The following is a 56,122-nucleotide window of genomic DNA, read 5'->3' on the forward strand; positions in this document are numbered from 1 at the left end:
CCCCGGTCAGAAGATCAACCCGCGATCCCTCCGCGATCGCCCCGCGCGCTTCGAGGTCGTCCATCCAGGCGGCATTGGCGGAGATGAACAGATCCGCCGGCGCGCCCGCCGCGATCTGTCGCGCCAGAAGCGAAGAGCCGGCCAGCGAAACGGCCGCCTCGTGTCCGGACGCCGCTTCCCAGAGCGGCACGATCTCGTCCATCGCCGTCTTCAGCGATGCCGCCGCGAACACCGTCACGCGCTCGGCCGCGGCCGGCGACGCCAGCAGAAGGAGGGTGGCCACGCAGGTGACGAGGCGGGAAAAGCCCAAGTTCCACATCGCTTTCAGCAGGAAGATCCGAAGTCGCAATGTCGCAAGCCCTTGCCTTCGTCCGCAAGGCCCCGAGCCCCATTTTATACGACGCGGGCGACGCCTGCCGCCGCAGCCGGGCCCTGTGACAAAACTGGCCCCATCGGCAGCCTCCTGCCGACGTCTCACCGAGAGGCTTTGCCCGCGCGGCAGACCGGGGCAGTGTCCGGGGCAACAGGGACAGCTGAAAGCGACTCACACGATGAGGACTACCTCGCGCGCCGCGATTGCCGGCGTTCTGGCGATTGCCGCGCTCGTATCCGGATGCTCGACACCGGAGCGTGTGACACGGGGGCAGAGCGCGGACATCCATGCGCTCCACCCCAACGAGACGCCCGAGCTGCGCTCGCTGATCTCGAAATATTCCGAGGTCTACGGCGTGCCGGAGCCTCTCATTCACCGGGTGGTGAAGCGGGAGAGCACCTACAATCCCGGCGCCCGCAACGGGCCCTACTACGGCCTGATGCAGATCCTGCCGCAGACCGCGCGGACCATGGGCTATCGCGGCGCGCCGTCCGGCCTTCTCGATGCGGAGACGAACCTTCGCTATGCGGTGAAGTACCTGCGCGGCGCGTGGATGGTGTCCGGCGGCGATCAGGATGAGGCGGTGGGGTGGTACTCCCGCGGCTATTACTATGAAGCCAAGCGCATGGGCCTGCTCGAGGCGACCGGTCTGCGCTAGGGCGCCCCGAACGGCCATTCCCCGGCCCGCTCCCACGGACCGCCGCGATAGTGCCAGAGGATGAGCGCCGTTCCCGATCCGCGAAACGGCACGAAGCGGGACAGGAGCGCCTCCCGCGCGGCGCGTTCCTCCTCGTGCGGCACCTTGTTCTGAACGGTGACGTGGGGCCGAAAGGCTCGCCTGTCCTGCCGCGTCAGCCACGGCGCCCAGAGCCGCGCCATTTCCGCGCGCAGGCGCAGGAGGGCAGGGGAGCGAACGGCATAGGCCGAGCCCTGTCCGCCGCCGATCTCCCGGATGTGGGCGAAGGCGAGATGCGGCGGCCTCGTCCGCGCGGCAAGCACCTCAAGGCGGGATTGCACGAGTTCCTGCCGCGCGCCCGGCAGGTGGTGAAACAACGTCAGGTGCGCCGGCAGGCGGTAGCCGCGATCGGGGAAGAGGGCCTGCCGCTCGGCATCGAGCCGGGCGAAACTGCGCGCATCAAGGCTCAGCGTGACGATCAATGGAGCCGGTTTGGCGAGCGAAAATCGGGCCCTAGACTGGGGTATCATGACACCTATATTGCAAGACATTGATTTTACTCGCCTTAATTCCACTGCCGTGCCTTGACCGTACCGCGCCATCGGGTAGAAGACACGCTCAAACACGACGGCGGGTCCGCCCGTCCATTTCTTTCGGGAAAGAGCGAATATGAAAACCTTCACGATCACCCCGGCGGAGATCGACAAGAAGTGGATCCTCATCGATGCCGAGGGCGTCGTGCTGGGCCGCCTCGCCTCGATCGTCGCCATGCGCCTGCGTGGCAAGCACAAGGCCACGTTCACCCCGTCCATGGACATGGGTGACAACGTCATCATCATCAATGCCGACAAGGTCCAGCTGACCGGCCGCAAGCGCGACAAGCCGAACTACTGGCACACCGGCTATCCGGGCGGGATCAAGAGCCGCACCACCGGCCAGATCCTCGAGGGCGCACATCCCGAGCGCGTCGTCATGCAGGCGGTCAAGCGGATGCTTCCGGGCAACCGTCTGTCGGCCACGCTGATGACCAACCTGCGCGTCTATGCCGGCACCGAGCATCCGCACGAGGCCCAGCAGCCCGAAGTGCTCGACGTGAAGGCACTGAATTCCAAGAACACCCGCACCCGGAGCTGATCCAGATGGCCGACCAGATCAATTCTCTCGAAGACCTGAAGGACGCTGTCGGCTCCGACATCGGCGGCGTTCAGGGCACTTCCGCCGAAGAGGCGACCCCGCGCGAGCCCGTTCGCGACAGCCTCGGCCGCTCCTACGCGACCGGCCGACGCAAGGACGCCACCGCGCGCGTCTGGATCAAGCCGGGCTCCGGCAAGGTCACCGTGAACGGCAAGCCGATTGGCGAGTACTTCGCCCGTCCGGTGCTGCAGATGATCCTGCGCCAGCCCTTCACGGTCGCCGGCGTCGAAGACCAGTTCGACGTGATGGCCACCGTTTCGGGTGGCGGTCTCTCCGGCCAGGCCGGTGCGGTCAAGCACGGCATCTCCCGTGCCTTGCAGACCTACGAGCCGTCGCTGCGCGGCGCGCTGAAGGCCGCGGGCTTCCTCACCCGCGACAGCCGCGTCGTCGAGCGCAAGAAGTTCGGCCGCCGCAAGGCCCGCCGCTCCTTCCAGTTCTCCAAGCGCTGATCGCGAAGAGACGACCACGATGTCCGAAAGGCCCGCAGGAGACTGCGGGCCTTTTGCGTATGAGATGCTGATCCGCTCCCCTTGCGAACCCGGAGTACGGACCACGCCGTCTCCTGTTCCCCGCCACCCCGAACGCAACGAGCGCGCCTTCGGACGCTGAGAAGGGGGCGGAGGGTTGGCCCGAGCGGGACCCCTGCACGCTCCCGTTGTTCGATCACGGCTCTGCCGCAGCCCGGGTTTAGGACGCCCGGAACGTGTGCGCTCCCCGTCCTCCGGAGGGGCCCGGTTGCACGGCTGCGCAAACGTCGGGCAGGAAACGGGCAAACTGCCTCCTCTTTGGACAATGGCGCCGAACGAGGCAGATGAGCGCGCTATCAGCGGCGCCAATCCGGTCATGGCTTTCTAGCGTTGTCGTGCCCCGCCTCTCGAACGATGCGGGTCGGGGCGCGGCGGACAGGGCCCGTGGGGGAGACGGCCGGCGCATCACAAGAAACCGGCAAGCTTCGATCGTCTTCCGCCCAGGCGGGGTCTCGAGGCCTGCCCGGAGAACAGGGTTGGTAGGAATGACACGTATGACTTCGAAGGCGTCCGTACTCGCGATCGCCTCACTGCTCGCTGCCGGCGGTGCATCCGCGCAGGACGCCGATTGCCCGATCAAGGTCGGCGTCCTGCATTCGCTGTCGGGGACCATGGCGATTTCGGAGACGACGCTGAAGGACACCATGGAGATGCTGGTCGAACAGCAGAACGAGGCGGGCGGGCTTCTGGGGTGCGATCTCGAGGCGGTGGTGGTCGATCCCGCCTCCGACTGGCCGCTGTTCGCCGAGAAGGCGCGGGAGCTTCTGACGGTCCAGGACGTCGACGTGATCTTCGGCTCCTGGACGTCGGTCTCCCGCAAGTCGGTCCTTCCGGTGCTCGAAGAGCTGAACGGCCTGATGTTCTATCCCGTCCAGTACGAGGGCGAGGAGAGTTCCAAGAACGTGTTCTACACCGGCGCCGCGCCGAACCAGCAGGCCATTCCGGCGGTGGATTACTTCCTCGAGGAACTCGGCGTCGAGAAATTCGCGCTCCTCGGCACCGATTACGTCTATCCGCGCACGACGAACAACATCCTCGAAGCCTATCTTGCCGCCGAGGGCGTCGCCGAGGAGGACATCTTCGTCAACTACACGCCCTTCGGCCATTCCGATTGGTCCAAGATCGTCTCGGACGTCGTCGCACTCGGCGCGGACGGCAAGAAGGTGGGCGTGATCTCCACCATCAACGGCGACGCGAACGTGGGCTTCTACAAGGAACTGGCGGCGGCCGGCGTCTCCGCCGATGACATCCCCGTCGTCGCCTTCTCGGTGGGCGAGGAGGAGCTCTCGGGTCTCGACACCTCCAACCTCGTCGGTCACCTCGCGGCGTGGAACTACTTCCAGTCCGCCGAGACCGATGCGAACGAGGAATGGGTTGCCGCGTGGAAGGAGCGCATGGGCGACGACCGCGTGACCAACGATCCGATGGAAGCCCATTACATCGGCTTCAACATGTGGGTGCAGGCCGTCGAGGAAGCGGGCACGACGGATGTGGATGCCGTTGCCGAGGCGATGATCGGCCAGACCTTCCCGAACCTCACCGGCTCCACCGCCGAGATGCTGCCGAACCACCACCTGACGAAGCCGGTGCTGATCGGCGAGATCCAGGATGACGGCCAGTTCGACATCGTCTCCGAGACGGACCCGGTGCCGGGCGATGCATGGACGGACTTCCTGCCCGAATCCGCGGTCCTGACCTCCGACTGGGCCGAGCTCGGCTGCGGCATGTACAATACCGAGACCGACACCTGCGTGCAGATCAAGTCCAACTACTGATCGCCCGAGACAGGATCCCGTGCCGGGCGGGGCAGATGTGCTTCGCCCGACCGGCCTTCAGCGAATTTTCCCCCGGAGACTGCCATTCCATGCGTTGGGTCCAGATCCTTGCCGTCCTTGTCGTCGCCCTCGCGCCGCCGGCGCTCACTGCGCAGGAGGGCAGGGCGCTCGCCCCCGCGGAGGCGCCAGCGGATCTCGGTGAGATCCAGGCGCTGCTCCAGGAGCATCGCGAGCTGATCGAGGAAAGCTCGCGGCGGACCATCGCGCCCGCCATCGACGCGCTCGCCTCCTCCGGGTTGCCGGCCGCGCGAGAGGTGCTGCGGAACTGGCAGGAGAAGCAGCTCTGGCAGCGAGAGAGCGACGGCCTCTTCTTCTTCGTCCGTGAGGCGGAGGAGGACGACATGGTGCACCTGATCGACATCGCTACCGGCGAGATCGTTGAGACGGTGGACGATGGCGGCCTCGACCAGCTCAAGCCGAACAGCGGCATCCGGGGATTGATCGGCGGCGCCCTGGTGCAGTTCCAGCTTCGGGACGACGATCCGGCCATGCGCGCGGAGGGCCTGCTCGCCATCGAGCGGGGCCCGGAAGAGGGACATCTGGCGATCCTGCGCACAATGATCCCGGAGGAGAGCGATGCCACGCTCGCCGCTCGCGCGGAGCGGCTGGAGCGTCTTCTGACGATCTCCTTCGGACAGAGCGATGACGCCCGGATCGAGGCCATCGCGTCTTTCCGCGGCGATACGGGGGTGGATGTGCGCGCGGTCCTCAACCCGCTCCTCGCAACGCGCCGGGAGGTGATCGCGGGCGAAGTGGCCGAGCGGCCGGAGGGCAACCTAGCGCGCGAGCTTCGGCCCGGATCGGAGGCGCTGTCGCGGATGGACGCCTATGCCATGCTCGTCTCGGCGGATCTCGCGCCGGCGCCGATGGACGCATCCGCCCGGAAATCGGCGCTCGCCGCGAATATCGTGGACGGGCGGGTCGGCGGCATCCCGGTGGCGGAGCTGAACACGGTGGAGGCGCGGGAGCGGGCCTATATCGCCCTTGCCGCGGCCGGAACGGTGGCACCGGCGGCGACCGAGGCCGAGATCGACGCCGCGCTCGACAGCCATTCCTTCCTCGAATGGTACCGGGCCCCGTCCGCCGACATCACCCGGGCGGCCGAAACCACGCTCGGGTCCATCGAGCTTGCGCTCGCCGCCAGCCAGGGTGCGGACCTGCTGCTCGACGCGCTCTCGCTCGCGTCGATCTACTTCCTCGCCGCCATCGGTCTTGCCATCACCTTCGGCGTCATGGGGGTCATCAACATGGCGCATGGCGAGTTCATCATGATGGGCGCCTATACAGGGTATGTCGTGCAGCAATTCGTGCCGAACTACACGATCTCCCTCGTCGTCGCGCTGCCGCTTGCCTTCGCCGTGACCTTCGCCGCCGGCGTCGCGCTCGAGCGGCTCGTGATCCGGTGGCTCTACCATCGCCCCCTCGAGACGCTGCTGGCGACGTTCGGCATCTCGATCGCCCTTCAACAACTGGCAAAGAACATCTTCGGCACACAGGCCCGGCCGCTCACCGCGCCGTCATGGCTGGATGGTGCGCTGTCGTTCAACGACATCATCTCGATCAGCTACATCCGGGTGGCGATCTTCGTGCTCGCGCTGGTGTTCCTGGCCTTCATCCTCCTCGTGCTGAACCGGACCCGCCTTGGCCTCGAGGTGCGGGCGGTGACGCAGAACCCGCGCATGGCGGCGGCGATGGGGATCAACACGTCCCGCATCAACATGCTGACCTTCGGCCTCGGCTCCGGGATCGCCGGTATCGCAGGCGTCGCCATCGGGCTCTTCGCGCAGGTCACGAGCGAGCTGGGGCAGGGCTACATCGTCCAGAGCTTCATGACGGTCGTCGTCGGCGGCGTCGGCAACATCTGGGGGACGCTCGCCGGGGCTGTACTGATCGGCTTCTTCCAGAAGGGAATCGAGTGGCTGAACCCGTCGAACACCCTCGCGGCCCAGACCTACATGATCCTCTTCATCATCCTGTTCATCCAGGTCCGGCCGAGGGGCATCGTCGCCCTCAAGGGCCGGGCGGCGGAGGCCTGAGACATGGGCGATACCTTCCTCACCCGCCGCCGCTCGACGCCGGTCTTCCTGATCTGTCTCGCCGCTCTCGTTCTCATCGTCACGCTGATGAGCGAACCTGCGGGCACCGGCGCGATCTCTACCTCGTTTCTCAAGACGTTGGGCAAGACGCTCTGTCTCTGCCTCGTGGCCGTGGCGATGGATCTCGCCTGGGGCTACACGGGCATCCTCTCCCTCGGGCACATGGCGTTCTTCGGGCTCGGCGGCTACATGATCGGGATGTGGCTCATGTACGAGCGCACGCGGCTGATCGTGGCCGAGAGCCTCGCCGGCGCGCCGATCCCGCCCACCGACGGGGAAGTCGTCTCCGCGATCGCCAGCCAGATCTTCGGCGTGGTCGGATCGTCGGACTTCCCTCTCGTCTGGATGTTCGCGCACAGCCTGCCGCTGCAGCTTGCGCTGGTGGTTGCGGTGCCGGGCCTTCTTGCGCTCGTCTTCGGCTGGCTCGCCTTCCGCAGCCGGGTGACGGGGGTGTACCTCTCGATCCTGACGCAGGCGATGACGCTGGCCCTCTCGCTCTACCTCTTTCAGAACGACAGCGGCCTGCGCGGCAATAACGGCCTGTCGGGCCTGCAGAACATCCCCGGCCTCTCCGGCCTGCCGCAATCGGTGATCTCGCTGTGGTTCTTCTGGGGCTCCGCGCTGGCGCTGGCTTTGGGCTACATCTTCGCGGCGTGGATCGTCTCGGGCAAGTTCGGCTCGGTGATCCGCGGGATCCGGGACGACGAGGCGCGCGTGCGGTTCCTCGGCTACCCGGTGGAGGGCTTCAAGCTCTTCGTCTTCACCGTGACCGGCATCATCGCCGGCATCGCGGGCGCCCTCTACTATCCGCAGGCCGGCATCATCAATCCCGCGGAGCTGGCGCCAATCGCCTCCATCTACCTTGCCGTATGGGTCGCCATCGGGGGACGGGGGAGGCTCTACGGAGCGGTGATCGGGGCGGCGTTCGTCTCCCTCGTCTCGACATGGTTCACCGGCGGACAGGCCCCCGATATCGACCTCGGCGTCTACAGGGTCCAATGGGTCGACTGGTGGCTGATCCTCCTCGGTGTCTCCTTCGTCCTCGTCACCATCCTCGCACCGCAGGGCATCGGCGGGCTCTTCGATCTCCGGGCGCGCCCTCGCGGCAAAAATCACGGCAAGACGAGTACCGGGCCGGACGGCGGATCGCTGCGCGCGCCGGAGGCGGCCGAATGACACAGCTTCTCGAGGTCGACGGCGTCTCCGTCTCGTTCGACGGGTTCAAGGCGATCAACAACCTGTCCTTCTCCATCGGACCGGCGGAGCTGCGGGCGGTCATCGGGCCGAACGGTGCCGGCAAGACCACCTTCATGGACATCGTGACCGGCAAGACGAAGCCCGATTCGGGATCCGTCCTCTGGGGCGCGCGCAACCGCTCCCTCCTGAAGATGAGCGAATCGCAGATCGCGCGGGCGGGTGTCGGGCGGAAGTTCCAGCGTCCGACCGTGTTCGAGGACCAGAGCGTCTTCGACAATCTCCTGATGGCGCTCAAGAAGACCCGCGGGCCGCTCGGCGTGCTGTTCTACCGCCCGTCCTCCGAGGATGCGGGCAAGGTTCGCGAGCTCGCCGGCCAGATCGGCCTCGCGGGGCAGATCGACAGGCTTTCGGGCGAGCTCTCCCACGGCCAGAAGCAGTGGCTGGAAATCGGAATGCTGCTCGCGCAGGAGCCGCGCCTGATGCTGGTGGACGAACCTGCCGCCGGCATGACCCCCGCCGAGCGGGAGCACACGACGGACCTTCTGAAGCGGGCCGCCGCCTCCTGCGCCGTGGTCGTCGTCGAGCATGACATGGACTTCGTGCGCCGTCTGGGCTGCCGCGTCACCGTTCTCCACGAGGGCTCCGTCCTCGCCGAGGGCTCCATCGACCACGTCACGTCCGATCCGCAGGTGATCGACGTCTATTTGGGGCGCTGAACCATGCTGGACTGCCGAAATGTCACGCTTCACTACGGCTCCTCGCAGATCCTCCACGGCATCGACCTGATCGCCGAGGCCGGGCAGGTCACCTGCCTCATGGGCTGCAACGGCGTCGGCAAGACCAGTCTTCTGAAGGCCATCTCGGGCGCGCATCTCGCGTCCGGCGGCTCCATCGAGCTGGGCGGCGCGGACATCTCCCGGATGCCCTCGCACGCTCGCGCCAAGGCCGGGCTCGGTTATGTCCCGCAGGGACGGGAGATATTCCCGCTGCTGACCGTGCGGCAAAACCTCGAAACCGGGTTCGCCTGCCTGCCCAGAGCCGAGAGGGCGGTGCCCGAGGAGATCTTCGAGTTGTTCCCGGTCCTGCGGAAGATGGAGGGACGCCGCGGCGGGGATCTCTCCGGCGGCCAGCAACAACAGCTCGCCATCGCGCGCGCGCTGGTGACACGGCCGAAGGTGCTGCTCCTCGACGAGCCGACGGAGGGCATCCAGCCGAACATCATACAGGAGATCGGCCGCGTCATCGGCATCCTGCGCGAGCGGGGCACCATGGCCATCGTGCTGGTGGAGCAGTTCTTCGACTTTGCCTGGGATCTCGCGGACCGCATCTACGCCCTCGAACGCGGGGCGGTCTCCCTCTCCGGCCGCCAGGGTGAGGTGGACCGCGCCGAGCTCCTCCGACACGTCTCGGTCTAGGGCGCATCGGGTCGGGAAGGGTCCGGCAGGCCCGAATTTCTCGCTCGGGGCTCCCATTCGCGTCCTCCGGCAGGTCACCGGCCGTCCGCCCCGCGACATCCTGAACCCCGGCCGGGGGCTGGGCAGTTCGGGCGCGGCGGGGTAGGCGGGGGCGATGGATGTGGGCTGCACCAACCTTTCCTGCCAGCGGGGCGGGATCACCGTTCTGGACGGTGTGAGCTTCCGCGTGCCCGCGGGCGGCGTCCTGGCCCTGCGCGGTCCGAACGGGATCGGCAAGACGACGCTTCTGCGCACGCTCGCCGGGCTTCAGCCCGCCGCCTCCGGAGAGGTGACGCCCAGCCCGCGCGACATGGCCTATGCCTCCCATGCCGACGGGGTGAAGGCGGCGCTTTCGGTCACCGAAACCCTCGAATTCTGGGCCCGGATCCACGGCAGTACGGACATCGCGCCGGCGCTTGCGGCCTTCGATCTGGAGCGGTTGGCCGAACGGCGGGCGGGAACGCTGTCCGCCGGGCAGCGCCGCCGTCTCGGCCTCGCGCGGCTCATGCTGACCGGCCGGGAGATCTGGCTCCTGGACGAGCCGACCGTCTCCCTCGACGCGGCATCGGTCGCGCTCTTTGCCGGCGCCGTGCAGCATCACCTGAGCGAAGGCGGCACGGCCATTATCGCCACCCATGTGGATCTCGGCCTGGACGCCGCAATGCTCGACCTCGCGCCCTTCCGGGCAAGGCCCTCGGCCGGCACCAGCGAGTTCGACGAGGCCTTCCTGTGAGGGCGCTCCTCCTCCGTGATCTGTCCCTCTCGGTGCGGGCCGGGGGCGGGTTCGGTCTTGCGCTGGCCTTCTTTCTCATCGTCGTCGCACTGGTTCCTTTCGCCGTCGGACCGGCGACCTCCACGCTCTCGCTCATCGCGCCGGGCATCCTCTGGCTCGGGGCGCTTCTGGCCTGCCTGCTCTCGCTCGACAGGATCCTCGCGCTCGACTGGGAAGACGGCTCCCTCGACCTTCTCGCCACGGCGCCTATCCCGATGGAGGGCGTGGCCGCCGTCAAGGCGCTGGCGCACTGGGTGACCACGGGCCTTCCGCTGACGCTCGCGGCGCCCGCACTCGGCGTCCTTCTCAACCTCGCGCCGGAGGGCTTCCTCTGGCTCACGCTGTCGCTCGCCGTCGGCACGCCGGCGCTCTCGGCCATCGGCACGTTCGGGGCGGCGCTGACGGTCGGCGTGCGCCGGGGCGGGCTGCTTCTGTCCCTCATCGTCCTGCCGCTCTACGTGCCGGTTCTGATCCTGGGATCCGAGGTCGCGCGGCGGGGCGCCGCCGGGATGGAGACGGGGACGGCGCTCGCCCTTCTCGGCGCGCTGACGCTGGGATCGCTCGCCGCTATGCCCTTCGCGGCGGCTGCGGCAATCCGTATCAACCTGCGCTGAGCACCTCGCCTCGATGTCACTGGAAGCCGCCCGCGGGCAGGGATAGGGTCGCCTCCGATGTCGCTCTGGGAATACGCAAATCCGCGCCGCTTCATGGCCGCCTCCGGCGCCGTCCTGCCCTGGATCTCGGGGTTGGCGGCGGTGCTGGTCGCCCTTGGCCTCGCCTGGGGCTTCTTCGGCACGCCGGACGATTACCGGCAGGGCTCCACCGTCAAGATCTTCTACCTCCACGTGCCCGCGGCGATGATCGCCATCAATGCGTGGCTGATGATGCTCGTCGCCTCGCTGATCTGGCTCATCCGGCGGCATCACGTCTCTGCCCTCGCGGCGAAGGCGGCAGCGCCGGTGGGACTGACGATGACCGTCGTGACGCTCGTCACCGGTGCGATCTGGGGCCAGCCGATGTGGGGCACCTGGTGGGAATGGGATCCGCGGCTGACCTCGTTCCTGATCCTGGGTCTGTTCTACCTCGGTTACCTCGCCCTCTGGGAAGCCATCGACGATCCCGACGCCGCGGCGGACCTCACCTCCGTCCTCTGCCTCGTGGGGTCGGTGTTCGCGATCCTGTCGCGCTATGCGCTCGTCTTCTGGAACCAGGGGCTGCATCAGGGCGCGTCGCTGTCGCTCGACAAGGAGCAGAACGTGGCGGACGTCTTCTGGTGGCCGGCCATGGTCACGCTCGCGGGATTCGTCTGCCTCTTCGTTGCGCTGGTGCTTCTCAGAACGCGAACCGAGATCCGTGCGCGGCGGCTGAAGGCGGTGGTGGCCCGGGCGAGGATGTCGTGATGCCGGAGCTCGGTAAATACGCGGCCGAAGTCCTGTCGGCCTACGGCATCTCGCTGACCCTCCTGTCGGGGCTGGTCCTGTGGTCGGTGATAGCGGGGCGGCGTATGCGCGCCCGGCTCGCGAAGGCCGAGGACGAGCTGGCGAAGGGGCGGGAGGCCTCATGAAGACCGTGCTTCTTTTCGGCGTGCCGCTGGTCTTCGCCGCCTTCGCAGGCCTTCTTCTGGCGGGCCTCGCCGAGCGGGAGGAGAGCGGCGATGCGCTGCCCTCCGCCCTCGTCGGGCAGGACGCGCCCGAGATGAACCTGACGCCGCTCGGCGATCTGCCAGCGCTGGACCGCGCCGCGCTCGAAGGGCCGGGGCCCAAGCTCGTGAACTTCTGGGCGAGCTGGTGCGTGCCGTGCCGGGCCGAGCATCCGCTTCTCGAAGGTCTCTCCGAGGAGGCACCGCTCTACGGCATCGCCTACAAGGACAAGCAGGCGGACAGCCTCGCATTCCTCGCGGAACTCGGTAATCCGTTCGACGCGGCCTCCACGGACGACACCGGGCGCACCGGCATCGAATGGGGCCTCTACGGCGTGCCCGAGACCTTCGTTCTGGACGGGGACGGCACCATCGTCCTGCGCCATGCCGGCCCGCTCACGCCAGAGATCGTCGAGCGGGACATCCTGCCGGCGCTGGAAGCGGCGGGGGGCTAGGCGCGAGCGCCGGTTCGGGGGGCATGGCGGGGCCGGATCACGCGCACGCGGTTCGGCCTGCGATGATGTTCACGCAAGCGGCGCGGGAGCACTCGCCACATGGGCGGGCGCGTCCCTTTTGTCGAGGGAGCGGCTCGAAGCTTACGCGGTCTCGGATTGCGCGCCGCGGGCGAGCGCGGCGATGCCGGTCCGGGCGACTTCGATGAGGCCGAGGGGACGCATCAGGTCCGCGAAGGCGCCGATTTTCTCGGGCGTTCCGGTCAGTTCGAACACGAAGCTCTCCAGCGTCGAATCCACCACCGAGGCGCGGAAGATGTCCGCAAGGCGCAGAGCCTCGACGCGCTTGTCGCCCTGGCCCGCCACCTTGAACAGCGCCAGTTCGCGCTGGACGGAGGGCCCTTCGACGGTGAGGTCGGCAACGGAATAGACCGGGACGAGGCGGCCGAGCTGCGCCTTGATCTGCTCGATCACCTGCGGCGTTCCGGTGGTGACGATGGTGATCCGGCTGCGGCGACCTTCATGGTCGATCTCGGCGACCGTCAGACTCTCGATATTGTAGCCGCGGCCCGAGAAGAGCCCGATGACGCGGGCGAGCACACCGGCCTCGTTGTCCACCACCACCGCGAGGGTATGCGCCTCCAGGACCTCCGCGTTGGGATCGCGCAGATCGTAGGCGGAATGCTTGGAGGAACCCTTCTTGATCTTCAGCGGCGGCATGGCATCGGGCCTTTGGCAGGAATTTCAACTGGACCCGGGCGGTAGCCCGGTCTTCGCCGTTCGGCAAGGCCGAAGGGCAGGAGGGGGCCGCCGCGCACCCTGGGATGCGCGGCGGCCCGTTCTTGTCAGCGCGGCTCGGACGCGAGGCCGCGGTAGATCGCGTAGCACATCAGCAGAAGCACCACGGTGAAGGGCAGGCCGGTGGAGATCACCATCGACTGCAGCGAGGCGAGGCCCCCTGCGGAGAGCAGGAGCACGATGGCCACCACCCCCTCGAAGATGCACCAGAAGACCCGCTGCGGCACCGGCGCGTCGACCTTGCCGCCCGCCGTGATCGTGTCGATCACCAGCGAGCCGGAGTCGGACGAGGTGACGAAGAAGACGATCACGAGCACGATCCCGATGAAGGACGTGATCGACGTCAGCGGCAGGGCGTCCAGCATGCGGAAGAGCTGCAGCGGCAGATCGGCCTCCTGAACGGACGTGTAGCCGTCCTGGATCACCTGGTTGATCGCCGTTCCGCCGAACACCGCCATCCAGAACACGCAGACGAGGCTCGGGATCAAGAGGACGCAGATCAGGAACTCGCGCACGGTCCGGCCGCGGCTGACGCGGGCGATGAACATGCCGACGAAGGGTGACCAGGAGATCCACCACGCCCAGTAGAAGGACGTCCAGCCTTGGGTGAAGTTGACGTCTTCACGGCCGACCGGGTTCGACAGTTCGGGCAGGTAGCGGCCATAGGCCACGAGGCTGTCCACGAAACCGGTCAGGATCGCCAGCGTCGGCCCCGCGATCAGCACGAAGAGCAGCAGAAGGATCGCGAGCCCCATGTTGATCTCGGACAGGATCTGAACGCCTCCTTCGAGGCCGCGCAGAACCGAGATCAGCGCGATGGATGTGATGACGCAGATGAGGATCACCTGTGTCGTCGCGCCCATCGGGACTCCGAAGAGATCGCTGAGGCCGGCATTCGCCTGTGCCGCGCCGAGACCGAGCGACGTCGCAAGGCCGAACAGCGTCGCGAAGACCGCGAGGATGTCGATCAGGTGGCCCCACCAGCCCCAGACGCGTTCGCCGAGGATCGGATAGAACGCGGACCGGACGGAGAGCGGCAGACCCTTGTTGTAGGAGAAGAGCGCCAGGGCCAAAGCCACGACCGCGTAGATCGCCCAGGGGTGGAGGCCCCAGTGAAAGATCGTGGCGGCCATGCCGATGCGGACCGCTTCGCGCTCGTCTCCGGCGGAGGCGCCGAGGGGGGACCAGTCGGTCCGGCCGGGGGTGACGTCGAAGTCGCCGCGCGCATCGGCCGGGATCTGCTCGTCGAGGAGTTGCAGGACCGCGTCGGACGAAGGAGCGGTGACCCCGGTGGCCAGCTCGAAACTCTCGCGATCGGCGAAGCCCGGAGGAACCGCACCGTCGCCCGGATCGTCGCCCGAATAGGTCACGCCATAGCTCGTGCCGCCGGAGGCGGTGCCGAAATGGGTGAGGGGCTCCGAAACGCCGTAGAACATGAGGCCGATGCCCATGCCGGCGGCGAAGAGCATCGCGAACCAGCCGGGATAGCTGAAGTCGGGCGTGGCATCCTTGCCGCCGAGACGCACCTTGCCGACCGGCAGGATGATCAGCGCGATGCAGAACACGACGAAGACGTTGGCGGCGCCGATGAAGAACCAGTCGAAGCCTTGCGTGACGCTTGCGAAAAGCCACGAGAAGGCCTGGCCGGACTGATCCGGCAGAAGCAGCGTCAGCAGCGTGAACAGGACCACCGCCGCGCCGGAAATCACGAAAACGGGGTTGTGGACGTCGAAGCCGAACGGTCCGACGGAGCCTTCCACGTTCTGCTCGCCGATCTCGTAATCGGTCTCGATCGGGTTCACGGGCCCATCAGGGGCCGGGATACCCGGTTGTGTCTCGTCGTCTGTCACGTACTGACCCTCCTTCGTCGTGGGATTGGATCCTTGCGGTATGGGCCGAGCCGCGCAGGCCCCGCAGGATCTTCGGATTTAGCGTTCGTGCGCCCATCTTGGGCGGACAGGGGGCAGACCTGTCCTCAAATGCGGCACCCGGCGCTCATAATGCGACAAAGATGGGTGCGGGCGACAGGCGCTCCATGCCGCAACCGACGAAGTGTTGCAAAGCGGTAGGCATCGTCCGGGCGGACATTGTGGCCCGCCCGGACGGCTTGCGAGGGCGTATCAGACGAGAACGGCGCCCTTGGAGCCGATGGCGTCCTTGGCCGTCATCTCGCCGAGCAGCATCTTGTTGTGCGGCTCGCCGGACGGGATCATCGGCAGGCAATTCTCGTGCTTCTCGACGAGGCAGTCCATCAGCACCGGGCCGTCATGCTCGATCATCTCGCGGATCGCGTCATCGAGATCGTCCGGATCCTGCACCTGGATCCCCTTGAAGCCGAACGCTTCCGCCAGCTTGACGAAATCGGGCAGAGCCTCGGACCAGGAGTGCGAGTACCGCTCGCCGTGCAGCAGCTGCTGCCATTGGCGGACCATGCCGAGGCGCTCGTTGTTGAGGATGAACTGCTTCACGGGCAGGCGATACTGCGCCGCGGTGCCCATTTCCTGCATGTTCATCAGCCAGGACGCCTCGCCGGCGACGTTGATGACCAGCGCATCGGGATGCGCGACCTGAACGCCGATGGAGGCCGGGAAGCCGTAGCCCATGGTCCCGAGCCCGCCCGAGGTCATCCAGCGGTTCGGCGCCTCGAAACCGAGATACTGCGCTGCCCACATCTGATGCTGGCCGACCTCGGTGCAGATGTACCGGTCATGGTCCTTGGTCAGCGCCTCGAGACGGGCGAGGGCGTGCTGCGGCTTGATGGTCTTTTCCGACGGCTTGAACGCCAGGCAGTCGACCTCGCGCCATGCCTCGATCCGGTTCCACCATTTGGCCAGGGCCTCGCCGTTCACCCGCCGCCCGCGGCTCTTCCAGACGCGCAGGACGTCCTCGAGCACGTGGCCGACATCGCCGATGATCGGAATGTCCGTCCGGATGACCTTGTTGATCGAGGACGGATCGATATCGATATGGACCCGCTTGCTCTTGGGGCTGAAGTCGGAGACGCGGCCGGTGATCCGGTCGTCGAACCGGGCGCCGACATTGATCATCAGATCGCAGCCATGCATCGCGAGGTTGGCCTCGTAGAGACCATGCATCCCCAGCATGCCCAGCCACTTGTCGCCGGAGGCGGGATAGGCGCCGAGGCCCATCAGCGTGGACGTGATCGGAAAGCCCGTCGCCTCGACGAGCTCGCGCAGAAGCTGGCTGGCCGCCGGGCCGGAATTGATGACGCCGCCGCCGGTGTAGAAGACCGGTTTCTCCGCCGTCTCGATGGCCTCGACGAGGGCGGTGATCGCCTCCATGTCGCCCTTGACCTGCGGAGCGTAGTGGCTGCGCCGCGCCTCGCGGGGGCCGTGATAGGTGCCGGTGGCGAACTGCACGTCCTTCGGCAGATCGACGACGACCGGCCCGGGGCGGCCCGAGGTCGCGACGTGGAAGGCCTCGTGGATCGTCTGGGACAGCGACTCGGTGTCCTTCACCAGCCAGTTGTGCTTCGTGCAGGGGCGCGTGATGCCGACGGTATCGGCCTCCTGGAAGGCATCGGAGCCGATGGCGAAGGTCGGAACCTGTCCGGTCAGGACGACCATCGGGATCGAATCCATCAGCGCGTCGGTGATGCCGGTGACGGCGTTCGTCGCGCCGGGGCCGGACGTCACCAGAACGACGCCGGGCTTGCCGGTGGATCGGGCATACCCCTCGGCGGCATGGGTCGCCCCCTGCTCGTGCCGGACGAGGATATGACGGATGCCTTCCTGCTGGAAGATCTCGTCGTAGATCGGAAGCACGGCGCCGCCGGGATATCCGAATACGGTATCGACGCCCTGATCGAGAAGGGCCTGAACAACCATCTTCGCGCCGGTCATCTTCCGTGTCATCTTCGCCTCCGCCATGGGGCCGTCTCCAGTGTTTCGGGGCCCGTGTGACAGCGCCCCATCCTCAGTCATTCGCGCAACAAAAAGCCCCCGATCTTTCGAACGGGGGCGCATGGTTCGGACCTATGGTCTGCCGCTAGCGGCCCATGCACCCAAATCCTACGATTACGAGAAGAGCGGTCATCTACCGATCCTTTGCTGCGGTCCGGCGATATTATGCCCCCAGCGCGGGCGGGTCAACGCAGGCTTTGTACTTTATTTCGTCAAATTGGCCGGGTGCGACAGAATGTTTCGTGATACTTCCGCTGTCGTCAAACCCCTTGAAGATAAACAAGGAACCGGCAAGGTCGGGGGGCGCTTATGCTGACATGAGCAGAATCCTCTCGACACCGTGACCGCCCCAACTGGATCCGAGCCCCGATGAGCACCTCAAAACAGGCGGACAGCCCCGCCGACATCAGCAAGACCGGCTGGATCGCCATCGCCAAGCGGGTCTGGGCGGAACAGACCAATGACCACGTCGGACTGATTGCCGCCGGGGTCGCATTCTACGCCCTCCTGGCGCTCTTCCCGGCCGTGACAGCGACGATGGCCATCGCCGGGCTGATCGCCGAGCCGGATGTGGTCGCCGGACAGATCGAGACCTTCACCGCGATGATGCCGGCCGATGCCGCCTCCCTTCTCATCAATCAGGTTCAGGACGTGACCGGCTCAGAGAGCGGCGGCTTGGGTCTTGCCGCCATCTTCGGCATCCTCGTCGCGATCTATTCCGCCTCAAAGGGCGTCAATTCCTTGATGGAAGGGCTGAACGTCGCCTTCGACCAGAAGGAGGAGCGCGGCTTCTTCATGCTGACGGCGATGAAATTCGGGCTGACCTTCGCGCTGATCGTCGGACTGGTGCTGATCGCGATCCTGCTCGCAATCGTTCCCGCCGCCATTGCCCTCCTGCCGGTCGGCGAGACGCTGGAAACCTGGCTGAACTACGGGCGGTGGCCGATCCTCCTCGTTGTCGTCTGCATCGGCCTTGCCTTTCTCTACCGCTTCGGCCCGTCGCGGGCGCCTCGCGGCTGGCGCTGGATCACGCCGGGCGCGGCCATCGCGACGGCCCTGTGGGTGATCGGCTCGCTGGCGTTCAGCTTCTACGTCGCCAATTTCGGCAGCTACAATGAAACCTTCGGAGCGCTCGGCGGCGTCATCATCCTTCTGATGTGGCTCTGGCTCTCCGCCTACATCGTCCTGATCGGCGCGGAGATCGACGCGGAAATGGAGCGGCAGGCGAAGGGCAAGGTGAAGGGCGAGCGCAAGCGGGCGCTCTGATCGCCGCGCCCCGCGGGCGGGGCCCGTCAGACGCCCGAACCGGTCCCCTGCAGAACGCCATGTTCCATGGCATAGCGGGTGAGGCCGGCGGTGGAGCTGATGCCGAGTTTCTGGCGGATGTTGCGGCGGTGGGTCTCTACCGTGCGGACCGAGATGTCGAGTTCCTCGGCCACGTCGCGGTTGGACTTGCCGCGAGCGAGTTGCAGCAGGATCGTCTGTTCCCGTCCGGTCAGCGCGTCGGGCCGCGCCGTTCTGGCGCCGTGCGCGGCGGAGGCTCCGGTGCAGAGATAGGTTCCGCCCGCGATGACCGCGTCGATCGCCTCCCGGACCTCCTCGGTCGGCACGTCCTTCAACACGTACCCCCTGGCGCCGTGGCTGAGGGCGGTCGAGACGTATTCGGGCGAATCGTGCATCGACAGGATCAGGATCCGTGTCGCGGGTGCGCGCTCGAGGATCAGCTCCGTCGCGGCCAGCCCGCCGATGCCGGGCATGTTGAGATCCATCAGGACGATATCCGGCGCAAGCTGCGAAATTTGTTCCACCGCGTCCCTGCCGCCGGAGAGGCAGGCCACGACCTCGATGTCCCCCTCGCTTTCGAGGAGCGCGCGCATGCCTTCGGCGACGAGAGGGTGGTCGTCCACGATCATCACTCGGATCGTCATGCCGGGGTCGCCTCCTGTCTTGGGGAAGGGGCCGGAGCGCGCGGGTCGGCGCTGTCTTCCGGGGGGAGAAGGTGGGTGAGCGGGACGTGCGCCTCGATGATGGTGCCCTTGCGGGAACTCTCGATCTCGAGCCGCCCGTCGAGCCGCTCCAGCCGCTCCTGCATGTTCCGGAGGCCGAGGCCGGCGGATCCCGATCCCCCCACGGGCGCCATCCCCTGACCGTTGTCGGAAATGCGAAGGGTGGCGCCTTCGGAATGGCCGAAGAGGCGGACCTCCAGGGCCGTGGCACGGGCATGACGCTCCACGTTGGTGAGCGCCTCCTGCGCGACGCGGTAGAGCGCGATCTTCGCCTCCTGATCGAGACGGTTGCGGAAAACGACGGTATCGAAGCGCGTGTCGATGCCCGTACGGGCGCCGAATTCCTCGCAGAGTGCCTGGATGGCCGGGCCGAGGCCGAGATCGTCGAGAACGCCAGGGCGCAAGTCCCGGCTGATTCGCCGAACCTCGTGGATCGCCCCCGCAAGCGCCGTCGCGGCGGTATCAAGGCTCTCCGTCGCCCGCGCATCGCCCGAGCGCACCCTGCGCTTGGCCAGTTCCAGCGCGTAGCGCGCGCCGACGAGGATCTGGGAGATGGAATCGTGCAATTCCCGGGCCACCCTCCCGCGTTCCTCCTCCTGGGTGTCGAAGATGCGCTGCGTCAGCGCTTTCAGCCGGATCGAGGAGGTCCTGCGTTCGCGGATGTTGGTGATGAGACCGGACAGGAAGACCGCGGCGAGGGCGGTGAGGGTAATCGCGGCGGTCCAGAGGAACGTCTCCTCCACCCGCGTCTGCACATCGGCGCGGGCGGCATCGACGCCGTGCAGGACATCGTCGATGAAGATGCCGGTGCCGAGCGCCCACTGCCAGTCCTGCAGGCCGACGACGTAGGAGACCATCCGCGCGTCCTCGCCGGTCGAGGGCCTTTCCCAGATGTAGTCGTGGTACCCGCCGCCCTGCCGCGCGATCTCGATCAGACGGTCCACGACGGGGGTGCCCTCCGCATCGGTGGTGCCTGTGAGGGTCTGTCCGATGAGGTCTGTCTGCCGCGGGCTGACGAGGTTGGTGCCGTCGTAATCGTAGACGAAGAAGAACCCGTCCTGCCCGTAGATCATCGCCGCCAGGATCTGGGTCACCCGAAGCTTGGCCTCCTCGTCGTCGGGCAGGGCGCGGCCGTACTCGCTGGCGATGGCCGTGCGGGCGATGGACAGGTAGTTCTTCAGCTCCCGCTTCTTGGCCTCGATGAGCTGCCGTTCGAGCCCGGCGATCTCCCGCTCCGCCAGTCGCCCGGCCTGGAGCGCGACGATCCCCGCGATGACCGCCGCCGCGATCAAAAGCGGGATCGCCGCCACCAGCATGACGCGGCGGGACACGGCCGGACCGAAGGAAGAGGGCAGGTCTAGGCGCATGAGGTCTGAGTGATATCGGGGCAGGTCCCCGAAGATACCGGGGCAGGGACGTTCGATCAAGCGCGAGGAGGCGGCCGGACGCGCGAGGCCGCGTCTTTACTCGACGCTCCGATCGAACTCGCGCAAGAAAATGTCGCGCCTACGTAGTTCTGGGTATTCCGCGGCGGTTACCACTCTGAGTAGTGTAGGCGGCACTCGGAACCACACCGCGCAGGGGAGCGCGGGAATCCTCGGGAGGATACATATGGATCGTCGTTCATTCCTGCGCACGTCCGCGCTCGGCGGCGGCGCGGCAGCCGCCGCGTCACTTGCAGCGCCCGCCATCGCGCAAGGCGCCCGCACGCTCACCATGGTCGCGACCTGGCCGCGCGGTCTCGCCGGCGTCTGGGATTCGGTCGAACGCTTCTCGAACACCGTGTCGGAGCTGACCGACGGCCAGCTGACCATCGACGCCAAGGCGGCCGGCGAACTCGTCGGCGCGCTCGAAGTGTTCGACGCGGTGACCTCCGGCCAGGCAGATCTCTACCACGGCTGCGAATACTACTTCATCGGACAGCATCCGGCGCTCGCCTATTTCACCACGGTGCCCTTCGGCATGACCACGCCGGAGCTGATGACCTGGTATTACGGTCAGGACGGCATGGCGCTGCACCACGAGCTTGGCGAAATCTTCGGCCTCCGCGGCTTCCTTGCAGGCAATACCGGAGCGCAGGGCGGCGGCTGGTTCCGCAACCCGGTGACCTCGGCAGCCGATTTCCAGGGCCTGAAGTTCCGCATGCCGGGCCTCGGCGGCGAGGTCATGGCCAAGCTCGGCGCCTCGGTCCAGGTGCTTCCGGGCGGCGAGATCTACCAGGCCCTCTCCACCGGCGCGCTCGATGCGACGGAGTGGATCGGCCCGTGGTCCGACGAGAAGCTCGGCCTGCAGGAGATCGCGAAGAACTACTACCCCGCCGGTTTCCACGAGCCGGGCGCGGCGCTCGTCGTCAACGCCAATCTCGAGGTCTTCAACTCGCTGTCCGCGTCTCACCAGAAGGCGATCGAGATTGCCGCCGCCGAGACGCACCAGCACAATTACGGCCTGTTCCTCGCCAATAACGGTCCCGCGCTCGAGCGTCTCGTCCAGTCCGGCGTGCAGATCCAGGAGTTCTCGGACGACATCTGGGACGCCTTCGGCTCGGCGAGCCAGGAAGTCCTCGGCCAGTATGCGGGAGATCCGATCTACGACAAGATCTACAAGTCGGCGATGGATTCCATGCGGTCCTCCGCCCAGTGGCTCGAAGTGTCGGACAACCGCTATTCGACGCAGCGCAACCGGGTGCTCGCCGCGCTCTGAGGCGCGCTTCGCCCGAGCCTCGAAGCTGCGCGGGGGGATCCGGTCTCCCCGCGCACACCCGTCTTTACAGCACGTCTCTTCCCCCGAACAAAGGCCGGTCCGATGATCGACGCCATCCTCTGGACCCTGGGCAACCTCGCCCTCGGCATACGGAACATCGCCTATGCCGTGACCCATCCGGGCGCGTGGCTCGACTGGTCCGACCCCGAGGCGCTCATCCGCTTCATCTATTACGGCGCCTCCGTGGAGCTGCTCTTCGCCGTTCTGGTCCTTCTGCTGTTCCTGCTCGTCGCGGGCATGGTCTGGCGGCCCTTCATGTGGGGCACCGTCCGGGTCCTCGAAGGCATGGCCAACGTGATCGGACGGGCGGTGGCGTGGGTGGGTCTTCTGATGGTCCTGCAGCAGATCGCCGTGGTCTTCCTGCAATCGGTCTTCCGCCTGGGCGAAATCACGGTGTCCCCCTTCGGGATGGGGTTCACCCAGTCCGTCGGCTGGTTCTCCGAGGAGCTGAAGCTCTACAACGCGATGGTCGTGGCGCTCTGCGTCTCCTACACGTTCGTTCAGGGAACGCATGTGAGGGTGGACCTGCTCTACGGCCCGGCGAGTTTTCGCACCAAGCGCGTCATCGACATGGCCGGCGCGCTCTTCTTTATGATGCCGGCGGCGGTGCTGATCTGGCTCTATTCCTGGTTCTTCCTCTGGCGCCACCTGATCACGCCGAAGGTCTCCGCCACGGACGCGCTCGATCTGATGCTCCGCAAGGCGCAGATCGTGCGCTGGAACGTCGAGCGGATCGGCTTCTCGCCCAACGGCTTCGATGCCTATTTCCTGTTCAAGATCCTGATGGTGGCGTTCACGCTTCTGGTCTTCCTGCAGGCCATCGCCGTCTTCGCCCGCGCCTGGTGCGAGTTCCGCGAGGGACCCGCGAGCGAGGGTCGGTATCTCGACCGGGACAGCCTCGGCACCGGCGAAGAGCTCTACGAGGGAACGCACTGACATGATCTTCGGTCTGGACGGGGTCGAAATCGGCCTCATCATCGTTCTGCTGTGCCTGTTCGGCGGGATCCTCTCCGGCTTCCCGGTCGCCTTCGCCATCGGCGGGGCGGGCGTCATCAGCTTCTTCATCATCGCCGCGCTCGACAACGCCGGCATCCTCACCCATTCGGCCGTGGACCGCGGATCGGATGCCTACCGCGCCCTGGTGGCGGACGGGGTCGCGCCGATCGACATATCGCGCTTCAGGTATCCCGACCTGCCGCAGATCACCCAGCCGCTCTTCGAGGGCGGATGGCAGGACGCGATGAACCGCAACCTCTCCTTCATCACCAACCGGATGAACGAGCGCGTCTTCGCGGGGCAGAGCATCGAGACGCTCCTGGCCGTGCTGATGTTCGTGATGATGGGGATCGTGCTCGAACGCTCCAAGATCGCGAACGACCTTCTGACGACGATGGCACGGGTCTTCGGGCCGCTGCCCGGGGGGCTTGCCGTCTCCGTCGTGATCGTGGGCGCCTTTCTCGCCGCCTCCACCGGCATCGTGGGCGCGACAGTGGTCACGATGGGGCTCCTGTCGCTGCCGACCATGCTGCGCGCCGGGTACTCGCCGCAGATCGCGACCGGCGTCATCGCCGCGTCCGGCACGCTGGGGCAGATCATCCCTCCCTCCATCGTCATCGTTCTTCTGGGCACGCTCGCCGGGGACCTTTATGCCACCGCGCAGGAGACCCGCGCCCAGGCCGCCGGATGCACCGACGCGCTGACCTATCTGGGCGAGGCGGCGGTCGTCTCGGTCGGCACGCTCTTCCAGGCTGCGATCCTGCCGGGTGTGCTGCTTGCGTTCCTCTATGCCGCCTACGCCTTCGTCTACGCGGTGCTGAACCCCGCCAAGGCGCCGCCGGTTCGCGGCGGGGCAGAGACCGGTGAGCAGACGTCCGGCCGTCATGCGCTCGTCTGGTATCTCGCGATCCCGGTCGTCCTGATCGGCGGAACGCTCGCCCTCGGTCAGGCGGGCGTCGTCGGTAGCCAGGATCTCACGGTGCGCTCCTTCTCCGAGGTGACCGCGACGCCGGAGCTGCGCACCAACGTCTCCGAGCAGTGCCAGGTCGCGATGATCGAGCTGCACGGGCAGGCCCGCTGGGATCGCGCCGTGGCGCAGACCGAGGCTCTGGCCGGCACGGCGACGGGCGAGACCCACCGCCTGAACGCCGAAGAGCTGGATCAGGCCCGCGCCGCCAAGATCGCGAATGCCGCGCCGATCGGCACCGGCATCGCCACCGGCTTCCTGCTCCTTGCGCTCGTGCTGACCACCGCGCGGGGCACCGAACCCTCCGCGCGCATGGCGCCGCTTCTCGTGGGCGGTCTCGGGATCGTCCTCGGCCTCATGGCGGACATCGCCCTCATCGGTCCGCAGACGAGCCCCGGCACGACGCTCCTCATCCTCGCCCTGCCGCTGGCGCTCACGCTCTACGGCTGTCGCCATGCCGCGGCGCTTCTAGGACGCAACGAGCTCATTCGCGTCGTCGTGCCGCCATTGGTGCTGATCATCGCCGTCCTCGGCTCCATCCTCGGCGGCATCACCAACCCGACCCCCGCCGCGGCACTGGGGGCGGGCGGCGCGATCATGCTCGCCGCCTTCCGCAAGCTGCAGGAGGAAGGGCGCTCGGGAAGCATCATCCTCTACTCGGCCTTCGCGGTTCTCGTGATGATCCTTCTCGGGGCGAATTTCGACCTGCGCGTCACGGCCGAAGGAACCGGGTTCGAGAACCGGGTGGCGTGGCTCGCGGCCTATGCATGCTGGTACTTCGCCTTCTTCGGCGTGCTTTATGCGTGCTGGGTGCTGTTCCGGACGCGGGTCCTGACACCGGCGGTGCGGGAGACGGCGAAGGTCACGAGCATGGTCTTCACCATCCTGATCGGCTCGCAGCTCCTCAACCTCGTCGTCATCTCCTTCGGGGGGGAGGAGTACATCCAGGATTTCCTGCGGAGCTTCGATCGCGAATGGGTCGTGTTCCTGATCGTGATGCTGGTCCTGTTCATCCTGGGCTTCGTGCTCGACTTCCTGGAGATCATCTACATCGTGATCCCCATCGTCGGCCCGGTGATCTACGGCGGCACCATGGATCCCAAGTGGGTCACGATCATGATCGCCGTCAATCTCCAGACCAGCTTCCTGACGCCGCCGTTCGGCTTCGCGCTGTTCTACCTGCGCGGGGTCGCCCCGCGCGAGGTGACGACGGGACACATCTATCGCGGGGTGATCCCCTTCGTGCTGATCCAGGTTCTCGGCCTCGCGCTGCTGTGGTTCTTCCCGGGCGTGGTGACCATCGTGCCCGACCTGATCGGGAACTGACGGAAGGGACGAGAGTCGACGGCCGCCGGACGAGGGGTTCGGCGGCCGGCGTTTGCCGGACCGGATCGGAGGCGGGAGGGACGCGGCGCCAGTGCCCGTGCGGATCATGTGGAGACAGGAGCTCGGCACTTCAGTGGATCGCTAACGGCGCAGGCGGCTCGGGGCCGGGATCAGAGCAGCGACGCTCCGGCCGGCGGTGCGCCCGGTCTACTCCACCGCGGGCACGGCTTTCACGTAGTCGGCGATCGCCTGACGGTCGTCCGCCGGGAGCTGCGATGTGCCGTGGATCACGTCCACCATCGAGCCGCCGGCGGTGTCGAAATCAGGGGTGAACCCGCTCTCGAGGTAATAGGCGATGTCCTCGGCACTCCAGTCGAGCGCGCCGGGCGTGATATTGGGAATGGACCCCTCGCCAGACGGGTTGGGCGCGCCACCGAGCCAGTCGACGGTGATCAGCCCGCCGAGTTCGTCCCGCGGAGTGTGGCACTCGCCGCAATGGGCCACGGCCTCCACGAGGTAGCGCCCGCGCTCGGGACTATCCTCGCCGGTCATCACCCAGCCGTCCGGCATGTAGCGCAGCTTCCACAGGCCGAGGCCACGGCGCATGTTGAAGGGGAAGGGCAGATCGTGCGGGCGGGAGGCGGTGTCGCTTTCGGGGAGGGTCTGCATGTAGGCCCAGAGATCGGCCACGTCCTGCAACTCCATCCGCGAATACGCGACATAGGGAAAGGCGGGGTAGTAGTGCTGGCCTTCCGGGGACACGCCGCGGACCATGGCGTTGGCGAATTCTTCGAGCGACCAGGCGCCTATGCCCGCCTCGGAGGGAGAGATGTTGGGCGTGTAGAAGGTGCCGAAATCGCTGTCGATCGCGTGCCCTCCGGCCAGGACGAGACGCTCCTCCTCGCTGCCGCCTTCGGTGCCGTGGCAGGAGGCGCATCCGCCTGCCGCGAAGATGAGAGCGCCCGCGTCGGCGTCCCCGTCCAGCGATGCGGTCGCATCAGGCGCGAGTGTATTTGTCCGAATAAGCCAGAGGCCGCCCGCAACAACGATGAGGGCGATGAGTAGGGCCGCGAGGAGGAGCTTTTTCATGTCTTTCGTGGCGGGCGGAGCCGCCGATCGGACCCCGCCCTTGCCTGATCAGTTGGACTGGCGGAACTGGCGGTGGCAGGAGCCGCAGGCCTGCCCGATGGGGCCGAGCGCTGCGCCGAGTCCCTCCTGGCCGTCTGCGGCGACGTCGACGAGACCATCCGCCGCCGCGCCGAGATCGTCCCACTGGGACTGGAACTCGTCCCATTCCGTCCAGACGGCGGGAAGGGCGCGCGAATCCTCCACGTCATCGGAGCTGGTGCCCTCGGGGAAGAGGGGCCCGAGGTTGAGGCTCGCAATCGCGGCGAGGTTCTCGGCGGCCGCTGTCGCGGCGTCTGCATCATACTCGACGTCGCCCTTCGCCATCCCGCCGATCGTGCCGAGGGACAGGCCGAGGACGTTCATCGCGCCCTCTCGCGCCTCGATGGCAGCCTCGCCATCCTGGGCCGTGGCGGTGAGGGGAGAAAGCGCGACGGCGCCGGCGAGCGTCAGGCTGGCTAGGCGGGTGATGAGCATGAAACGGGATCCCTGTCTGATTTATCGGTTGGTTTCACAATGAAGCTTAAGGGCGCGACATGACTTGCCCATGAGAAGATACGAGGGCCCGGGTAACGTTGCTGTGAGGACAGGTCCGACCTCGGCGCCGCTCGCTGTCGGTCGCGGTTGCCCCGCCCCCCGGCGATCCGGGGGACGGGCTTTCGAGGGCGTCACTCGGCGGAGAGGCGCAGAAGGGCGCCGTCGTCATAGTCGGTGATCAGGAGGAAGGAGCCGTCCTCATCCACAACGACATCCCTGACGCGGCCGAGATCGGTTGCGAGACGCTCTTCCCCCGTGACCGTGTCGCCGTCCAGCTCGAGACGGACGATGCCGTCGGAGACCAGCGCACCGATGAAGAGGTCGCCCTGCCAGTCGCCGAACATCTCACCGTCGTAGAACGTCATGCCACCGGGCGCGATGACGGGGTCCCAGTAGTAGCGTGGCTGTTCCATCCCGTCCTGCGCGGTGTCGCCGCCGCTGACCTCCGAGCCGTCGTAGTTGATCCCGTAGGAGATGACCGGCCAGCCGTAGTTCGTCCCGGCTTCGATGTGGTTCAGCTCGTCGCCGCCCTTGGGGCCGTGCTCGATGGTCCAGAACTCGCCGTTATCGCGGATCGCGGCGCCCTGGATGTTGCGGTGCCCATAGGACCAGATTTCGGGCAGCGCATCCGACTGATCGGCGAACGGATTGTCATCCGGAACGGAGCCGTCGAGGTTCACGCGGACTGTCTTGCCGTAGGTCTTGTCCAGATCCTGGGCGTAGACGCGCTCTTCTTCGGTGAAGTGCTCCCCGGTGGTGATGAGCGCATGGCCTTCGCCGTCGAAGAGGATGCGGGAGCCGTAATGCATGGGCGAGGGGGACGCGGGCTCCTGGACGAAGATGTCCTCGACGTCCGTCACCTCCGTCAGATCCTCGCTGAGAACACCGCGCGCGGCGGCGGTGGCGGACATGCCCTCGCCCTGCGGCTTGGAATAGGTCCAGTAGATCATCCGGTCCGATCCGAAATCTGGACCGATCGCAACGTCCAGAAGGCCGGCCTGTTCGATGCTCAGCACTTCGGGAATGCCGGCGATGGGGTCCGAGATGGTGCCATCGGGCGTGATATGGCGCAGATCGCCGCTTCGCTCAGTCACGAGATATCCGTCGCCACCCGGCAGGACCGCGATGCCCCAGGGATGGGTGAGCCCTTCGGCGATGATGTCCTGCGTGAGAGCGACTCCGCTGTCTGCTTGCGGCGCGCGGGTCTGCTCGGCGAAGGCCGGCTCCTGATCGGGGGCGTTCTTCGGGCCGACATCCACGGGATCTGCGGTCTGCGCTGTCGCGGGGAGGGCCAGTGTGAGTGCAAGCGCGCTGGCGGCAGTGGCGAGCAACGCATCGGGGCGGCGGCTGGAGGTCATGTCGTCGTCCTTCGGTCAGTAAATGTCGACAGGACAACCGGGGCAGGGCGATCGATGTTCCGACGGATCACGGGATCGTCGGTCGGGGACGTGCCCCGGCCAGGATTACCCAGCCGCAGGCGCCCCAAACGAAGAACGCCCCCGCAGATGTCCCGCGGGGGCGTTACTATCTCGTTCGTTCCGCCGCCCCGTCAGGGCGGACAGAAGATCACTCGTCGCCGGTCTGGCCGAGGCGTTCCTTGAGCTCGTCGAGTTCGAGAACGGCGGGTTCGTCGTTCTGCTGCTCGTCTTCGCTTTCCAGCTCGTCGAGCTGGGCGCCGCCGATATCGTCGAAGAGTTCCTGGATCTCGAATTCGGCTGCGGCTTCCTCTTCCGCGGCGAGCTCCTGGATCGACTTGCCGGAGGCCTGCAGATCGGCCTCTTCGGGGGAGCGGGCCACGTTCAGCCGGATCGCGACTTCCACCTCGGGGTGGAGAACCACGGTGACGGTGTGCAGGCCGAGATCCTTGATCGGCTTCTCGAGCCGGATCTGACGCTTGTCGACGGTGAAGCCGGCTTCGGTCGCGGCATCGGCAGCGTCACGCGGGGTGACGGAGCCATAGAGCGCGCCGCCGTCGGAGGCGGAGCGAATCACGATGAAGCTCTGACCGTCGAGATCGCCCGACATCTTCTCGGCCTCTTTCTTCGTCTCGAGGTTCTGAGCCTCGAGCTGGGCCTTCTCGGCCTCGAAGCGGGCGCGGTTGGCTTCGTTCGCACGAAGCGCCTTGCCCTGGGGCAGAAGATAGTTGCGGGCGTAGCCCTCCTTGACGGAGACGACTTCGCCCATCTGGCCGAGCTTGGCCACGCGTTCCAGAAGGATGATGTCCATAGGTCAGTCCCTCACTTCACGGCGTATGGGAGCAGCGCCAGGAACCGGGCACGCTTGATCGCACGGGCGAGCTGGCGCTGGTTCTTGGAGCCGACGGCGGTGATCCGGGAGGGGACGATCTTGCCCCGCTCGGAGATGTAACGCTGCAGCAGACGCGTATCCTTGTAGTCGATCGCGGGGGCGTTGTCCCCGGCGAACGGATCGGTCTTGCGGCGACGGAAAAACGGTTTGGAGGCCATGTCTTACAGTCCTTTCCTGATGCGGGGTGTCAGCGGCGTTCGCGGCGGCTGTCGCGCTCGTCGCGCTTCTGCATCTGCGCGGACGGGCCTTCCTCGTGCTCGTCCACACGGATGGTGAGCACGCGCATGACGTCGTCGTGGAGACGCATCAGGCGTTCCATTTCCTGCACGGCGGGCGCCGGCGCATCGGAACGCATGAAGGCGTAGTGGCCCTTGCGGTTCTTGTTGATCTTGTACGCCATCGTCTTGACGCCCCAGTACTCGGAATCGACGACGGAGCCGCCGTTGTCCGTGAGCACTGTGCCGAAATGTTCGATGAGGCCTTCGGCCTGCGTGTTGGACAGGTCCTGACGCGCGATGAAGACATGCTCGTAGAATGGCATGTATGTATCCTTGCGGTACGGGGCGGGCTTCACAGGACGGGCGGTTCCGAAGATCGGCTCCGCTGCCCGTCCACGAGGGGCGCCGCCGGTCATTGCAGTAGCGGAGGCCCGCGCCTTACGGGATCAAGGCCTCCTTTGCAAGCGGGAGCTCTTCGGTTGCCGCCGCGCGGGGGCGAGGCTAGATCGGCCATAGCGCGCGGGGTCGACGCCCCGTGCATCAAAGACAGGACGCCGGCGCCGAGGTGCGGCGTGATGGGCGAGACCCGCGAGGAGAGCAGACCATGAGCCGTGCATTCGTATTTCCGGGGCAGGGAGCCCAGACCGTCGGCATGGGCCGGGCGCTGGCCGAGGCCTACCCGGCTGCGAAGGCCGTATTCGACGAGGTGGATGAAGCACTGGGCGAGCCGCTGTCCGCCCTGATCTGGGACGGCGATGCGGACAATCTCACGCTCACGCAGAACGCCCAGCCCGCGCTGATGGCGACGTCCATTGCGGCGCTCCGGGCGCTCGAGGCGGAAGGGATCACGGTGGACGGCGCCGCCTTCGTCGCCGGGCATTCCCTGGGCGAATATTCCGCGCTCTGCGCCGCGGGGGCGCTGGATCTGTCCGATACGGCGCGGCTGCTGCGCATTCGCGGCCGGGCGATGCAGGAGGCCGTGCCGGTCGGGCAGGGCGCCATGGCGGCGGTTCTGGGACTGGACTTCGACGCCGTGAGCGCCATCGCTGCGGACGCTGCCGGGGACGGATGTTGCCAGGCGGCGAACGACAACGACCCCGCGCAGGTGGTGGTCTCCGGCGACAAGGCTGCCGTCGAGCGCGCCGTGGACCTTGCCAAGGAGAAGGGCGCCAAACGCGCGCTGATGCTCCCCGTCTCCGCCCCGTTCCACTGCGAACTGATGGCCCCCGCGGCCGAGACGATGCGCGAGGCGCTGGCCAGCGTGACCATCTCGGCGCCGAAGGTTCCCGTCGTCGCCAACGTGCGCGCCGAGGCGGTGTCGGACCCCGACACGATCCGCGCGCTCCTCGTGGAGCAGGTGACCCACCGGGTCCGCTGGCGCGAGAGCGTCGCGTGGATGACGGCCGAGGGCGTCACGGAGTTCTGGGAAATCGGCGCCGGCAAGGCGCTCTCGGGCATGATCCGGCGGATCGAGAAGGGCGCCGAGGTTCGCGCCGTCGGGACGCCGGACGATGTCGCCGCGGCACGGGCCGCCCTCGGGTAATCCCAAGCCGCGCGGGCGGGCGGCACGGGCCTCGCTCCGGCATTCACGCATGACAGGAAGGACCAGCATGTTCGATCTTCAAGGCAAGACGGCTCTCGTCACGGGCGCCTCCGGCGGCATCGGCGCCGAAATCGCAAGGACGCTGCACAAGGCGGGCGCCTCGGTCGCGCTTTCAGGCACGCGGGAGGCTCCGCTCGAGGCGCTCGCCTCCGAGCTTGGAGACCGCACCGCGGTCCTGCCCTGCGATCTGACCGATCCGGAGGCGCAGGCGGGCCTGCCGAAACGCGTGACCGAGGCGCTCGGCGCCTGCGACATTCTCGTGAACAACGCCGGAATCACCCGCGACCAGCTTTTCATGCGGATGGGCGACGAGGAGTGGGCGCAGGTCCTCGAGGTGAACCTCACCGCGGCCATGCGCCTGTCCCGCGCCGCGCTCCGGGGGATGATGAAGTCCCGCTGGGGCCGGATCGTCAACATCACCTCCATCGTCGGTGCGACGGGCAATCCCGGACAGGGTAACTACGCCGCCGCAAAAGCCGGCCTCGTCGGCATGTCCAAGTCGCTGGCCGCCGAGGTCGCCTCCCGCGGCGTGACGGTCAACTGCATCGCGCCGGGCTTCATCGAGACGGCGATGACGGACAAGCTCGGCGACGAGCAGAAATCCAAGCTTCTGACGAACATTCCCATGGGCCGGATGGGCGCGCCCGGGGAGATCGCCGCCGCCGCGCTCTACCTCGCAAGTTCCGAAGCTGGCTACATGACGGGCACAACCCTGCATGTGAACGGCGGCATGGCCATGATCTGAGGCGAAAATCTCCGGCGCCGCTTTACACCGGCGCCGCGCTGTGGTGGCGTTCCGGGACGGTGCGGTCCAGGGGAACACGGTGGCATTCTGGCAGTCGAGAAGCGAGACGACGAAGGGCTACGCAACCGTGGCCCCGCCGCTGCTATACGCATTCTTCCTTCTGGCCGTGCCCCTCGGGGCGGTGCTGGTGCTGTCCTTCTGGTCGCAGGAATTCCAGACCATCGACCGCAGCTTCACGCTGGCCAACTACCGCGAGGCGCTGACGGACCCGCTCTATCGGCAGCTCCTCTGGCGCTCGGTGAAGATCGCCGGCGCGACGACGATCGCGACGGTGCTGCTGGCCTTCCCCATCGCCTATTTTGTCAGCTTCCACGTCCCGCCGCACAAGAAATCCCTCTGGATCTTCCTGATCACCATCCCGTTCTGGACGAGCTACCTGATCCGGGTCTTTCTCTGGAAGGTGATCCTCGGCTACGGCGGCGTCCTGAACAGCGCGCTGATGGGCCTCGGTGTGATCGATGAGCCGATGACGTTCCTGCTCTACAACGCCAATTCGGTCGTGATCACGCTCGCCCATGCCTTCGCGCCCTTTGCGATCCTGCCGATCTTCGTCTCGCTGGAGAAGATCGACCGCTCGCTCCTCGAGGCGTCCCGCGACCTCGGAGAGAGCACGGCGATGACCTTCCTGCGGGTGACGCTTCCGCTTGCGGCGCCGGGTGTGATCGCCGCGATCCTCATCGTCTTCATTCCGACGGTGGGGGATTACGTGACGCCCCGCCTCGTCGGCGGACCGAACGGGACGATGATCGCGAACATGATCCAGGTGCAGTTCCTGCAGCTCTCGAACGCGCCGCTCGGCTCGGCGCTGGCGGTCCTCGCGATGCTGACGGTGACGGTGGTCGCGCTCGTCGTCTCTCTCGGCATCGGCCGTCTGGTGAGGGCACCGAGATGAGGGGGCTGAAGCTCTACGCGATCGGCTACCTGATCTTCCTCTATGCGCCCATCGCGCTCCTGCCGCTCTTCGCCTTCAACGACGGGACGGTCATCGCCTTCCCGCTCCAGGGGTTCACGTGGAAATGGTTCGCCGGGCTCGCGACGACGCCGGCGCTCCATGACGCGGTGATCAACTCGCTCCTGATCGCCGCCACCTCCGCGATACTGGCCACGCTGCTCGGCATCTGCGCCGCCCGCGCCAATGCGCGCTACCGTTTCCCGTTCAAGACCGGCATTCTGGGTTTCATCATGGTGCCGCTCGTCCTGCCGGAGATCATCGTCGGCGTGTCGCTCCTCGTGGTGATCGCCAACATCTTCTCGATGAGACTGTCGCTCTGGACCGTGGTTCTCGGGCACACGCTGATCTGCATGCCGTTTGCCATCGCGATCCTGAACTCGGCCTTCGACAACCTCGATGCGTCGCTGGAGGAGGCGGCCGTGGATCTCGGCGAGACGCCGTGGAACACGTTCCGCCTCGTGACGCTGCCGCTCGTGATGCCGGGCATCGTGTCCTCGCTGCTCATCTCCTTCACCATCTCGCTCGACGAGTTCATCATCGCCTTCTTCCTCACCGGAGCGGAGCCGACGATGCCCGTCTACATCTGGGCGCAGTTGCGCTTCCCAAATTCACTGCCGATCATCATGGCGCTCGGGACCATCCTCGTCGCGCTGTCCATCGTGCTCCTGACCGTCGCGGAGATCTTCCGCCGTCGGGGCCTCGCGCGGGCCGGGGTCCGCGATACCGGAGGGTTCCTGTGACCGGACCGATCATCAAGCTGGACGGGGTCCACAAGAGCTACGGCGAGGTGGATGTCCTGAAGGGCATCGATCTCGACATCGCGGAAGGCGAGTTCCTGACGCTCCTCGGCCCCTCGGGCTGCGGCAAGACAACGCTTCTGCGGATCATTGCGGGATTCGAGGGGGTGACGGACGGCGTCTGCCTCATCTCCGGGCGCGACATGGCGGGGGTTCCGGCCAACAAGCGTCCGACCAACATGGTCTTCCAGTCCTACGCCGTCTTTCCGCACCTGACCGTCGCGCAGAACGTCGCCTTCGGCCTGCGCCGCTCGAAGCTCGGCAAGTCGGAGAAGGCGGCCAAGGTGGAAGAGGCACTGGGCATGGTCGGCCTCGGCGGCTACGGCGCCCGCGCCGCCCATGCGCTCTCGGGCGGTCAGAGGCAGCGTGTGGCGCTGGCCCGCGCGCTCATCCTGGAGCCGACCGTGCTGCTCCTCGACGAGCCGCTCTCGGCGCTGGACCGCAAGCTCCGCGAACAGATGCAGTCCGAGCTCCGCCGGCTTCAGCGCCAGGTCGGCATCACCTTCATCCTCGTCACCCATGACCAGGAGGAGGCGCTGATCATGTCGGACCGGATCGCCGTGATGTTCGGCGGCCGGATCGCGCAGCTCGCCCCGCCCCAGGAACTCTACCGCCGCCCCCGCACCCTCGATGTCGCCCGCTTCATCGGCGTGATGAACGTGCTGCCCGGCGAGGTGAAGGAGAAGGGGCCGGCCGGCGTCGAGGTCCGGGTGGACGGCATTGGGCGCGCCCGGATCGAGCCGGAGCAGGCCCCTTCGGGGGCGCGGATCGGCACGGGCTGGGCCGGGATCCGGCCCGAGACCATGTCCGTTCTCTTCGCCGGTGAGCAGACCGACCGAAGCGTCGCGGAGGGTGTGGTGGCGGAGGTCACCTATTACGGCGACATGACCTATTACGACGTGATCCTCGACGGCACCGATCGCCCGCTCACGATCTCCATGAAGAACCTGATCGGCCGCGAAGTCCTCGAACGCGGCGCGCGCACCCGCGTGTCATGGGATGCTCGCTCCATCGTCTGGTTCGGCGAAGAGGCGGCGTAGCCGGGCGCGTCAGCCGTCCGCCCCTCACCGATCCGGCGGGATGAGCCCCAGTCCGCGCAGGTAGATGCCCACGCCGGCCTCCAGGAGCTCTTCCGGCTCGAACGGCCCGCGGGTGCCTGCATTGCCGCGGGCGTAAAGTTCGACGACGCCGTGAGACATCGCCCAGATATGCGCCGAGACCATCGAGGGGGGCGGGCGCTTCGCTTCCGGAATGGCATCGGACAGGCGCTCGGCGGCCTTTTCCACGACGGAGCGGGATCGGGCGGCGGCGCCGGCGAGCGCGGAGGTGCGGTTCACGTTCACACCGCTTTCGAACATCGCCTGGTAATGCCCCGGATGCTTACGCGCGAAGGCGAGGTAGGCGCGGCCCGTCGCCTCGAAGCGGGAGAGGGCGGACGGGCCCCCGGTGTCGAAGGCGTATTCCATGAGGTCAGCGAAGATCTCGAAGCCCTGCAGCGCGGCCTCAGCGATCAGGTCGTCCTTGCCCTCGAAATGCCGGTAGACCGCGGCGGGCGTCACCCCCGCCGTCTTGGCCGCTTCTGACAGGGTGAAGCCCTCCGGCCCCTTCGTCTCGATCAGGGACAGGGCGGCATCCACCAGCGCCTGACGCAGGTTGCCGTGGTGATAGCCACGTTTGCCGGTCATCCGCGCCAGATCTCCGGACCGCCGCATATCTCGGGATCAGCCTCGCCGATCAGCGCGGCATCACGGCCCTCGTAGGGGACAGCGCGCAGGATCGCGCGGATCGCCTCGAGCCGGGCGCGGCGCTTGTCGTCGGACAGGATTACGGTCCAGGGGGCGATGCCGGTATGGGAGCGTGAGAAGGTGTCCCGGATCGCTTCGGAATAGGCGTCCCACTTCTTCAGCCCCTCCACGTCGATCGACGACAGCTTCCATTGCTTGAGCGGATCGTTTTCGCGCCGGAGCATCCGGTTGAGCTGCTCCGCCCGCCCGACATTGAGCCACAGCTTCACGAGGATGATCCCGTCATCGACCAGCGTGCTTTCGAACGCGGGGAGCTGGCGGAAGAAGGCGTCCCGCTGCGCGGTCGTGCAGAAATCGAACACCTGCTCGACGACGCCGCGATTGTACCAGGAGCGATCGAACAGGACGAGCTCGCCGCCGGCGGGCAGGTGGGCGACGTACCTTTGGAAGTACCACTGGGACTGCTCGCGCTCCGTCGGGGTCGGCAGGGCGACGAGACGGGCCACGCGGGGGTTCAGGTTCTCCCGGACCCGCTTGATCGTCCCGCCCTTGCCGGCCGCATCGCGTCCCTCGAAGACCACCGCGACCCGGCGGCCGGACGCCTTGATCCAGGCCTGAAGCTGCACGAGCTCTCGCTGGAGCGCCTCGAGCTGATCCTCGTACTCGTCCTTGTCCATGCGATCGTCGTACGGATAGGGCAGCTCCAGGATCGTCTTCCCACCGTCCTCGAGCGCCTTGCGCACATCCTTCGGCGCCCCGGACGTCGCATACTCCGAGATCGCCCCGTCGAAGGGAAGTGTCATCACAGGTCTCCCGCGCTCAATTGAAGTTGGACATGATGGACGCTCGGAGGGATGGAGGGAAGGGGGGTGCCTTGCGACGTCGTCCCTCCGGACCGCCGGACCCCGTCGCGCAAAGCTGCGTCGGACCTGTGGGCAGGCTGCTCGGCAGACGCGGGCCCGCTACCTCGGCCAGGCTCTCGCGGCCACCCTGTCGATTGCCGCCAACACCTGACCTTCCGCGACGTGGTGGGGCATGTGGCCGATGCCGGGGAGTTCGGTGAGGTTCGCGTCCGGCAGGACTTTCACGAGGCGGCGCGAATGAACGTCGATGGGGACGATCTTGTCCGCTGTGCCATGGATGAGTTCGGCGGGGACCTCGATGCCGGGGTAATCCGGCGCCATGTCGAGCAATGCGCCCTTCAGCTCGAAGATCTGCCGTGCATTTGCGCGAACCGAATGCGGGCGGAGCGACAGCGGGATGCCGAGATACTCGCGGTAGCCCTCCGGCGGATCCTGCGGGGCAAAGACGGAATTCAGCGCCCGCCGCTCCACCGGCGGGATCGCGATGGTGCTGGCAAGAGGCGCGATGACGGCGCCGCCGAACTTCCCCGACAGGAGCGCGTATTGCGGGCCGAGGCCGCCTTCCCACGGCATGGTCGCGCCGGAGACGATGACGAGCCCCGCCACGCGCTCCGGCCGCTCCAGCGCCCAGGCCATTGCGACCGCGCCTCCGTAGGATTGTCCCAGAACGATGGCCGACTTCACCCCGAGCCGCTCCGCCGCGACGTCGAGAAGGCGCGCCTGCTCCGCCGGCGAGCCGCCATCGGCCGCGATCGGCTCGGTATGTCCAAGGCCCGGGCGATCGAACGCGATGACGCGGTAGCGGTCCTTCAGCTTGCCGACGAGGGAAAAGGTGAAGTCCCGCGTGTTGCCGGAGGCGCCGTGGATCAGGATGAGATCCGGCCCTGTTCCCTCCACATGGGCGTGAACGGTGGTATTGCCGATCTGGAGAAGCTGCCCGGTCGGCGGATAATCGAGCGCGGCCTTGCCGATGAGGGCGACGCGGCTTCCCGGAACATCGTCCCTCGGGGGGCCCTTCGGCACGGCGCAGGCCGCGAGTGCAAGCCCGAGGCCAACGAATCCCAGAGCCGCCCGGCGCTTCATTCCACGGCTCCGATCTCTGCCAGATCGAACGGCGTGGTCTGGTAGATCTGGTTGATCCAGTTGCCGTAGAGCAGATGCGCGTGGCTCCGCCAGCGATTGAGCGGCGCCTCGGCGGGGTCGTTCCGGGGGAAGTAGTCGAACGGCAAGGCGACAGCGTTGCCGGAGGCGGCGTCCCGGTCGTATTCCTCCTTGAGCGTGGTGCTGTCGTATTCGAAATGGTTGAAGATGTAATAGGCGCGGCGTCCCGGATCCTCGACGAGGCAGGGGCCGACCTCCTCGCTGTCGAGCAGCACCGAGAGGCCCGGCACGCTTTCGATCTCCGCCCGGCGCATCTCCGTCCAGCGGGAGACGGGCACGATGCAATCGTCCGAGAACCCGCGCAGGAGGGGGTTTGCGGAATCGAGGTTGCGGTGGCGGAAACAGCCGAAGGCCTTGTCCTCCAGCAGGTGCTTGGCGATGCCATGGAAGTGGTTGATCATCGCCATCCCGCCCCAGCAGACGCCGAAGGTGGAATGGACGTGGCTCTGCGTCCACTCGAAGACCTCGCGCAGCTCGTCCCAGTAGGTGACGTCAGCGAAGGGCAGATGCTCGATAGGTGCGCCGGTGATGACGAGCCCGTCGAACCGCTCCTCCTTCACGTCCCTGAAGGGCCGGTAGAAGGCCTCCATGTGCTCGGCGGCGGTGTTCCGGGTCTCGTGCTCGCTCATGCGGATGAGGGAGAAATCGATCTGGATCGGCGTCGCGCCGATCAGGCGCGCGAACTGCGTCTCCGTCTGGATCTTCTTCGGCATGAGGTTGAGAAGGCCGATCCGGAGGGGCCGGATCTCCTGCCGCGCGGCCCGATTTGACCCCATCACCATCACGCCCTCGCGGTCGAGGATGGAATAGGCTGGAAGGTCTTCTGGCAGCGTTATGGGCATGGGGGCTTACCTGGTGGTGGGACCGGCGATCTATGCGGGGGAGGAGCGCCGCTCAAGGGCGCGCGCCACGAGGTCCTCGAAGGACGCGGCGTCGGTGACGGCGGCGGCCTCCTCGGCGGTGACGGAAATACCCCAGTTGCGCGCGATTGCGGCATATCGCGGCTGGCGATGGGCGAGGGCCTTGGCATAGGTCCAGCGCACGAAAGCATCGGGATCGACCTCGTCCTCGGGCTGACCCGTCTCGGCGAGGTAGTCCGTCCAGCACGCCTCGAGGAATTCGGGCTGGTAGGACATCGGCTTGGGCGCCCGGTCGAAGCGGCGGACGAGCTTCTGCCGGTGGGCCTCGGAGCCTTCGATCCAGATCATCAGCGTGCAGTCCGACAGCGCGGTCAGGACCGGATCGGCCGGGTCTTCGGGGTCCACCCATTCGCAGATCGAGCCGCCGCTGTCGCAGATGAAGTTGGGATAGCCGTAGATTCCGCGGGCCCGGTCGATGAAATGCGAGGTGTCCAGGAGACTGGCGACCTCGGAGCGGCGGAACTCCTCCTGGCGCTTGCGATACTCCGCGATCGGCAGGCCGCCCCTCGACGGATCGCCCGGCTTGCCGAGATAGGTCGAGACCGGGGTCAGGTTGTCGAAGGTGATGTTGGAGCCGATGTAGATGGAATCGCTCAGAAGCAGCTCCCGCAGGAACGGCACCCGCATCGCGGCGCGCTTGAAATCGTCGGCGATGAGCTCGCCCATGTACCGGGTGCCGATGCGGTAATCGATGGAGTAGTGAAACCACGTCCCGGAGCCGCGCAGCATCTTCGACAGGTGGGTCTTGCCGAGGCCGGACATCGCGAAGAGCAGCACGGACTTTTCCGGGGCTGCGCGCCAGCTCGGCGCGTCGGGGTAGAGAAGGGGGCGCATGGTCATCGCGGCCTTCGTAGCCGGGGATTCGGCCGGGGGCCAGAGGCGGAGTGCGACGGGCGCGGCATGGGGTCCGGGAGACGTGCCCGGAGCCGAACCGAAGAGCGCCGGACCCTCTGGCCCGGCGCTGTGTTCGTCTCAGTCCTCTGTGCCGCTCTCCGTGCCGCCGTCCGGGGTGCCGGAGGTGTCGTCCGTCCCCGCCTCGGGGCCGCCGTCACTCAGCTCGTCGGCGACGTCCTCGACGATCTCGGCCTCCCCGCTCTGCTCGGCGATGTAGGCCACGGTCACGACCTCTTCGCCGGGAGCCGTGTCGAAGACCTTCACGCCGCCTGCGCTTCTGGAGCGGAACGGGATGCCGGTGACGGAGGTGCGGATGGACTGTCCGCGCGACGTCGCGAGCATGATCTGGTCATCCCCCTGTACCGGGAAGGAGGCGACGAGGGCGCCCCCCCGCATCGCCTTGTCGATCGCGGCGACGCCCATGCCGCCACGCCCGCGCACCGGGTAGTCATGCGAGGAGGAGACCTTGCCGAGGCCGCGTGCGGTGATCGTCAGGATCAGGTCCTCGTAGGCGCTCATCTCGGCGTAGCGCTCGGTGCTGAGGCTGCCGGCCTCGACGCCGTCCTCCTCGTCGTCGGTCTCGGAGGCCTCGTCGGTCAGGCCCGCCACGGCGCGGCGCTGCTTGAGATAGGCGACGCGCTCGGTCGCATCGGCCTCGAAGTGGCGGATGACGGACATGGAGACGACGCGGTCCCCCTCGGCGAGACGGATGCCGCGCACGCCGGTGGAGTCGCGACCCTTGAAGATCCGAACGTCCGTCGTGCGGAAACGGATGGCGCGGCCCAGATGGCTGATGAGCATCACGTCGTCGTCTTCGGACGCGATGCGGGCATTCACCAGCTCCACATCGTCGGGCAGCTTCATCGCGATCTTGCCGTTGCGCATGACGTTGGTGAAGTCGCTGAGCGCGTTGCGGCGGACATCGCCCCCCGTCGTCGCGAAGACGATCTGGAGATCGCCCCAGTCCGCCTCGTCACGGTCGACCGGCATGATCGCGGCCACCGAGGTGCCCGGCGCCATGCCGTCGATCACGTTGCGGATGTCCCGGCCGCGGGCCGAGCGGCCGCCCTGCGGAAGGCGCCAGGTCTTCAGCTTGTAGACCATCCCGCCGGTGGAGAAGACGAGCAGCGGCGTATGGGTGTTGGCGACGAAGAGCGTCGTGACGACATCGTCGTCCTTGGTGGACATCGCCGAGAGGCCCTTGCCGCCGCGCTTCTGGGAGCGGTACTCGGCGAGGGGGGTGCGCTTGATGTAGCCGGACTGGGTCACGGTGACGACCATGTCCTCCCGCTCGATCAGGTCCTCGTCGTCCATGTCGCCGGACCAGTCGACGATCTCGGTCCGCCGCGGCACGGCGAACTGCTCCCGCACCTCGCGCAGCTCGCTGGAGATGATCGACATGATCCGCTCGCGGGAGCCGAGGATCTCGAGGTAGTCCTTGATCTTCGCGGCCAGCTCCTCGAGCTCGTCCGTCACTTCCTTGACGCCGATCTGGGTCAGCCGCTGGAGGCGCAGCTCGAGGATCGCGCGGGCCTGCGTCTCGGAGAGGTTGTAGGTCCCGTCGTCGTTCATCGTGTGGGACGGATCGTCGATCAGGCGGATGTAATCGGCGATGTCGGCGGCCGGCCAGCGGCGGGTCATCAGCTTTTCGCGCGCCTCGGCGGCATCGGCGGAGGCGCGGATCGTGGCCACCACCTCGTCCACGTTCGAGACGGCGACGGCGAGACCGCACAGGATGTGGCTCCGCTCGCGCGCCTTGCGCAGCTCGAACGCCGTCCGGCGGGCGACGACATCCTCACGGAAGTCGACGAAGGCGGTCAGGAAGCCGCGCAGCGTGAGCTGTTCAGGACGGCCCCCGTTCAGCGCCAGCATGTTGCAGCCAAAAGAGGTCTGCATCGGAGTGAAGCGGAACAGCTGGTTCAGCACGACCTCGGCCGTCGCGTCCCGCTTCAGCTCGATGACGACGCGGACGCCCACGCGGTCGCTCTCATCCTGGATGCCGGAGATGCCTTCGAGCTTCTTGTCGCGGACGAGCTCGGCGATCTTCTCGATCATCGACGCCTTGTTCACCTGGTAGGGGATCTCGTCGAGGACGATGGCGTATCGGTCCTTGCGGATCTCCTCGACGCGGGTCCTGGCCCGCAGGATCACGGAGCCGCGGCCTTCGAGATAGGCTTTGCGCGCGCCGGAGCGGCCGAGCATGATCGCGCCGGTGGGGAAGTCCGGGCCGGGGATGTACTCGATCAGCTGCTCCGAGGTGAGGTCCGGATCCTCGATCAGCGCCAGCGTCGCGTCCACCACCTCGCCGAGATTGTGCGGCGGAATGTTCGTCGCCATGCCGACGGCGATGCCGCCCGCGCCGTTGACGAGCATGTTCGGGAAGCGCGCCGGCAGGACGACCGGCTCCTTGTCCTTGCCGTCGTAATTGTCCTGGAAGTCGACCGTTTCCTTCTCGATATCCGCGAGAAGGGCCTGCGCCGGGCGGTCCATGCGGACCTCGGTGTAGCGCATGGCCGCGGCGCTGTCGCCGTCCATGGAGCCGAAGTTGCCCTGACCGTCCAGGAGCGGCAGGGACATCGAGAAGTCCTGCGCCATCCGCACCAGCGCGTCGTAGATCGCGCCGTCGCCGTGGGGGTGGTAGCGCCCCATCGTGTCGCCCACGGGGCGGGCGGACTTGCGGTAGGCCTTGTCGTGCGTGTTGCCGGTCTCGTGCATCGCGTAGAGGATGCGGCGGTGGACCGGTTTGAGCCCGTCACGCAGATCCGGAATGGCCCGGCTGACGATGACGGACATCGCGTAGTCGAGATACGACGTGCGCATCTCGTCGGCGATGGAGATCGTCGGCCCGGAGGGACCCGGCGTCTGCGGGATTTCCTCTTCGGAATCAGGGGGTTCGGGCGTGTCGCTCATCAGATTGCCTGTGCGCCGAGCGCTTCTCTAGATATTGTTGAGGCATTCTATCCCATACGCCATATCGAGTGCAACGTAATGCGGGCGTCGTAATTGGCAGCCGCCGCGGCCGTTGGATAACATGTTGTTTTCGTTGACCTGTTTCGGAGCTGTGGCAAGCTGCCAGCAGGGGCTCGCGATAGAGGGATGGGGAGGACACCTGATGAACGCCAGCGATACCGAACTCATGCTCAGGGGATACGGACTGACGACGGCGGAGATGTTCTACCGGATGCCGGATTACCGGAACGTCCTGAACACCTTCATCTGGCAGGGCTATGACCTTGCGCCGGACCATCCGCGATTGCTCGCCTTCATCGATTTCTGGAAGGACGAGATCGAGGGGCCGCTGCACTCCGTGCGCTTCACCCACCGCAAGCAGGTCTCCCCCGGCGAATGGCGAAACGTCACCGGGGAATTCACGCTGCATTAGCGGCGGGCGGCCCGGCGTCCGGTCAGAGGGCGACCATCACTAGGGCGTGGCGCTTCCGGCCCGCGCTCAGCTTGACCGGATCGGCGAGGGCCGCCGCGTCCAGCATCAGGCCGGGATCGGTGAGGGGCTCGTCGTTCATCTTCGCTCCGCCCTCGGTGATCAGGCGCCGCGCATCCTTGCCGGACTTCGCGAGGCCGGAGCGCACGAAGAGCTGGGCGACGGAGATACCCTCGGACAGCTCGTCCTGCGCCAGCGCCAGCGTTGGCAGGTCGGCGCCAGCGCCGCCCTTCTCGAAGACCTCCCGCGCCGTCTCCTGCGCCGCGCGCGCCGCCTCGGCGCCGTGCAGGAGCGCCGTCACCTCGTCCGCCAGGACGATCTTGGCATCGTTGATCTCCGAGCCGCCGAGCGCACCCAGCCGCTCGCATTCCTCGACCGGAAGATCGGTGTAGAGCTTGAGGAAGCGGCCGACATCGGCGTCGGTGGTGTTGCGCCAGAACTGCCAGAACTCGTAGGGGCTCAACATTTCAGAATTGAGCCAGGTCGCCCCGCCGGCGCTCTTTCCCATCTTCCGCCCGTCGGACGTCGTCAGGAGCGGCGTCGTCAGGCCGAAGATCTGCTGGTCCGCCACGCGGCGGGTGAGGTCGATCCCGTTGACGATGTTGCCCCACTGGTCCGATCCGCCCATCTGCAGAACGCAGCCGTAGCGACGGTTCAGCTCGAGGAAATCGTAGGCCTGCAGGATCATGTAGTTGAATTCGAGGAAGGAGAGGGATTGCTCCCGGTCCAGCCGCGATTTCACGCTTTCGAAGGACAGCATCCGGTTGACGGAGAAGTACCGCCCGATATCGCGCAGGAAGTCGAGGTAGTTCAGCCCGTCCAGCCACTCCGCGTTGTCGAGCATGAGCGCGCCCGAGGGCGTGTCCGAGTAGTCGAGGTAGCGCGAGAAGACGGCGCCCATGCCCTCGATGTTGGCCGCGATCTGATCGGGCCCGAGCAGGGGGCGCTCATCGCTGCGGAAGGAGGGATCGCCCACCTTCGTCGTGCCGCCGCCCATCAGCGTGATCGGCTTGTGCCCCGTCTTCTGCAGAAGACGCAGAAGCATGATGTTCAGAAGGTGCCCGACATGGAGCGACGCCGCCGTCGCGTCGTAGCCGATATAGGCCGGGACCGGATCACCGGAGACCAGGCGGTCGTCCAGGGCCTGCAGGTCGGTGCAGTCCGCGAGGTAGCCGCGCTCGATCAGCGCGGTCAGAAAGTCGGATTTCGGGTGGTAGGTCATGGCGGCCCGGTCCATTGTCGTGTCCGCGCCTCCTTACCGGGGGCCAGCGGAGAGGGAAAGCCGATGTCGAGGCACGGGGCCATGCGTGTGGCCGGAACCATGTCGGGGACTTCGCTCGATGGGGTCGACGCCGCCATCGTCGAGACCGACGGTCTGTCGATCACGGGCTTCGGCCCGAGCGCATATCGGCCCTATTCGCCGCAGGAGCGCGACACGCTGCGCGCCGCGCTCGGCCGCTGGCCCGGCGAGGAGGGCGTGGAGGCAGCGGCCGAGATCGTCGAGACCGCCCATGCGGAAGTGCTCTCGGGCCTCGGACCGTTCGACGCCGTGGGCTTCCACGGCCAGACCCTGGCGCACGATCCGGGCGGCCGGGGGACGCACCAGGCAGGGGACGGCAACGTCCTTGCCGAGGTCCTGCCGCAGCGCGTCCCGGTGGTCTGGGATTTCCGCAGCAACGACGTGCAGCTGGGCGGGCAGGGCGCGCCGCTCGCCCCCGCCTTTCACCACGCGCTCGCGGTCCATGTCGGCGCGGAAGAGCCGGTGGCGTTCCTCAATCTCGGCGGCGTCGGAAACCTCACCTGGATCGATCCCCGCATCGGCGCGGTGGAGGAGCCGGGCGCTGTCCTCGCCTTCGACACCGGACCCGCAAACGCGCCGGTGGACGATCTGATGCGCAACCGCCTCGGCCGACCGTTCGACGAGGGGGGCGCGCTCGCCACCCGCGGGGAGCCCGACGAGGCGATCCTGTCCGACTTCCTCAGCCACCCCTATTTCTTCCGGATGCCGCCCAAATCGCTCGACCGGAACGATTTCCCCGGCCTTGTCCGCGCGGTGGAGAGGCTCTCGGACGCCGATGCCGCCGCCACCCTCACCGCCGCCGCCGCGCTTGCGGTCCTGCGCGGGGCGGAGCATTTCCCGGCTCCCGTCACGCGCCTTCTCGTCACCGGCGGGGGGCGGTTGAACCCGGCCCTGATGGAGATGATCGCCGGCGGTCTCGAAGACGTCCGGGTCGAGGCGGTCGAGGCGGCCGGGCTGGATGGGGACATGCTGGAGGCACAGGCGTTCGGCCATCTCGCCGTCCGTGTCCTGCGCGGTCTGCCGACGAGTTTTCCCGGCACCACCGGCGTGCGCGCCGCGGTGGGCGGGGGACAGGTGGCTCGGCCGGCGGGGTGAGCCCGGCCGCCGCCGTCAGCCGAGCGGAATGTCGAAGCCCTCGGGGGCCATCTCGAACCCCTCGAAGCGGAAGCCCGGCGAGACGGTACAGCCGACCAGCGTCCATGCTCCCGAGCTCCGGGCCGCCTGCCACCAGCCACTTGGCACGATGATCTGCGGGCGCTGTCCGGCGACGAGATCCGGGCCCAGCGTCATGGGCGTCGCCGGTCCCTCATCCGTCCGTGACAGCGCCAGGACGAGCGGATCGCCGGCGTAGAAATGCCAGATCTCGTCGGCATCGACGCGGTGCCACCGGCTCACTTCTCCCGCGGCGAGAAGGTAGTAGATCGCCGTACCGGACGGCCGTTCTCCCGCGGCGCCCCACGACACCCAGCTCTGCCGGTAATGGCCGCCCTCGGGATGCGGCTCGAGGGACAGCCCCGCGATGATCTCCTCGGCTGTCTGCATCTCTCATCCTCGTTCCCGTTTGATTTCCGTCACGTAGTTGGAACCTTCGCTCCACCGAGCCTGTTGGTAGCGCAATTGAACGAACAAAGGGAGCATCCCAATGAAACTGATGATCGCATCCGCACTCGCCCTCACCGTGGCAGCCCCGGCAGCCTTTGCCCAGGACGCCGCGGAGCCGATGGCCGACGACACCATGGCGGCCGAGACGACCGCCGTGACCGCCGGTGACATGGACTACGCGAACCTGATCCGTACCCGGGACATCACCGGTGGCGACATCTATTCGCTGAACGACGGCATGGGCGACAACGAGTGGACGTCCGACACGATGTATGACGGCGTCGGCGACAACTGGAACGACATCGGCGAGATCGAGGACGTCGTTCTCGACACGAGCGGTCAGATGGTCGGCATCGTGGCCGAAATCGGCGGCTTCCTAGACATCGGTGACAAGCACGTCTTCATCCCCGTCGACAACGTGCGCCTCGTTCCCGTGGATGATGCCGAGTACGCCTACGTGACGCAGTACTCCGAAGAGCAGCTCGAAGAGCTCGAAGGTGTCGACGAAGGCTGGTGGAACTGATCAGGCCCCAAGCTTGAGACCTGACAAATGAAGAAGGGCCCGCCGATCCGGTGGGCCCTTTTTTCGTGCGCGATGCGAGCTTCGGCGCGACTGGCCTAAGCGGAGCCGCAATCGCCCCGCCCGGCCCGCCGTCTTCAGTCGCGGAGAATCGAGCGGCCGGCGTAGACGGCGCTTTCTCCCAGCATCTCCTCGATCCGGATCAGCTGGTTGTACTTCGCCAGCCGGTCGGAGCGCGACAGGGACCCGGTCTTGATCTGCCCGCAATTGGTGGCGACGGCGAGATCGGCGATGGTCGTGTCCTCGGTCTCGCCGGAGCGGTGGGACATCACACAGGTCATCCGCGCACGGTGGGCCATGTCCACGGCGGCGAGCGTCTCCGTCAGCGTGCCGATCTGGTTGACCTTGACCAGAAGCGAGTTGCCGGCGCCGCGGGCGATGCCTTCGGCCAGGCGCTCGGGATTGGTGACGAAGAGGTCGTCGCCGACCAGCTGGACCTTGTCGCCGAGCGCCTGGGTCAGCGCCTTCCAGCCATCCCAGTCATCCTCGGAGCAGCCGTCCTCGATGGAGATGATCGGGTAATCGCGCACCAGTGCCTCGAGATAGGCGACGTTCTCGTCCGCCGAGAGAACCTTGTCCTCGCCCGAGAAGGCATAGCGTCCGTCCTTGAAATATTCCGTCGCGGCGCAGTCGAGGGCGAGATAGATGTCCTCTCCGGGCGTGTATCCGGCCTTCTCGATCGAGCGCAGGATCACGTCCAGGGCTTCGCGGGTGGAAGACAGGTCCGGCGCGAAGCCGCCCTCGTCGCCGATCCCGGTGGACAGGCCCTGCGCGCCCAGCTCCTTCTTCAGGGTGTGGAACACCTCCGACCCCATGCGGACCGCCTCGGCGATGGAGGTGGCCGAGACCGGCATGATCATGAATTCCTGGATGTCGATCGGGTTGTCCGCGTGTTCGCCGCCGTTGATGATGTTCATCATGGGAACGGGCAGGGTGCGCGCCGAGGTGCCGCCGACATAGCGGAAGAGCGGCTGCCCGGTATAGTCCGCCGCCGCCCGCGCCACGGCGAGGGAGACGCCGAGGATCGCGTTGGCGCCGAGACGGCCCTTGTTGTCCGTTCCGTCCATTTCGATCATCGCGGTGTCGATCGCGACCTGCTCGATCGCCTCGAAGCCGACGAGTGCTTCCGCGATCTCGCCGTTCACCGAGGCCACCGCATCGAGGACGCCCTTGCCCTTGTAGCGGGCGGCATCGCCATCCCGGCGCTCGACGGCTTCGTAGGCACCGGTGGATGCGCCGGACGGCACGGCGGCCCGGCCCAGCGTTCCGTCCTCCAGCGTCACGTCGACCTCGACCGTGGGGTTCCCCCGGCTGTCGAGGATCTCGCGGGCGTGGATGTCGATGATGGTGCTCATGGTGTCGGCTCCCGGGGGCAACTTTTCGTTATCCGATGATTAGCGGCGGCGGCGTGGCGGCGAAAGGGGGCTTTCTCCGCCGGGCGGGCGCACCGCTTTCAGCCGTTCCCGCGCCAGGGTGTAGAGGCCGGAGGCGATGATGATCGCGGCGCCGAGAAGCGTCCAGACATCCGGCCGCTCACCGAAGACCGCCGCGCCGACGATGAGCGCGAAGAGCAGACGTGCGTAGCGGAACGGTGCGATGAAGGCGATGTCCCCGATGCGGGACGCTCCGACGAGGGCGTAGTAGCCGCTCGTGCCGAACAGAAGCGCCGCCGCGAGCCGAAGGGCATCGCCGCCGTCCATCGGCTCCCAGACACCGCCGGACAGCGCGATGAGAAAGAGACCCGCCGGCATCGCGGCGCCGAAGCCGTAGCTCGACAGGACGAGAGACGGCACCCCCGGCGGTACCCGGCGCGTGGCGATGTCCCGCGCGGCGAGGGCGAACACCGCCACCACGGCGAGCAGCGAGACAGGCTCGAACCCGGCCGCGCCGGGGCGCACGATCATCAGAACGCCCGCGAGGCCGACCGTGATCGCCGTCCACCGCCGCCAGCCGACATCCGCGCCGAGCACGAGGGCCGCCCCGAGCGTCACGACGAGAGGCACCGCCTGCAGGATCGCCGAGGCGACGGAGAGGTCCGACAGGGTGATGGCGGAGATGAACGACAGCGCCGCCACCGCCTCGGCGACATTCCGGACGATGACCGCGGGATGCAGGAAGTGGCGCGAGAAAACCGAGGCGCCCGACGCCTTTGCCGCCGCCCCGAAGACGCACATGCCGCAGAAGCCGAGGATGACGAGGATCTGTCCCGTCGGCAGGTAGCCCGACGCGGCCTTGATGAACATGTCCTCCATGGCGAAGCCCGCCATGGCGGCGATCATCAGCAGCATTCCCCTGATATTGTCCATCGATCCGGCTCCTTCTTGCGGTCCCCCCCGTGGCGGGTCCGGCCCGGAGGTGCAAGGGGAAGCGGGCGGGGCGAGGGGCCGCGAAGTGCTAGCCTTTGTCGATTCGCGTGCCGTAGAGCTTGAGGCGGTGCCCTTCGAGCCGATATCCGAGGCGCTTCGCGATCTTTTCCTGGAGGGCTTCGATTTCGGGATCGACGAATTCGATCACCTCGCCCGTGGCGAGGTCGATGAGGTGGTCGTGATGGTCCCGCTCGGCATCCTCGTAACGCGCGCGTCCGTCGCCGAGCTCGACACGCTCAAGGATGCCGACCTCCTCGAAGAGCTTCACGGTACGATAGACGGTGGCGAGCGAAATCTTCGGATCGCGCCGTGTGGCCCGGGCGTGCAGCTCCTCCACGTCGGGATGGTCCGAGGCCGTGCTCAGGATCTCGGCGATGACGCGACGCGGACCGGTCAGCCGCAGGCCGCTTGCCCCGATCCGCTGAAAGATGCTGCCCGCCATCGGTCTCCCGCCCGGCTCGTCCATTCGTGAGGCCGAGGGACTACAGGATCGGGCGGTCAGGGGGAAGGCGTGGGGCCGGGGGAAAGACCGGGGCGTTTGCCCGGAGGAGAGGGGCCGGCGTGCCTTGAAGCCCCCTCGGATCGGGGCCCTCTACAAGCGAAAAGGGCCGCCCCTTCCGGGACGGCCCATTCCTGATCTCGCACCGGGGCGGACCCCGTGGGCATCACTCCTCGTCGTCGAGGGCGTCCACTGCGGCTTTCAGCTCGTCCTTGTCGGACGTCTTTTCCTCGACCGTCGCATGCTCGAAGATGTAGTCGACGACCTTGTCCTCGAAGATCGGCGCGCGGAGCTGCTGCTGGGCCTGCTGGTTCTGCTGGATGAACTCGAAGAACTGACGTTCCTGGCCCGGATACTGGCGAGCCTGCGTCATGACCGCTTGCGTCATCTCGGCGTCGGAGACCTCGATCTCCTGCTTGCGGCCGAGTTCGGCGAGGAGGAGGCCCAGACGGACGCGGCGCTCGGCGAGCGTCTTGTGCTCGTCGGTGGGCTCGATCTTGCCGTGATCGTGGCCCTGCTCTTCGGGGTGCTCCTCGTGGTGGAGCTGGTGGGCGATCTGGTCGGCCTCGGCCTGTACCAGCGACGGCGGCAGGTCGAAGGAGACCTTATCGTCGAGCGCGTCGAGCAGGCGGCGCTTCATGACCGCGCGGGCGGCGGAGGCATACTCGGCTTCCAGCTTCTCGCGGACCTGACCCTTCAGCGCCTCGAGGTCCTCGGCGCCGAACTTGGTGGCCAGCTCGTCGTCGATCTTGGCGTCGGAGGGCGCCTTCACGGCCTTGACCGTGGTCTCGAAGACCGCGTCCTTGCCGGCGAGGTGCTCCGCGCCGTACTCGGCGGGGAAGGTCACCTCGACATCGCGCTTGTCGCCGGCCTTGACGCCCACGAGCTTCTCTTCGAAGCCGGGAATGAACTGGCCGGATCCCAGCGTGAGCGGGAAGTCGTCCGCGGTGCCACCCTCGAAGGCCTCGCCGTCGACGCGGCCGATGAAGTCGATGACCACCTGGTCACCGTCCTCGGCTGCGCCGTCCTTGTCGTCGAAGCTCTTGGCTTGCGCGGCAAGGCCCTGGAGCGCTTCGTCGATGGCCTCGTCATCGGCCTTCACGACCAGTTTCTCGAGCGAGATGGAGGACAGGTCCGGCTCGGGGATCTCCGGCAGGGCCTCGTACTGCATCTCGACCTCGACGTCGTCGCCGGGCTTCCACTGCTCGCCGGTGGTCATCTTGACCTCGGGCTGCATGGCCGGGCGGTCGCCGCTGTCCTCGAAATGCTTCGACATCGCGCCGTCGACGGTTTCCTGCATCGCTTCGCCGAGCAGACGGTCGCCGTACTGTTTCTTGAGAAGCGCGAGCGGCACCTTGCCCTTGCGGAAGCCCTTCATCTCGATCTGGGGCTGCGCCTCGACCAGCTTCTCGTCCACCTTCTCGTTCAGCTCGGAAGCCGGGATGGTGATCTTGTAGCCGCGCTTCAGGCCCTCGTTTGTGGTCTCGGTGACCTGCATGGGGGAGCGTCCTTCGTTTGCTGTCGTTGCGGGGGCCGCGCAATTGGGGCGCGGCGCGTGTTCGTGAAATTGGGCGCCCTTCTAGGGGCGCGTCCGTGTCCGCGCAAGCACAATGGCCGGCCGGCCCTGGCTGCCGGACCCCGATCCCGCTCGGGAGCCGGTCGGATGCCGCGCCCGTCGGGCGTCCATCCGCAGACGTGGTCCTGCGGTCCGGCTTGCCCGGACGGGTCTGCATGGAGCGAATCCCTGGAAAGGGCAAGGCGGGGGCCGGGCATTCCGCCGGGCGGTCCCCGCCCTTCCTTAACCCATTCTTTACTAAGAAGATCCAATGTCCCGGGATGCGACCCCACCTCCGGGTTCGCTTCCGAACCTGAAGGGCAACATGGAGCGATGAAGGATGCAGACGAGACCGGGGCGACCCTCGCCGATTGGGCGGGCGGGAATATCAATCAGACGGCTTCGATCCAGCCTGGCGGCTGCCTTGTCGAGATCGGGGGCGGAAGGGTGCTCAGCGCCTCGGTCAACACCTTGTCGGTCCTGGGGACCGACGCCCGGGACCTGCTGGGGACACCCCTGACGGAATGCTTCACCACCGAAGCGGTGGAGCGGCTGGAGCAGGGCTTCGAGGGTCTGCCGCCACCCTACTACAGGTCCAGCATCTTCGGCATCCATCCGTTCGGGGATGATCGCATCTTCGATATCGCGATACATCGCAACGAGGGCCGGTCGATCATCGAGTTCGAATCCTTGCCGCGCGAACGTCCGACTTTCGATGCCGACGTGATCCAGCCTCTTCTCGACAGGATCAGGTCCAGCCAGACGGTCGAACGGGTCTGGAGCCTCTCGGCGCACTTCCTGCGCGAGCTGACGGGGTTCGACCGGGTGATGGTATACCGCTTCGCGCGAGAGGGCGGCGGCGAGGTCATCAGTGAATCCCTCGGCGGCGAACTGCCGAGCTTCCTCGGGCGCCGCTTTTCCGCCGGAGACATCCTCCCGGAGGCGCGGGAGCGCACCATGCGCTACCTTCCGAGCATGTTTGCCGATATCGAGATGCCACCGGTTCCCGTCGTCTCGATCGCGTCCGGCGGACCGGAGACGCTTGATTTGTCCCAGGCCGCGCACCGGGCGGTCGCCCCGGAGCGCCTTCGATCCCTGCGCGACATGGGCGTTGCGGCGAGCATGTCCATCTCGTTTCTCAGGGACGAGGCTCCCTGGGGCATGATTATCTGCCACCACCCGCGGCCGCACCGGCCGGATTTCCGTGTCCGGCTGTCTGCCGAGATGCTGACGCGCTTCGCGAGTGCCGAGATCAGCCGTCGAGAAGAGGCGCTCGAGACGGCCCAGGCGGACCGCGCCCGGGGACAGTACGACCGGGTGATCGCCCTCGTCGAGGCGGGCGAAGCGCATCCCGGCGATCTCGGGGAGCTGAGACGGACCATCGGCGAAGCGATCGAGATCGATGGCCTCGCGCTGTCCGAAGGCGGCCGCTACCGGACCTGCGGCCACACGCCAACGGAGGCCGAATGCCTGGGCCTCGCCCGCCATATGGAGAGGCGGGGAGGCCACGAGCGGCTCAGCTCGACCTCGTCGCTCGCCGAGACGCATCCCGGCCTCGTGGCGAAGGAGCGAGGGATCGGCGGCGTCATCGCCCTGCCCATCCGGGGGTGGGCAGGCGGCTTTGTCATGCTCTTCCGCTCCGAGGTGCAGGCGCCGCGGGGCCGGACGGACGATTCCGGGACGCTCGGCCGCGACGAGACGGGCGTCGTCTTTCCCCGCAGCTTCGAGCACCGGGACGAGGCCGCAGGCGGCCGCTGCGCCCCCTGGACCGGGGGTGATCTGCGGGCGGCCGAGGTCCTGAGGGTCGCGCTGCTGGAATTCGCCCGCGTCCGGGCGGAGGCCGCCCTGTGCCGAAGCAAGGAGAAGTTCCGCAAGCTGGCGTTCTACGATCCACTGACCGGGCTGCCCAATCGCGCGCTCTTCGTGGACCGCTTCGCCGCCGTCGCCGCGAAGATCCGGCGCTCCCGCAAGGAGATGATCTTGCTGCGGATCGACGTCGATCACTTCAAGGACATCAACGAGACATTCGGGCGACAGGCCGGCGATACCCTGCTCTACACTCTGGCCCAGCGGATCGAGAACGCCCTGGAGGGGAGGGAGACGTTGGCCCGTCTCGGCGCGGACGAGTTCGCCGCCATCGTTCGCCATACCGGTCCCGTGGGCCGGATCGAGGCGGTGACGGACCGAATCCGCAAGGCGGTCTCCATGCCGCTCGTGCTGAACGGGACCGAGGTCTCGCCGTCCGTCAGCATGGGAGCGGCGATCTTCCCTCACCACGGACATGACCAACGGACCCTGATGCATTGTGCGGATATCGCGCTTTACCGGGCGAAGGCCACGGCCCGCGGAACGTGCGCGGTGTTCGATGATACAATGACGGTGGAAACCGGGAACGTCCGGGAGATCGAGAGCGATCTGCGTCTCGCCCTCGCTCGGGGGGAGCTGGTGCTGGCCTACCAGCCGCAGCTCGACGTCGCCGAGGGACGTGTCACGACGGTGGAGGCGCTCGTGCGCTGGAAGCACCCGCGCCGCGGCCTCCTGCCGCCGCATGAGTTCATCCCGGTCGCCGAATCCACCGGCCTCATTCACGCGCTCAGCTCGTGGGTCATCACCGAGGCCTGCCGGCAGATACGGATCTGGCGCGATGCCGGGCTGGATGTGAGGGTGGGCGTCAATGTCTCCACCATCGACGCCCAGCAGGACAACGTCCTGACCACGCTGGACGCCGCGATGGAGCGCCACGGCATCAGCGGCTCGAACCTCGAGGTGGAGATCACCGAAACCCTGCTTCTCGAACCCGGCGGCGAGGCTGCGAAGGCGCTGTTCGACGGCCTGCGCGCCCGCGGCGTCCACGTCGCCATCGACGATTTCGGAACGGGATACAGCGCCCTGTCCTATCTGAAGGACCTGCCGTGCGAGAAACTGAAGATCGACCGCGTTTTCATCAAGGACATGAGAGACATCAAGAGCCGCGTCCTCGTCGAAGCGATCGTCGGACTGGGCCGCAACCTCGGCAAGATCGTCGTGGCCGAAGGGGTCGAGACGCCTGACCAGTACCATGCCCTGAAGGACGTCGGATGCGACATGCTGCAAGGCTTTCTCTTCGCCAGACCGGAGCCCGCGGATCGCCTGCCGGCCCTTCTGGGCGAGATCGCGGAGGCGGTGCGGTCGGGCTATGCGGGTCCCGAAAACCGGCCGCTGCGAGTGGGCTAGCCGCGAGGCCGATCCGGGATCACTCCGAGGCGGATGGAGCGCAGGGCGGGCAGGGGCACTGTCCCCGAGGGCCAGTCGGGGCCCGGTGCCCCGGATATCGATGATCGCCCTCTTCTCAAAGCGATGCTGGTGCGGACGGGGGGACTCGAACCCCCACACCTTGCGGCGCCAGAACCTAAATCTGATGATTTCCCAATGAAAACAAGGAAATCAGGGTTGAAGTTTGGCAGAACGTTCGAGAAACGAATGGCGAAACTGCTAACGCCGTACCACCCGCAATCATGACGTTTTCCTGCGGCGCTCCGCAGCGCCAGACCGCCCCGATCTCTCAATTCGGCTTGGTCAAGGCTGGTGAGACGGTACGGCAGGAACCGATCAGTGGCCGCCCCCCTGGCACATCTGGTGATGCCACGGCAGCGTCCCGACGAGAAGGGCGGTCATCACCAAGGTCGCGCGGCGCGACGGTCAGCGGCAAGCTGTCCGCGCCGGTGATCCTGTGACGCGCAAGGCCGAACCGCCAAGACGCGAAACCCTCCCCTCTATCCTTCTCCCCGGTCATTCCTCGCGCTCCCCGCAAGGCAATCCTGCCCCCCGGATTTTTTCCAGACCCAAGGCGATTGCCGCAGAGCGAGGGTCAGAGCATCACGCTCGACATTTTGCGAGCTTCGGCTCGCGATTGTCCGCCCGAGGGCCCTCTCCCTTAGGTTCTCTCTATCCCTCTCTCGAAGCGGCAATCGAGATCCGATAAACATGTTAGACGTGGCGAGTCTGGTCTGTGAGCCCCTTTGGCGGAAAATACGGATTTTCCGCCAAGGTCACCTCAGCCGACATTGCCGGGCGCTTCACCAGCCACTCAGCCCACCAGGCCAGCGCGGTTATCCACATAATAGCGACGTGAGACGGTCTCGAACCGCCAGTCGGGCGCGATGAGGAATCCTGCAGCAGTTACAATGTCGGACAGAATAACCGCTAAAGGAACAACCACGTTGACTGACAACCAAGCTATCATCTGCGCCCGCACCCGCCCTACGTTCCCCTAGGTTAACGGTCACCCCGATGGGGGGCCGGCATGACCGCGCGGCGAGACAAGCTCGTGAAGGTACGCTTCTCGCAGGAGGAAGTCTCGCTGCTGGAAACGCTGCGCCAGTCGGCGGGATTGGAGAGCTGCGCTGTGTTTGTCCGCAGACGGGCTCTGGAACCCGAAATCGGCACAGGGGCGGTTGCGGAGCTCATCGGTCGGGTCGCTGTCACGCTGAATTCAGAAGATGTCGCTCCCAAACAGCTCGACCAACTGGCGCTTCTCCTTGACGGACTCACACTGGAGCTCCGCAGGGTTCAGAGGAGGTGATCGATGCGCGCGCATAACACCTTCCACCAAACGGTTCGCGTCTTATCCGCTTATGACCTCCGCGCAGGTGCAGAGTTCGTCGGCGGCACTATCCCGCGCGCGGATCCTATGACCCTGCGCGACCGCCTGGATCGTCTGGCAGATGGCGCGGGAGTGATGCACATGACACTGTCGCTGCCAGAGGGCCTGCGAGCCAGTCGCGAAACATGGCATGCGATTGTCATCGCGCAGCTCGATCTGATGGGCCTGCATGCCCTGCGCACTCCGTGGGTCGCAGCCCGTCATATCGATGCCACCTGCGACCACGTCCATGCCGCCACCGCCCTGCGTGGGTTTGACGGATCCCGCCTGCGCCCTGAAACCGGCGACATCCGGACAAGTCGCAATCACCAGATGCTGGCCCGGCGCCTCGGCTTGCCCGTACCAGACTACTTCAACCCCCAGATCCCGCGCCTCGACCCACCGGTCATTACCCGTCGGCTGACGACTGCACCCAAGAAAAGGCTGGGCGAGGCCCTTAAGGCCATCTTCCCAACCGAACGGCCAAGAACCCTCGACGACCTCGATCGTGCCCTGGCACGTCAATCCCCCGCCATCATGCGCACCACGACCCAGAATACGCATGGGACGACGAGCCACCTGTTCAGCTTGGACGGAGCCCGAATATTCGGAGGCGAGCTGGGGCCGGCGTGGGAGCCGCGACATCTCGAGAGGCGCCTCGCACATGCACATGCCCTTCACCGCCTTCGACTGCGCCTGAGCGCCCAAATCGTTCTCGCGGCCCTTCTGCCCTACAAGAAAGCACTGAAAGACCTCAGCGATGCAAAACGACAAGAAGATCCTGACCGTGCCCCAAGAATGGGAAGTTCTGCTCCAGACGCAACTGAAGACGGACGGCAAGGTGGACCAGCTGCTCCCGCTGCTCGGTCTGCTAAACGACCCCGATCACCCGATGTCCGAACTGGGCCAAGCCCTGATCGAGGCGCTCCAGAAGATCGCCGACGACTTGCGGAAGGCGACAAAGTTGCGCGACGAGCACCGCGCAACCCTGGATCAGGCGAACGAGACCAACGCCGTACTGTCACAGATGCTCAAGGACATCTCGGGGCAGCTTCAGGAAATCCGGGCGGAGAACCGCAGTTTGAAGCAGCAGATCTCCGATATCCACGGCCTGATGTTCAGCCCGGTCGACTGATCTTCGGTCAACAGCTCCGGCAGCTTCTCCGTTTCCTTCACGCGGGTTTCAGGGGCTGGCGCTGGCGGCGTTCGGACAAGTCAGGGATCCACGTCACGTTCCGGGAT

At 66.9% G+C, this 56,122-nt stretch carries 53 protein-coding genes and 1 pseudogene (1 of these 54 running past the window's edge); 29 read left to right on the forward strand and 25 right to left on the reverse strand.

Features of this window, described 5'->3' with window-relative positions; genetic code table 11:
• On the reverse strand, positions 1 to 319 hold the 5' end (the start) of the coding sequence (gene modA, locus RM543_RS12445) for a molybdate ABC transporter substrate-binding protein (protein ID WP_311693348.1). Its footprint begins 443 nt before the window's first position; 319 of the gene's 762 nt are visible here — the first part of the coding sequence; it begins with the start codon at positions 317 to 319; its stop codon lies beyond the left edge, outside the window.
• Between the two features lie 232 nt (positions 320 to 551).
• Here modA and RM543_RS12450 point away from each other — a divergent pair, with 232 nt between their 5' ends.
• Positions 552 to 1,031, forward strand: coding sequence for a transglycosylase SLT domain-containing protein (locus tag RM543_RS12450; RefSeq protein ID WP_311692110.1), 480 nt, complete (start codon positions 552 to 554; stop codon positions 1,029 to 1,031).
• On the opposite strand, the gene RM543_RS12455 is transcribed toward RM543_RS12450, so the two are convergent.
• Positions 1,028 to 1,531, reverse strand: a complete 504-nt coding sequence (locus RM543_RS12455; protein ID WP_311692112.1) for a 2'-5' RNA ligase family protein — start codon at positions 1,529 to 1,531, stop codon at positions 1,028 to 1,030. The genes RM543_RS12450 and RM543_RS12455 overlap by 4 nt on opposite strands.
• Positions 1,532 to 1,718: 187 nt before the next feature.
• Between RM543_RS12455 and rplM the strand changes: the two genes are divergently transcribed.
• The 12 genes from rplM (at position 1,719) to RM543_RS12515 (ending at position 12,218) form a co-directional block, all read left to right on the forward strand.
• Positions 1,719 to 2,183 carry a 50S ribosomal protein L13 gene (rplM, locus tag RM543_RS12460; RefSeq protein WP_311692115.1) on the forward strand — a complete coding sequence of 155 codons (465 nt, stop codon included), beginning with the start codon at positions 1,719 to 1,721 and terminating at the stop codon, positions 2,181 to 2,183.
• 5 nt (positions 2,184 to 2,188) lie between these two features.
• Complete coding sequence (gene rpsI, locus RM543_RS12465; RefSeq protein WP_116084233.1) at positions 2,189 to 2,692, forward strand: 30S ribosomal protein S9; 504 nt, start codon at positions 2,189 to 2,191, stop codon at positions 2,690 to 2,692.
• Between the two features lie 572 nt (positions 2,693 to 3,264).
• The gene (urtA, locus tag RM543_RS12470) at positions 3,265 to 4,545 is read left to right on the forward strand and encodes an urea ABC transporter substrate-binding protein (protein WP_311693350.1); all 1,281 of its coding nucleotides are present in this window, start codon (positions 3,265 to 3,267) and stop codon (positions 4,543 to 4,545) included.
• An 89-nt stretch (positions 4,546 to 4,634) separates the two neighbouring features.
• On the forward strand, positions 4,635 to 6,641 hold the full coding sequence (gene urtB / locus RM543_RS12475; RefSeq protein WP_311692121.1) for an urea ABC transporter permease subunit UrtB: 2,007 nt from the start codon (positions 4,635 to 4,637) through the stop codon (positions 6,639 to 6,641).
• Between the two features lie 3 nt (positions 6,642 to 6,644).
• Positions 6,645 to 7,877: an urea ABC transporter permease subunit UrtC gene (urtC, locus tag RM543_RS12480; protein WP_311692124.1), complete on the forward strand. Its 1,233-nt coding sequence runs from the start codon at positions 6,645 to 6,647 to the stop codon at positions 7,875 to 7,877.
• Entirely contained in the window at positions 7,874 to 8,614 is a 741-nt protein-coding gene (gene urtD, locus RM543_RS12485) for an urea ABC transporter ATP-binding protein UrtD (protein WP_311692126.1), read from the forward strand. Before urtC ends, urtD begins: the two co-directional genes overlap by 4 nt.
• 3 nt (positions 8,615 to 8,617) lie before the next feature.
• Positions 8,618 to 9,313 carry an urea ABC transporter ATP-binding subunit UrtE gene (gene urtE / locus RM543_RS12490; protein WP_311692128.1) on the forward strand — a complete coding sequence of 232 codons (696 nt, stop codon included), beginning with the start codon at positions 8,618 to 8,620 and terminating at the stop codon, positions 9,311 to 9,313.
• A 154-nt stretch (positions 9,314 to 9,467) separates the two neighbouring features.
• A complete protein-coding gene (gene ccmA, locus RM543_RS12495; protein ID WP_311692130.1) occupies positions 9,468 to 10,085 on the forward strand; it encodes a heme ABC exporter ATP-binding protein CcmA in 618 nt (205 codons plus the stop codon).
• Positions 10,082 to 10,738: a heme exporter protein CcmB gene (ccmB, locus tag RM543_RS12500; RefSeq protein WP_311692132.1), complete on the forward strand. Its 657-nt coding sequence runs from the start codon at positions 10,082 to 10,084 to the stop codon at positions 10,736 to 10,738. The genes ccmA and ccmB overlap by 4 nt, the downstream gene beginning before the upstream one ends.
• Positions 10,739 to 10,795: 57 nt before the next feature.
• The gene (gene ccmC, locus RM543_RS12505) at positions 10,796 to 11,524 is read left to right on the forward strand and encodes a heme ABC transporter permease CcmC (RefSeq protein ID WP_311692134.1); all 729 of its coding nucleotides are present in this window, start codon (positions 10,796 to 10,798) and stop codon (positions 11,522 to 11,524) included.
• Positions 11,524 to 11,688 carry a heme exporter protein CcmD gene (gene ccmD, locus RM543_RS12510; protein WP_311692136.1) on the forward strand — a complete coding sequence of 55 codons (165 nt, stop codon included), beginning with the start codon at positions 11,524 to 11,526 and terminating at the stop codon, positions 11,686 to 11,688. Before ccmC ends, ccmD begins: the two co-directional genes overlap by 1 nt.
• Positions 11,685 to 12,218, forward strand: coding sequence for a DsbE family thiol:disulfide interchange protein (locus RM543_RS12515; RefSeq protein ID WP_311692138.1), 534 nt, complete (start codon positions 11,685 to 11,687; stop codon positions 12,216 to 12,218). Before ccmD ends, RM543_RS12515 begins: the two co-directional genes overlap by 4 nt.
• A 141-nt stretch (positions 12,219 to 12,359) precedes the next feature.
• On the opposite strand, the gene ilvN is transcribed toward RM543_RS12515, so the two are convergent.
• From ilvN to RM543_RS12530, 3 genes are all read right to left on the reverse strand, one after another.
• Positions 12,360 to 12,935 (reverse strand): acetolactate synthase small subunit, encoded by a 576-nt coding sequence (gene ilvN / locus RM543_RS12520; RefSeq protein WP_116084215.1) that lies wholly within the window; start codon positions 12,933 to 12,935, stop codon positions 12,360 to 12,362.
• Positions 12,936 to 13,060: 125 nt separating this feature from the next.
• On the reverse strand, positions 13,061 to 14,863 hold the full coding sequence (locus tag RM543_RS12525) for a BCCT family transporter (protein WP_311692141.1): 1,803 nt from the start codon (positions 14,861 to 14,863) through the stop codon (positions 13,061 to 13,063).
• Positions 14,864 to 15,133: 270 nt separating this feature from the next.
• Positions 15,134 to 16,888, reverse strand: coding sequence for an acetolactate synthase 3 large subunit (locus RM543_RS12530; RefSeq protein WP_311692143.1), 1,755 nt, complete (start codon positions 16,886 to 16,888; stop codon positions 15,134 to 15,136).
• Positions 16,889 to 17,305: 417 nt separating this feature from the next.
• On the opposite strand from RM543_RS12530, the gene RM543_RS12535 reads away from it, so the two are divergent.
• A complete protein-coding gene (locus RM543_RS12535; RefSeq protein ID WP_311692145.1) occupies positions 17,306 to 18,202 on the forward strand; it encodes a YihY/virulence factor BrkB family protein in 897 nt (298 codons plus the stop codon).
• A 26-nt stretch (positions 18,203 to 18,228) separates the two neighbouring features.
• On the opposite strand, the gene RM543_RS12540 is transcribed toward RM543_RS12535, so the two are convergent.
• The gene (locus RM543_RS12540; protein ID WP_311692147.1) at positions 18,229 to 18,864 is read right to left on the reverse strand and encodes a response regulator transcription factor; all 636 of its coding nucleotides are present in this window, start codon (positions 18,862 to 18,864) and stop codon (positions 18,229 to 18,231) included.
• Entirely contained in the window at positions 18,861 to 20,309 is a 1,449-nt protein-coding gene (locus tag RM543_RS12545) for a cache domain-containing protein (protein WP_311692149.1), read from the reverse strand. Before RM543_RS12545 ends, RM543_RS12540 begins: the two co-directional genes overlap by 4 nt.
• Before the next feature lie 244 nt (positions 20,310 to 20,553).
• On the opposite strand from RM543_RS12545, the gene RM543_RS12550 reads away from it, so the two are divergent.
• The 3 genes from RM543_RS12550 (at position 20,554) to RM543_RS12560 (ending at position 24,991) form a co-directional block, all read left to right on the forward strand.
• Complete coding sequence (locus RM543_RS12550) at positions 20,554 to 21,642, forward strand: TRAP transporter substrate-binding protein (RefSeq protein WP_311692151.1); 1,089 nt, start codon at positions 20,554 to 20,556, stop codon at positions 21,640 to 21,642.
• A 102-nt stretch (positions 21,643 to 21,744) separates the two neighbouring features.
• A complete protein-coding gene (locus RM543_RS12555; RefSeq protein ID WP_311692153.1) occupies positions 21,745 to 22,638 on the forward strand; it encodes a TRAP transporter small permease subunit in 894 nt (297 codons plus the stop codon).
• A 1-nt stretch (position 22,639) separates the two neighbouring features.
• Positions 22,640 to 24,991: a TRAP transporter large permease gene (locus tag RM543_RS12560; RefSeq protein WP_311692155.1), complete on the forward strand. Its 2,352-nt coding sequence runs from the start codon at positions 22,640 to 22,642 to the stop codon at positions 24,989 to 24,991.
• Positions 24,992 to 25,198: 207 nt separating this feature from the next.
• Here RM543_RS12560 and RM543_RS12565 read toward each other — a convergent pair whose 3' ends face one another.
• The 6 genes from RM543_RS12565 to rpsF form a co-directional block, all read right to left on the reverse strand.
• Positions 25,199 to 26,080 carry a cytochrome c gene (locus tag RM543_RS12565; RefSeq protein WP_311692157.1) on the reverse strand — a complete coding sequence of 294 codons (882 nt, stop codon included), beginning with the start codon at positions 26,078 to 26,080 and terminating at the stop codon, positions 25,199 to 25,201.
• A 48-nt stretch (positions 26,081 to 26,128) separates the two neighbouring features.
• Positions 26,129 to 26,593, reverse strand: coding sequence for a c-type cytochrome (locus RM543_RS12570; protein WP_311692159.1), 465 nt, complete (start codon positions 26,591 to 26,593; stop codon positions 26,129 to 26,131).
• Positions 26,594 to 26,784: 191 nt separating this feature from the next.
• Positions 26,785 to 28,011 carry a PQQ-dependent sugar dehydrogenase gene (locus RM543_RS12575; protein ID WP_311692161.1) on the reverse strand — a complete coding sequence of 409 codons (1,227 nt, stop codon included), beginning with the start codon at positions 28,009 to 28,011 and terminating at the stop codon, positions 26,785 to 26,787.
• A gap of 208 nt (positions 28,012 to 28,219) precedes the next feature.
• Positions 28,220 to 28,879, reverse strand: coding sequence for a 50S ribosomal protein L9 (gene rplI / locus RM543_RS12580; RefSeq protein ID WP_311692163.1), 660 nt, complete (start codon positions 28,877 to 28,879; stop codon positions 28,220 to 28,222).
• 11 nt (positions 28,880 to 28,890) lie between these two features.
• Positions 28,891 to 29,118 carry a 30S ribosomal protein S18 gene (gene rpsR, locus RM543_RS12585; protein ID WP_116084195.1) on the reverse strand — a complete coding sequence of 76 codons (228 nt, stop codon included), beginning with the start codon at positions 29,116 to 29,118 and terminating at the stop codon, positions 28,891 to 28,893.
• Positions 29,119 to 29,147: 29 nt separating this feature from the next.
• A complete protein-coding gene (gene rpsF / locus RM543_RS12590; RefSeq protein WP_311692165.1) occupies positions 29,148 to 29,501 on the reverse strand; it encodes a 30S ribosomal protein S6 in 354 nt (117 codons plus the stop codon).
• Between the two features lie 281 nt (positions 29,502 to 29,782).
• On the opposite strand from rpsF, the gene fabD reads away from it, so the two are divergent.
• From fabD to RM543_RS12615, 5 genes are all read left to right on the forward strand, one after another.
• Entirely contained in the window at positions 29,783 to 30,721 is a 939-nt protein-coding gene (gene fabD, locus RM543_RS12595; protein WP_311692167.1) for an ACP S-malonyltransferase, read from the forward strand.
• Between the two features lie 67 nt (positions 30,722 to 30,788).
• A complete protein-coding gene (gene fabG / locus RM543_RS12600) occupies positions 30,789 to 31,526 on the forward strand; it encodes a 3-oxoacyl-[acyl-carrier-protein] reductase (protein WP_311692169.1) in 738 nt (245 codons plus the stop codon).
• 79 nt (positions 31,527 to 31,605) lie between these two features.
• On the forward strand, positions 31,606 to 32,478 hold the full coding sequence (locus RM543_RS12605; RefSeq protein WP_311692172.1) for an ABC transporter permease: 873 nt from the start codon (positions 31,606 to 31,608) through the stop codon (positions 32,476 to 32,478).
• Entirely contained in the window at positions 32,475 to 33,278 is an 804-nt protein-coding gene (locus RM543_RS12610) for an ABC transporter permease (RefSeq protein ID WP_311692175.1), read from the forward strand. Before RM543_RS12605 ends, RM543_RS12610 begins: the two co-directional genes overlap by 4 nt.
• The gene (locus RM543_RS12615) at positions 33,275 to 34,375 is read left to right on the forward strand and encodes an ABC transporter ATP-binding protein (RefSeq protein WP_311692178.1); all 1,101 of its coding nucleotides are present in this window, start codon (positions 33,275 to 33,277) and stop codon (positions 34,373 to 34,375) included. Before RM543_RS12610 ends, RM543_RS12615 begins: the two co-directional genes overlap by 4 nt.
• Positions 34,376 to 34,399: 24 nt before the next feature.
• Here RM543_RS12615 and RM543_RS12620 read toward each other — a convergent pair whose 3' ends face one another.
• The 6 genes from RM543_RS12620 to gyrA form a co-directional block, all read right to left on the reverse strand.
• Complete coding sequence (locus RM543_RS12620; protein ID WP_311692181.1) at positions 34,400 to 35,020, reverse strand: TetR/AcrR family transcriptional regulator; 621 nt, start codon at positions 35,018 to 35,020, stop codon at positions 34,400 to 34,402.
• Positions 35,017 to 35,883, reverse strand: a complete 867-nt coding sequence (ppk2, locus tag RM543_RS12625) for a polyphosphate kinase 2 (protein WP_311692183.1) — start codon at positions 35,881 to 35,883, stop codon at positions 35,017 to 35,019. Before ppk2 ends, RM543_RS12620 begins: the two co-directional genes overlap by 4 nt.
• Before the next feature lie 159 nt (positions 35,884 to 36,042).
• On the reverse strand, positions 36,043 to 37,026 hold the full coding sequence (locus RM543_RS12630) for an alpha/beta fold hydrolase (protein WP_311692184.1): 984 nt from the start codon (positions 37,024 to 37,026) through the stop codon (positions 36,043 to 36,045).
• Entirely contained in the window at positions 37,023 to 37,946 is a 924-nt protein-coding gene (locus RM543_RS12635) for a homoserine O-succinyltransferase (protein ID WP_311692185.1), read from the reverse strand. Before RM543_RS12635 ends, RM543_RS12630 begins: the two co-directional genes overlap by 4 nt.
• A gap of 30 nt (positions 37,947 to 37,976) precedes the next feature.
• Complete coding sequence (locus RM543_RS12640) at positions 37,977 to 38,864, reverse strand: ATPase (protein WP_311692186.1); 888 nt, start codon at positions 38,862 to 38,864, stop codon at positions 37,977 to 37,979.
• 132 nt (positions 38,865 to 38,996) lie between these two features.
• Positions 38,997 to 41,828, reverse strand: a complete 2,832-nt coding sequence (gyrA, locus tag RM543_RS12645) for a DNA gyrase subunit A (RefSeq protein ID WP_311692187.1) — start codon at positions 41,826 to 41,828, stop codon at positions 38,997 to 38,999.
• Between the two features lie 202 nt (positions 41,829 to 42,030).
• Here gyrA and RM543_RS12650 point away from each other — a divergent pair, with 202 nt between their 5' ends.
• Positions 42,031 to 42,300 carry an usg protein gene (locus RM543_RS12650; RefSeq protein ID WP_311692189.1) on the forward strand — a complete coding sequence of 90 codons (270 nt, stop codon included), beginning with the start codon at positions 42,031 to 42,033 and terminating at the stop codon, positions 42,298 to 42,300.
• A 22-nt stretch (positions 42,301 to 42,322) separates the two neighbouring features.
• On the opposite strand, the gene tyrS is transcribed toward RM543_RS12650, so the two are convergent.
• Positions 42,323 to 43,579, reverse strand: a complete 1,257-nt coding sequence (tyrS, locus tag RM543_RS12655; protein ID WP_311693352.1) for a tyrosine--tRNA ligase — start codon at positions 43,577 to 43,579, stop codon at positions 42,323 to 42,325.
• Between the two features lie 63 nt (positions 43,580 to 43,642).
• Here tyrS and RM543_RS12660 point away from each other — a divergent pair, with 63 nt between their 5' ends.
• On the forward strand, positions 43,643 to 44,752 hold the full coding sequence (locus RM543_RS12660) for an anhydro-N-acetylmuramic acid kinase (protein WP_311692191.1): 1,110 nt from the start codon (positions 43,643 to 43,645) through the stop codon (positions 44,750 to 44,752).
• Positions 44,753 to 44,767: 15 nt separating this feature from the next.
• On the opposite strand, the gene RM543_RS12665 is transcribed toward RM543_RS12660, so the two are convergent.
• Positions 44,768 to 45,199: a cupin domain-containing protein gene (locus RM543_RS12665; RefSeq protein WP_311692193.1), complete on the reverse strand. Its 432-nt coding sequence runs from the start codon at positions 45,197 to 45,199 to the stop codon at positions 44,768 to 44,770.
• Between the two features lie 100 nt (positions 45,200 to 45,299).
• Between RM543_RS12665 and RM543_RS12670 the strand changes: the two genes are divergently transcribed.
• Positions 45,300 to 45,782: a PRC-barrel domain-containing protein gene (locus RM543_RS12670; RefSeq protein ID WP_311692195.1), complete on the forward strand. Its 483-nt coding sequence runs from the start codon at positions 45,300 to 45,302 to the stop codon at positions 45,780 to 45,782.
• A gap of 134 nt (positions 45,783 to 45,916) precedes the next feature.
• On the opposite strand, the gene eno is transcribed toward RM543_RS12670, so the two are convergent.
• The 4 genes from eno to tig all read right to left on the reverse strand — a co-directional run bounded on the left by eno (position 45,917) and on the right by tig (position 50,202).
• Entirely contained in the window at positions 45,917 to 47,194 is a 1,278-nt protein-coding gene (gene eno / locus RM543_RS12675) for a phosphopyruvate hydratase (protein WP_311692197.1), read from the reverse strand.
• Positions 47,195 to 47,233: 39 nt separating this feature from the next.
• Entirely contained in the window at positions 47,234 to 48,145 is a 912-nt protein-coding gene (locus RM543_RS12680; RefSeq protein ID WP_311692198.1) for a DMT family transporter, read from the reverse strand.
• Between the two features lie 88 nt (positions 48,146 to 48,233).
• Positions 48,234 to 48,647, reverse strand: coding sequence for a Fur family transcriptional regulator (locus tag RM543_RS12685; protein WP_311692200.1), 414 nt, complete (start codon positions 48,645 to 48,647; stop codon positions 48,234 to 48,236).
• A gap of 223 nt (positions 48,648 to 48,870) precedes the next feature.
• Positions 48,871 to 50,202: a trigger factor gene (gene tig / locus RM543_RS12690; protein ID WP_311692202.1), complete on the reverse strand. Its 1,332-nt coding sequence runs from the start codon at positions 50,200 to 50,202 to the stop codon at positions 48,871 to 48,873.
• 390 nt (positions 50,203 to 50,592) lie between these two features.
• Between tig and RM543_RS12695 the strand changes: the two genes are divergently transcribed.
• From RM543_RS12695 to RM543_RS12710, 4 genes and pseudogenes are all read left to right on the forward strand, one after another.
• Positions 50,593 to 53,472: a bifunctional diguanylate cyclase/phosphodiesterase gene (locus tag RM543_RS12695; RefSeq protein WP_311692204.1), complete on the forward strand. Its 2,880-nt coding sequence runs from the start codon at positions 50,593 to 50,595 to the stop codon at positions 53,470 to 53,472.
• Positions 53,473 to 54,541: 1,069 nt separating this feature from the next.
• Positions 54,542 to 54,820: a hypothetical protein gene (locus tag RM543_RS12700; RefSeq protein ID WP_311692206.1), complete on the forward strand. Its 279-nt coding sequence runs from the start codon at positions 54,542 to 54,544 to the stop codon at positions 54,818 to 54,820.
• Positions 54,821 to 54,982: 162 nt separating this feature from the next.
• Positions 54,983 to 55,147: pseudogene (locus RM543_RS18980) on the forward strand (relaxase/mobilization nuclease domain-containing protein); the annotation flags it as partial.
• Positions 55,148 to 55,640: 493 nt separating this feature from the next.
• Positions 55,641 to 56,015, forward strand: a complete 375-nt coding sequence (locus RM543_RS12710) for a hypothetical protein (protein ID WP_311692210.1) — start codon at positions 55,641 to 55,643, stop codon at positions 56,013 to 56,015.
• The last annotated feature ends 107 nt before the right edge of the window (positions 56,016 to 56,122 follow it).

This window comes from Tropicimonas omnivorans, assembly GCF_031846565.1.
GTDB classification, from domain to species: domain Bacteria; phylum Pseudomonadota; class Alphaproteobacteria; order Rhodobacterales; family Rhodobacteraceae; genus Tropicimonas_B; species Tropicimonas_B omnivorans.

Bases quoted from the DNA above. Each gene is read 5' to 3' on its own strand.
- RM543_RS12555 (WP_311692153.1), top strand. From the start codon at position 21,745: ATGATCGACGCCATCCTCTGGACCCTGGGCAACCTCGCCCTCGGCATA.
- RM543_RS12550 (WP_311692151.1), top strand. From the start codon at position 20,554: ATGGATCGTCGTTCATTCCTGCGCACGTCCGCGCTCGGCGGCGGCGCG.
- ilvN (WP_116084215.1), bottom strand. From the start codon at position 12,935: ATGCCGCCGCTGAAGATCAAGAAGGGTTCCTCCAAGCATTCCGCCTAC.
- ppk2 (WP_311692183.1), bottom strand. From the start codon at position 35,883: ATGACACTTCCCTTCGACGGGGCGATCTCGGAGTATGCGACGTCCGGG.
- RM543_RS12710 (WP_311692210.1), top strand. From the start codon at position 55,641: ATGCAAAACGACAAGAAGATCCTGACCGTGCCCCAAGAATGGGAAGTT.
- urtA (WP_311693350.1), top strand. From the start codon at position 3,265: ATGACTTCGAAGGCGTCCGTACTCGCGATCGCCTCACTGCTCGCTGCC.
- urtC (WP_311692124.1), top strand. From the start codon at position 6,645: ATGGGCGATACCTTCCTCACCCGCCGCCGCTCGACGCCGGTCTTCCTG.
- eno (WP_311692197.1), bottom strand. From the start codon at position 47,194: ATGAGCACCATCATCGACATCCACGCCCGCGAGATCCTCGACAGCCGG.
- RM543_RS12670 (WP_311692195.1), top strand. From the start codon at position 45,300: ATGAAACTGATGATCGCATCCGCACTCGCCCTCACCGTGGCAGCCCCG.
- RM543_RS12685 (WP_311692200.1), bottom strand. From the start codon at position 48,647: ATGGCGGGCAGCATCTTTCAGCGGATCGGGGCAAGCGGCCTGCGGCTG.
- RM543_RS12630 (WP_311692184.1), bottom strand. From the start codon at position 37,026: ATGAAGCGCCGGGCGGCTCTGGGATTCGTTGGCCTCGGGCTTGCACTC.
- RM543_RS12665 (WP_311692193.1), bottom strand. From the start codon at position 45,199: ATGCAGACAGCCGAGGAGATCATCGCGGGGCTGTCCCTCGAGCCGCAT.
- RM543_RS12545 (WP_311692149.1), bottom strand. From the start codon at position 20,309: ATGCGCCTAGACCTGCCCTCTTCCTTCGGTCCGGCCGTGTCCCGCCGC.
- urtD (WP_311692126.1), top strand. From the start codon at position 7,874: ATGACACAGCTTCTCGAGGTCGACGGCGTCTCCGTCTCGTTCGACGGG.
- RM543_RS12540 (WP_311692147.1), bottom strand. From the start codon at position 18,864: ATGACGATCCGAGTGATGATCGTGGACGACCACCCTCTCGTCGCCGAA.
- rplI (WP_311692163.1), bottom strand. From the start codon at position 28,879: ATGGACATCATCCTTCTGGAACGCGTGGCCAAGCTCGGCCAGATGGGC.
- RM543_RS12565 (WP_311692157.1), bottom strand. From the start codon at position 26,080: ATGAAAAAGCTCCTCCTCGCGGCCCTACTCATCGCCCTCATCGTTGTT.
- rpsF (WP_311692165.1), bottom strand. From the start codon at position 29,501: ATGCCATTCTACGAGCATGTCTTCATCGCGCGTCAGGACCTGTCCAAC.
- RM543_RS12650 (WP_311692189.1), top strand. From the start codon at position 42,031: ATGAACGCCAGCGATACCGAACTCATGCTCAGGGGATACGGACTGACG.
- tyrS (WP_311693352.1), bottom strand. From the start codon at position 43,579: ATGACCTACCACCCGAAATCCGACTTTCTGACCGCGCTGATCGAGCGC.
- ccmD (WP_311692136.1), top strand. From the start codon at position 11,524: ATGCCGGAGCTCGGTAAATACGCGGCCGAAGTCCTGTCGGCCTACGGC.
- fabD (WP_311692167.1), top strand. From the start codon at position 29,783: ATGAGCCGTGCATTCGTATTTCCGGGGCAGGGAGCCCAGACCGTCGGC.
- RM543_RS12640 (WP_311692186.1), bottom strand. From the start codon at position 38,864: ATGACCATGCGCCCCCTTCTCTACCCCGACGCGCCGAGCTGGCGCGCA.
- urtB (WP_311692121.1), top strand. From the start codon at position 4,635: ATGCGTTGGGTCCAGATCCTTGCCGTCCTTGTCGTCGCCCTCGCGCCG.
- RM543_RS12530 (WP_311692143.1), bottom strand. From the start codon at position 16,888: ATGACACGGAAGATGACCGGCGCGAAGATGGTTGTTCAGGCCCTTCTC.
- RM543_RS12570 (WP_311692159.1), bottom strand. From the start codon at position 26,593: ATGCTCATCACCCGCCTAGCCAGCCTGACGCTCGCCGGCGCCGTCGCG.
- rplM (WP_311692115.1), top strand. From the start codon at position 1,719: ATGAAAACCTTCACGATCACCCCGGCGGAGATCGACAAGAAGTGGATC.
- RM543_RS12700 (WP_311692206.1), top strand. From the start codon at position 54,542: ATGACCGCGCGGCGAGACAAGCTCGTGAAGGTACGCTTCTCGCAGGAG.
- urtE (WP_311692128.1), top strand. From the start codon at position 8,618: ATGCTGGACTGCCGAAATGTCACGCTTCACTACGGCTCCTCGCAGATC.
- RM543_RS12535 (WP_311692145.1), top strand. From the start codon at position 17,306: ATGAGCACCTCAAAACAGGCGGACAGCCCCGCCGACATCAGCAAGACC.
- RM543_RS12695 (WP_311692204.1), top strand. From the start codon at position 50,593: ATGAAGGATGCAGACGAGACCGGGGCGACCCTCGCCGATTGGGCGGGC.
- RM543_RS12560 (WP_311692155.1), top strand. From the start codon at position 22,640: ATGATCTTCGGTCTGGACGGGGTCGAAATCGGCCTCATCATCGTTCTG.
- rpsR (WP_116084195.1), bottom strand. From the start codon at position 29,118: ATGGCCTCCAAACCGTTTTTCCGTCGCCGCAAGACCGATCCGTTCGCC.
- ccmC (WP_311692134.1), top strand. From the start codon at position 10,796: ATGTCGCTCTGGGAATACGCAAATCCGCGCCGCTTCATGGCCGCCTCC.
- RM543_RS12450 (WP_311692110.1), top strand. From the start codon at position 552: ATGAGGACTACCTCGCGCGCCGCGATTGCCGGCGTTCTGGCGATTGCC.
- RM543_RS12610 (WP_311692175.1), top strand. From the start codon at position 32,475: ATGAGGGGGCTGAAGCTCTACGCGATCGGCTACCTGATCTTCCTCTAT.
- fabG (WP_311692169.1), top strand. From the start codon at position 30,789: ATGTTCGATCTTCAAGGCAAGACGGCTCTCGTCACGGGCGCCTCCGGC.
- tig (WP_311692202.1), bottom strand. From the start codon at position 50,202: ATGCAGGTCACCGAGACCACAAACGAGGGCCTGAAGCGCGGCTACAAG.
- ccmA (WP_311692130.1), top strand. From the start codon at position 9,468: ATGGATGTGGGCTGCACCAACCTTTCCTGCCAGCGGGGCGGGATCACC.
- rpsI (WP_116084233.1), top strand. From the start codon at position 2,189: ATGGCCGACCAGATCAATTCTCTCGAAGACCTGAAGGACGCTGTCGGC.
- RM543_RS12515 (WP_311692138.1), top strand. From the start codon at position 11,685: ATGAAGACCGTGCTTCTTTTCGGCGTGCCGCTGGTCTTCGCCGCCTTC.
- RM543_RS12635 (WP_311692185.1), bottom strand. From the start codon at position 37,946: ATGCCCATAACGCTGCCAGAAGACCTTCCAGCCTATTCCATCCTCGAC.
- gyrA (WP_311692187.1), bottom strand. From the start codon at position 41,828: ATGAGCGACACGCCCGAACCCCCTGATTCCGAAGAGGAAATCCCGCAG.
- RM543_RS12660 (WP_311692191.1), top strand. From the start codon at position 43,643: ATGTCGAGGCACGGGGCCATGCGTGTGGCCGGAACCATGTCGGGGACT.
- RM543_RS12575 (WP_311692161.1), bottom strand. From the start codon at position 28,011: ATGACCTCCAGCCGCCGCCCCGATGCGTTGCTCGCCACTGCCGCCAGC.
- RM543_RS12680 (WP_311692198.1), bottom strand. From the start codon at position 48,145: ATGGACAATATCAGGGGAATGCTGCTGATGATCGCCGCCATGGCGGGC.
- RM543_RS12620 (WP_311692181.1), bottom strand. From the start codon at position 35,020: ATGACCGGCAAACGTGGCTATCACCACGGCAACCTGCGTCAGGCGCTG.